At 72.5% G+C, this 57,671-nt stretch carries 35 protein-coding genes and 1 riboswitch (2 of these 36 cut by a window edge); of the genes, 21 read left to right on the top strand and 14 right to left on the bottom strand.

Features of this window, described 5'->3' with window-relative positions; all coding sequences use genetic code 11:
* Window positions 1-1,083, bottom strand: the 5' portion of a protein-coding gene (locus ACFVYX_RS06075) for a YibE/F family protein (protein ID WP_389680142.1). The gene continues 288 nt to the left of window position 1, outside the view; the window shows 1,083 of its 1,371 coding nt (coding positions 1-1,083); the start codon lies at window positions 1,081-1,083; the stop codon falls past the left edge of the window.
* Window positions 1,084-1,154: 71 nt separating this feature from the next.
* A riboswitch (TPP riboswitch) is annotated at window positions 1,155-1,289 on the top strand.
* On the opposite strand from ACFVYX_RS06075, the gene thiC reads away from it, so the two are divergent.
* Window positions 1,283-3,070 (top strand): phosphomethylpyrimidine synthase ThiC, encoded by a 1,788-nt coding sequence (thiC, locus tag ACFVYX_RS06070; protein WP_389680141.1) that lies wholly within the window; start codon window positions 1,283-1,285, stop codon window positions 3,068-3,070. It overlaps the preceding riboswitch by 7 nt.
* Before the next feature lie 58 nt (window positions 3,071-3,128).
* On the opposite strand, the gene ACFVYX_RS06065 is transcribed toward thiC, so the two are convergent.
* The 3 genes from ACFVYX_RS06065 to ACFVYX_RS06055 form a co-directional block, all read right to left on the bottom strand.
* Window positions 3,129-3,782 carry a hypothetical protein gene (locus tag ACFVYX_RS06065; RefSeq protein WP_389680140.1) on the bottom strand — a complete coding sequence of 218 codons (654 nt, stop codon included), beginning with the start codon at window positions 3,780-3,782 and terminating at the stop codon, window positions 3,129-3,131.
* Between the two features lie 160 nt (window positions 3,783-3,942).
* A complete protein-coding gene (locus ACFVYX_RS06060) occupies window positions 3,943-5,328 on the bottom strand; it encodes a metallophosphoesterase (RefSeq protein ID WP_389680139.1) in 1,386 nt (461 codons plus the stop codon).
* Between the two features lie 271 nt (window positions 5,329-5,599).
* Entirely contained in the window at window positions 5,600-6,706 is a 1,107-nt protein-coding gene (locus tag ACFVYX_RS06055; protein WP_389680138.1) for a LacI family DNA-binding transcriptional regulator, read from the bottom strand.
* Between the two features lie 392 nt (window positions 6,707-7,098).
* Here ACFVYX_RS06055 and hisC point away from each other — a divergent pair, with 392 nt between their 5' ends.
* From hisC to ACFVYX_RS06030, 5 genes are all read left to right on the top strand, one after another.
* Window positions 7,099-8,196: a histidinol-phosphate transaminase gene (gene hisC / locus ACFVYX_RS06050; protein ID WP_389680137.1), complete on the top strand. Its 1,098-nt coding sequence runs from the start codon at window positions 7,099-7,101 to the stop codon at window positions 8,194-8,196.
* Window positions 8,197-8,444: 248 nt separating this feature from the next.
* Complete coding sequence (locus ACFVYX_RS06045) at window positions 8,445-9,953, top strand: cytochrome ubiquinol oxidase subunit I (RefSeq protein ID WP_389680136.1); 1,509 nt, start codon at window positions 8,445-8,447, stop codon at window positions 9,951-9,953.
* A gap of 18 nt (window positions 9,954-9,971) precedes the next feature.
* On the top strand, window positions 9,972-10,973 hold the full coding sequence (gene cydB / locus ACFVYX_RS06040; protein WP_389680135.1) for a cytochrome d ubiquinol oxidase subunit II: 1,002 nt from the start codon (window positions 9,972-9,974) through the stop codon (window positions 10,971-10,973).
* Window positions 10,974-11,026: 53 nt separating this feature from the next.
* Entirely contained in the window at window positions 11,027-14,644 is a 3,618-nt protein-coding gene (gene cydD, locus ACFVYX_RS06035; protein ID WP_389680134.1) for a thiol reductant ABC exporter subunit CydD, read from the top strand.
* 20 nt (window positions 14,645-14,664) lie between these two features.
* The gene (locus ACFVYX_RS06030) at window positions 14,665-16,440 is read left to right on the top strand and encodes a GAF domain-containing protein (RefSeq protein ID WP_389680133.1); all 1,776 of its coding nucleotides are present in this window, start codon (window positions 14,665-14,667) and stop codon (window positions 16,438-16,440) included.
* Here ACFVYX_RS06030 and ACFVYX_RS06025 read toward each other — a convergent pair.
* Window positions 16,421-17,293 carry a Cof-type HAD-IIB family hydrolase gene (locus tag ACFVYX_RS06025; protein ID WP_389680132.1) on the bottom strand — a complete coding sequence of 291 codons (873 nt, stop codon included), beginning with the start codon at window positions 17,291-17,293 and terminating at the stop codon, window positions 16,421-16,423. The two genes, ACFVYX_RS06030 and ACFVYX_RS06025, sit on opposite strands and share 20 nt — an antisense overlap.
* A gap of 273 nt (window positions 17,294-17,566) precedes the next feature.
* Between ACFVYX_RS06025 and ACFVYX_RS06020 the strand changes: the two genes are divergently transcribed.
* Entirely contained in the window at window positions 17,567-18,139 is a 573-nt protein-coding gene (locus tag ACFVYX_RS06020; protein WP_389680131.1) for a DUF6083 domain-containing protein, read from the top strand.
* Window positions 18,140-18,168: 29 nt separating this feature from the next.
* Here the strand turns inward: ACFVYX_RS06020 and ACFVYX_RS06015 are convergent, their stop codons facing one another.
* Together ACFVYX_RS06015 and ACFVYX_RS06010 are read right to left on the bottom strand one after the other, a co-directional pair.
* Window positions 18,169-18,309, bottom strand: coding sequence for a hypothetical protein (locus ACFVYX_RS06015; RefSeq protein WP_389680130.1), 141 nt, complete (start codon window positions 18,307-18,309; stop codon window positions 18,169-18,171).
* A 131-nt stretch (window positions 18,310-18,440) separates the two neighbouring features.
* On the bottom strand, window positions 18,441-18,716 hold the full coding sequence (locus tag ACFVYX_RS06010) for a hypothetical protein (RefSeq protein WP_389680129.1): 276 nt from the start codon (window positions 18,714-18,716) through the stop codon (window positions 18,441-18,443).
* Window positions 18,717-18,917: 201 nt separating this feature from the next.
* On the opposite strand from ACFVYX_RS06010, the gene ACFVYX_RS06005 reads away from it, so the two are divergent.
* The 3 genes from ACFVYX_RS06005 (at window position 18,918) to ACFVYX_RS05995 (ending at window position 21,005) form a co-directional block, all read left to right on the top strand.
* On the top strand, window positions 18,918-19,913 hold the full coding sequence (locus ACFVYX_RS06005) for a helix-turn-helix domain-containing protein (protein ID WP_389680128.1): 996 nt from the start codon (window positions 18,918-18,920) through the stop codon (window positions 19,911-19,913).
* 265 nt (window positions 19,914-20,178) lie between these two features.
* Window positions 20,179-20,796, top strand: a complete 618-nt coding sequence (locus ACFVYX_RS06000) for a response regulator transcription factor (RefSeq protein ID WP_389680127.1) — start codon at window positions 20,179-20,181, stop codon at window positions 20,794-20,796.
* Window positions 20,793-21,005 carry an MbtH family protein gene (locus tag ACFVYX_RS05995; protein ID WP_389680126.1) on the top strand — a complete coding sequence of 71 codons (213 nt, stop codon included), beginning with the start codon at window positions 20,793-20,795 and terminating at the stop codon, window positions 21,003-21,005. The genes ACFVYX_RS06000 and ACFVYX_RS05995 overlap by 4 nt, the downstream gene beginning before the upstream one ends.
* Here the strand turns inward: ACFVYX_RS05995 and ACFVYX_RS05990 are convergent.
* Window positions 20,965-21,741 carry a 4'-phosphopantetheinyl transferase family protein gene (locus tag ACFVYX_RS05990; RefSeq protein WP_389680125.1) on the bottom strand — a complete coding sequence of 259 codons (777 nt, stop codon included), beginning with the start codon at window positions 21,739-21,741 and terminating at the stop codon, window positions 20,965-20,967. The genes ACFVYX_RS05995 and ACFVYX_RS05990 overlap by 41 nt on opposite strands.
* A complete protein-coding gene (locus ACFVYX_RS05985) occupies window positions 21,731-22,003 on the bottom strand; it encodes a phosphopantetheine-binding protein (RefSeq protein ID WP_389680123.1) in 273 nt (90 codons plus the stop codon). Before ACFVYX_RS05985 ends, ACFVYX_RS05990 begins: the two co-directional genes overlap by 11 nt.
* 265 nt (window positions 22,004-22,268) lie before the next feature.
* Between ACFVYX_RS05985 and ACFVYX_RS05980 the strand changes: the two genes are divergently transcribed.
* The 11 genes from ACFVYX_RS05980 (at window position 22,269) to ACFVYX_RS05930 (ending at window position 52,133) form a co-directional block, all read left to right on the top strand.
* A complete protein-coding gene (locus tag ACFVYX_RS05980) occupies window positions 22,269-23,141 on the top strand; it encodes a TauD/TfdA family dioxygenase (RefSeq protein ID WP_389680122.1) in 873 nt (290 codons plus the stop codon).
* A gap of 167 nt (window positions 23,142-23,308) precedes the next feature.
* Window positions 23,309-24,676 (top strand): serine hydroxymethyltransferase, encoded by a 1,368-nt coding sequence (glyA, locus tag ACFVYX_RS05975; protein WP_389680121.1) that lies wholly within the window; start codon window positions 23,309-23,311, stop codon window positions 24,674-24,676.
* Window positions 24,677-24,786: 110 nt separating this feature from the next.
* Complete coding sequence (locus tag ACFVYX_RS05970; RefSeq protein ID WP_389680120.1) at window positions 24,787-39,594, top strand: amino acid adenylation domain-containing protein; 14,808 nt, start codon at window positions 24,787-24,789, stop codon at window positions 39,592-39,594.
* Window positions 39,591-44,183 carry an amino acid adenylation domain-containing protein gene (locus ACFVYX_RS05965; RefSeq protein WP_389680119.1) on the top strand — a complete coding sequence of 1,531 codons (4,593 nt, stop codon included), beginning with the start codon at window positions 39,591-39,593 and terminating at the stop codon, window positions 44,181-44,183. The genes ACFVYX_RS05970 and ACFVYX_RS05965 overlap by 4 nt, the downstream gene beginning before the upstream one ends.
* Window positions 44,180-45,520 carry a diaminobutyrate--2-oxoglutarate transaminase gene (locus ACFVYX_RS05960; protein ID WP_389680118.1) on the top strand — a complete coding sequence of 447 codons (1,341 nt, stop codon included), beginning with the start codon at window positions 44,180-44,182 and terminating at the stop codon, window positions 45,518-45,520. The genes ACFVYX_RS05965 and ACFVYX_RS05960 overlap by 4 nt, the downstream gene beginning before the upstream one ends.
* A gap of 72 nt (window positions 45,521-45,592) precedes the next feature.
* Window positions 45,593-46,642 (top strand): cupin-like domain-containing protein, encoded by a 1,050-nt coding sequence (locus tag ACFVYX_RS05955; RefSeq protein ID WP_389680117.1) that lies wholly within the window; start codon window positions 45,593-45,595, stop codon window positions 46,640-46,642.
* A gap of 32 nt (window positions 46,643-46,674) precedes the next feature.
* The gene (locus tag ACFVYX_RS05950; RefSeq protein ID WP_389680116.1) at window positions 46,675-47,958 is read left to right on the top strand and encodes an MFS transporter; all 1,284 of its coding nucleotides are present in this window, start codon (window positions 46,675-46,677) and stop codon (window positions 47,956-47,958) included.
* Between the two features lie 2 nt (window positions 47,959-47,960).
* Window positions 47,961-48,146, top strand: a complete 186-nt coding sequence (locus ACFVYX_RS05945) for an MbtH family protein (protein ID WP_389680115.1) — start codon at window positions 47,961-47,963, stop codon at window positions 48,144-48,146.
* Window positions 48,147-48,155: 9 nt separating this feature from the next.
* The gene (locus ACFVYX_RS05940; protein WP_389680114.1) at window positions 48,156-48,908 is read left to right on the top strand and encodes a thioesterase II family protein; all 753 of its coding nucleotides are present in this window, start codon (window positions 48,156-48,158) and stop codon (window positions 48,906-48,908) included.
* Window positions 48,909-48,910: 2 nt separating this feature from the next.
* Window positions 48,911-49,777, top strand: coding sequence for an alpha/beta fold hydrolase (locus ACFVYX_RS05935; protein WP_389680113.1), 867 nt, complete (start codon window positions 48,911-48,913; stop codon window positions 49,775-49,777).
* 25 nt (window positions 49,778-49,802) lie between these two features.
* Window positions 49,803-52,133, top strand: a complete 2,331-nt coding sequence (locus ACFVYX_RS05930) for a M28 family peptidase (protein WP_389680585.1) — start codon at window positions 49,803-49,805, stop codon at window positions 52,131-52,133.
* 99 nt (window positions 52,134-52,232) lie between these two features.
* Here ACFVYX_RS05930 and ACFVYX_RS05925 read toward each other — a convergent pair whose 3' ends face one another.
* The 5 genes from ACFVYX_RS05925 to ACFVYX_RS05905 all read right to left on the bottom strand — a co-directional run.
* Window positions 52,233-53,813, bottom strand: a complete 1,581-nt coding sequence (locus ACFVYX_RS05925) for an aldehyde dehydrogenase family protein (RefSeq protein WP_389680112.1) — start codon at window positions 53,811-53,813, stop codon at window positions 52,233-52,235.
* A gap of 152 nt (window positions 53,814-53,965) precedes the next feature.
* Complete coding sequence (locus ACFVYX_RS05920) at window positions 53,966-54,526, bottom strand: RNA 2'-phosphotransferase (protein WP_389680111.1); 561 nt, start codon at window positions 54,524-54,526, stop codon at window positions 53,966-53,968.
* A 141-nt stretch (window positions 54,527-54,667) separates the two neighbouring features.
* Entirely contained in the window at window positions 54,668-55,603 is a 936-nt protein-coding gene (locus tag ACFVYX_RS05915; RefSeq protein ID WP_389680110.1) for a MerR family transcriptional regulator, read from the bottom strand.
* Between the two features lie 107 nt (window positions 55,604-55,710).
* Window positions 55,711-57,549: an SDR family oxidoreductase gene (locus ACFVYX_RS05910; RefSeq protein ID WP_389680109.1), complete on the bottom strand. Its 1,839-nt coding sequence runs from the start codon at window positions 57,547-57,549 to the stop codon at window positions 55,711-55,713.
* Window positions 57,549-57,671, bottom strand: partial view of a M24 family metallopeptidase gene (locus ACFVYX_RS05905; RefSeq protein WP_389680107.1) — the final stretch only. 723 nt of this gene lie beyond the right edge of the window; the window shows 123 of its 846 coding nt (coding positions 724-846); its start codon lies off the right edge, out of view — the gene reads right to left on this strand; its stop codon occupies window positions 57,549-57,551. The genes ACFVYX_RS05910 and ACFVYX_RS05905 overlap by 1 nt, the downstream gene beginning before the upstream one ends.

Below are 57,671 nucleotides of genomic sequence, written 5' to 3'. Positions count from 1 at the left end.
CGAGGCGATGTGGTCACGGCCGATCCGGATGGCGGCCCGGTACAGCGCGCGGGGGCCCATGCCCGGATCGGCCTGGTGCAGTTCCCAGACCGCCGAGGTCTGGGTGACCGTCACGTCGTCGAGCACACCGAGCGAACCGATGATGATCCCGGCGAGGAGCAGGCCGGACATGTCGATGCTCGGGTACAGGCCGTGGATCAGACCGGTGTTGTCGTCGGTGTTGCCGCTCAGCGAGGCCCAGCCGATGAAGAGCGAGCCGAGCAGACCGATCAGCAGCAGCGAGATCAGCGTCCCGAGCACCGCCACCGAGGTGCGGGCCGAGAGGCCATGGCACATGTAGAGCGCGATCAGCATGATCGCGCTCGATCCGACCACCGCCACCACCAGCGGATTCGCCCCCTCCAGGATCGCCGGCAGGATGAAGAACGTGAGCACGAGGAAGCTCGCGACGAGGGCGATGAGCGCCATCACGCCCCGCATCCGGCCGACGAGCACGACGACGAGGGCGAAGATGCCGGCGAGCACCGCCAGCGGCACCTTGCGGTTCACATCGGTCACCGAGTACTGCAGGTCGCGCGGGGCGTCGGGGGCGTACGCCACCACCACGCCCTGCCCCTCGTGCAGTTGGCGCGGCGCGTCCGGCTGCACGATCTCGGTGAACGTACGCCCCTTCTCCGGACCGCTGGTCACCTCGACGGTCGCCTTCGCGCACTGCCCCTGCTGGGCTTCGACCGCCTCGCGTCCCTCCGGGGTGGAGGTGTCCCCGGTCGGCGGGACCTGCGCGGCGTTCACGTCCTTGCAGTCGACGTGCTCGACGGCCACGACCCTGCCCTGCTCGGTCTGCCGGTCGAAGCCGACGCCGGTGCGCTCATGGGCCGGGGCGCCACCGGGCCACAGCACCGCGAGGCCGACCAGGACGGCCGTGGCGAAGGGGATCAGGACCGCGGCGATGACCTTGCGCAGATGCCGGGACACCGGGGCGGCGGGGCCGTGGCTGTGGCTGTGGCCATGCCCCTGGCCGGCCCCGTGGGAGGGACCGTGGTCGTGGCCGTGCGGCTCGGGAGTCTGCTGGGGGGAAGTCACCGACCGATCATCGCAAGAACGACGGGGGCCCACTGTTCAGCACGCCAGGGATGGCGCTAGCGTGGTGGCACCTTTGCACACGCGGGAGCTCGGAGCACCGGGCTGAGAGGGCGCTGATCACCGTACGCACGTACGGGAAGAGGCTGCGCCGACCGCCGAACCTGTTACCGGGTAATGCCGGCGTAGGGAGATCGGTCTCATGACCATTCAGGATGCACGCACGCCTGCCTCCGACCAGGACGGCACCTCCACCGACGGCGAGCGCACGCCGGGCTGGCACAAGGGGTACGTCCAGGGCTCGCGCCCCGACCTCCGGGTGCCGGTCCGTCAGGTGCACCTCACCAACGGCAGGGACGTCACGCTGTACGACACGTCCGGCCCGTACACCGACCCCACCGTCGACACCGACGTACGGCGGGGGCTTCCGCCGCTGCGCGAGAACTGGATCATCGCGCGGGGCGACACCGAGGAGTACGCGGGCCGCCCGGCCCGCCCCGAGGACGACGGCATCAAGCACACCTCGCCGCGCGGCGGCGGGCTGAAGAACCTCGACGCCGTCTTCCCCGGCCGCCCGCGGCTGCCGCGCAGGGGCCGCGACGGCCAGGCGGTGACGCAGCTCGCGTACGCACGCCGGGGCGAGATCACCCCGGAGATGGAGTACGTCGCGATCCGCGAGAACGTCTCCCCCGAGGTCGTACGGGAGGAGATCGCCGCGGGCCGCGCGGTGCTCCCGGCGAACGTCAACCACCCGGAGATCGAGCCGATGATCATCGGCAAGCGGTTCCTGGTGAAGGTCAACGCCAACATCGGCAACTCCGCCGTCACCTCCTCCATCGAGGAGGAGGTGGAGAAGATGACCTGGGCGACCAAGTGGGGCGCCGACACGGTCATGGACCTGTCCACCGGCCGGAACATCCACACCACCCGCGAATGGGTGCTGCGCAACTCCCCCGTGCCGATCGGCACCGTGCCGCTCTACCAGGCCCTGGAGAAGGTCGACGGCAGGGCCGAGGACCTGACCTGGGAGATCTACAAGGACACGGTCATCGAACAGGCCGAGCAGGGCGTGGACTACATGACGGTGCACGCCGGCGTACTCCTGCCGTACGTCCCGCTCACCGCGCGCCGCAAGACCGGCATCGTCTCGCGCGGCGGCTCGATCATGGCCGCCTGGTGTCTCGCGCACCACAAGGAGAACTTCCTCTACACGAACTTCGAGGAGCTCTGCGACATCCTGGCGGCGTACGACGTCACGTACTCGCTCGGCGACGGGCTGCGCCCCGGCTCGATCGCGGACGCCAACGACGAGGCCCAGTTCGCGGAACTGCGCACGCTCGGCGAGCTCAACACGATCGCCAAGCGCCACAACGTGCAGGCGATGATCGAGGGCCCCGGGCACGTCCCGATGCACAAGATCAAGGAGAACATCGACCTCCAGCAGGAGATCTGCGAGGAGGCGCCGTTCTACACGCTCGGCCCGCTGACCACGGATGTCGCGCCCGCGTACGACCACATCACCTCCGGCATCGGCGCGGCGATGATCGCCTGGTGGGGCACGGCGATGCTCTGTTACGTCACGCCCAAGGAGCACCTCGGCCTGCCGAACCGTGACGACGTGAAGACCGGAGTCATCACGTACAAGATCGCGGCCCATGCGGCGGACCTCGCCAAGGGGCACCCGGGCGCGCAGGAGTGGGACGACGCGCTGTCGGACGCGCGGTTCGAGTTCCGCTGGGAGGACCAGTTCAACCTGGCGCTCGACCCGGACACCGCGCGCGAGTTCCACGACGAGACGCTGCCGGCGGAGCCCGCGAAGACCGCGCACTTCTGCTCGATGTGCGGTCCGAAGTTCTGCTCGATGAAGATCTCGCAGGACATCCGTCGTGAGCACGGCGGTACGCAGCAGGAGATCGAGGCCGGCATGGCGGAGAAGTCCGCGGAGTTCGCCGCGAGCGGCAATCGCGTCTACCTGCCGCTGGCGGACTGACCTTCCCCGGCGCGTGAGCCGGCCCGCGGCCCCGGGGGAGTCGCGGGCCGGCGGTGTGTCAGGGAAGGGGCGGTGGCGGCGGGGCGGGTGGGGCGGTGGCCGCGAGGACGTCGCGGAGGAACGGGAGGATGCCGCGCTCGAGGAGGGCGCGGCGCCAGGCCTCGCGGGCGAGGGACAGCTCGTCGTCCGGTGCGGTTCCCGTGCTCACCTCGGCCGGGCGGTTGCGCAGGGCCGTCATGAGGAGCCCGACGGCCGCGCAGAGCAGCCCGGCAGCGGCCAGGACGCCGAAGACCAGGCCGGCCGTCAGCAGCGTCGCGCCGAATACCAGACTCGGGGCGAGGGCCCGGAGCACCGCGCCGACCAGCAGGAATATGACGGCTGCGGCCCCCGCGAGGACCGGCACCATGACGGTGAAGATCGCGACGACACCCGCGCCGGGCCCGGGGCGGTCGGAGGGGGCCGGCGCCCGGCTCCCGAGGGCCGCGCGGTTCTCCTCACGGACCTTCACGAAGTGCTCGTACTCGCTCGCCGCCGCGCTCGTCACCAGCGCCGTCGCGTTCAGCGTCATGGCACGCAGCTGCGCGTGCGTGAGCCGGGTCCCGGCCCCGGAGAGTTCCGGACGTGCGTGGGCGGTGCTCAGTGCGTCGTCGAGGACCCGCTCGTACTCGGCGCGATCCTCGGTCAGCAGGTGCGGAGCCACGTTCATGTGCATCCCCCGATGCTCCGTGGGCCCGGTTCAGCCGTGAGGAACGGTGGGTCGGGCAGAAACGGAGGAGAGCCTGCTACGGATGGACCCGATGGTATTGCGGCGGTGCCACGCGCTGACAGGGTGTTTCCGGAATTCGCCTTCCCCGGATGCGCAGGGTGATGCCTCAGCGGTCCAGGGGGAGTTGGACGACCAGCAGCTTTCCGGCCATGGTCACTCCGCCGTCCATGGCGATCGCCAGACCGTCCGCGTACACATGCGGTCCGTCGACGACCGGGCCCGCGCTGTCCTCGCCTTCCTCCGTGCCGACCTGGCCGAGGAGGTAGGGGATCGGGCTGTGGCCGTGGACGATCCGGTGGCCTCCGTAGGTGGAGAGCAGCTCCTGGACGGCCTGCGGACCGCCTTCGTCGCGGAAGGCGAAGCGCTTGGTGAACTTGCGGAAGACGTCCCAGACCTCGTCGGCGTCGTTCCGGTTGAGGATCTCGTGGACCGTGTCGTTGACGTCCTCGATGGTCTCGCCGTATTCGAGGTACGCGGTGGTGTCGGAGTGCAGGAGGAGGTGGTCGTCCTCGCGCACCACGGCGTCGAGCCGGGACATCCACTGGAGGTGGACGTCCTGGAGCCGGTCCATGTCGTGCTTCTGACCGCCGTTGAGCAGCCAGGCGGCCTGGAAGGTGGCGGTGCCCGCGCCGGAGTTCACCGGCGTGTCGCCGAAGCGCTTGGCGCCGATGAGCAGCAGCTCGTGGTTGCCCATCAGGGCCTTGCAGTAGCCGCCGGCGGCGGCCGCCTCGGCGGAGAGCCGCATGACGAGGTCGATGACGCCGATGCCGTCGGGGCCGCGGTCGGTGAAGTCGCCGAGGAACCAGAGGCGGGCGTTGCCGGCGGCCCAGCCGCCGTTCTCGTCGATGAGGCCCTGGGCGCGCAGAGCGGCGACGAGCTCGTCGAGGTAGCCGTGGACGTCGCCGACGACGTAGAGCGGGCCGGGGCCCTCGCCGCTCGCGGGGGCGGGCTCGGCGGCGGTGGCGGGCTCGGTGGCGACCGGGACCTGGACGGTGTCACCGCGCTTGATGACCGGGAGGTCGCGCTCGGTCGGGGTGTACCCGTCGGGCATCGCGCCCTCGGGGTAGGCGTTGCCGGGGTGGCCGGTGGCGACGGAGACGATGGAGGAACCGGCCGCGGCGGGGTACGCGGGGGCGGCACGGCGTCCCAGGTGGAGGGTCGGATCGGCGGGCATGGGCGCGGTGGGCGTCGGCGTGGTGGACACGGCCGAGGGCCCGGTGGGCGCGGGCGCTGCCTGCGGCGGTGCCGGTGCGGCGGCAGGCGCCGGGGCGGTCCGCGGGGGTGCGGACGGTGCGGGCGGTGGGGTCGCCGGCGCGGCCTGCGGGGGTGCGGGCGCGGCGGGGTTCTCGGCCGGTGGGGACACCGGCAGAGGCTCCGCGGCCGTCGGTTCGGTGGCATGGCCCTGTACGGGCACCCGGGCGTACGGCGGTACGCGGAAGTCACGCAATGTCGCCGTGCGCACCACGGGCTCCTGCCCGGCCCCCTGAGTCATGGACCCCTCCACCACGGTCGCGATGCCCTGCACATCGCGGACCGGCCTGGTCGGGGAGGTCCGCGGTGTCGTGCGCCCATCATAGGAATGAGGTTCCTCCTGTGTGACGCACCAGGGGTGGTGAATCCGGGTCCACTCCGGGTTCACCGGTTGTTTCGCCCGAATTGAGAAGGTCGAATCCAGGGTTGTGGCCGGTTCGGTGGCCGGTTTCGCCGTCCCCGCCCACGGGCAGGGGCGGGGACGGCGGACGCGGTGAGGCGATGGGACGGAGTCAGTCCTTCGCGGGTGAGCGCGGCGGGCTGACCGTCGTACGGGGGGGCCGGCGCTGCGATGAGGTGCGGACGATGAGTTCGGTCGGTATCACCTGCTCGACCGGTCCGTCGGTGTCGTTCCCCTCGATGGCGTCGATGAGGAGTTGGACGACGGCCGTGCCGATGCGGCGTGGCTTGAGCGAGAGCGTCGTGATGGGCGGTTCGGTGGTGGCGTAGACGGTCGACTCGCTGCAGCAGACGAGCAGCAGGTCGTCGGGGACGCGCAGTCCGTAGCGGCGGGCGGCCGCCAGGAGGTCCGTCCCGTTGGGGTCGAAGAGGCCGTAGACGGCGTCGGGCCGGTCGGGTCGGGCGAGCAGCCGGTCGGCCGCGACGGCGCCCGCGCACGGGTCGTGCGCCGGATAGGCCTCGTAGACGGGGTCCTGGCCGACCCGCTCGCACCAGTTGAGGTACGCGGTGGTGGACAGGCGGGTGTAGGTGTCGGTGGTGGTTCCGGTGAGGAGTCCGATGCGGCGGGCGCCGGCGTCGGCGAGGTGGTCGAGCAGGTCGAGGACGGCGGCTTCGTGGTCGTTGTCGACCCAGGCGGTGACCGGAAGGGTGCCGGCGGGGCGTCCGTCGGAGACGACGGGCAGGCCCTGGCGGACCAGTTCGGTGACGACCGGGTCGTGGTCGGAGGGGTCGATGACGACGGTGCCGTCGAGGGCGACGTTCGACCAGACGTCATGGCGGGAGGTGGCGGGGAGGATGACCAGGGCGTAGCCCCGGGCGAGCGCCGCCGATGTGGCTGCTCTGGCCATCTCCGCGAAGTACGCGAATTCGGTGAAGGTGAAAGGTTCATCCCCGTACGTGGTCACGGTCAGGCCGATGAGTCCCGACTTCCCGGTGCGGAGCGTGCGGGCCGCCGCGGACGGGCGGTAGCCCAGCCGGTCGGCGACTTCGCGCACGTGCCGGCGGGTGGCGTCGGGGAGTCTGCCCTTGCCGTTGAGCGCGTCGGAGACAGTCGTGATGGAGACCCCGGCGGCGGCGGCCACGTCCCGGATGCCCGCCCGGCCCTGCCGGCTTCCCCGGGTCTGTGCCCGGCTCACCTGGTGCTTCCCTGCTGCTGTCATGGCGAGCCGATAGTAGGGCGATGGGAGGTGGTGGAGACGGTCGCATATGCAGGCGTTGACAGGCACGTTTCTGCATGGTCGATAGGAGTCAAGAGGCAGTGAATCGAAGGTAGTTGGGGTCTTTTACATGAGACCTATGGTTGTTGAACGGTGTCGGCCTGGCGTGAGGGCGAGGTCTCGAAGAGGTCTCAACTCACCTCTACGGGGGATGCGCGCCACGGCGCTCGCCACCGGCGCACGCCACCCTGGCGCGCGCTCCCCCCTCGGCGGGCCGCTTCGGGAGGCTGTGTCCACAGCGTGTCCCTCCTGTTGTCCACAGCCCATTCGCACGGGAGGCGAATCCTCTTAAGGTGAGGAGTATTGGCGGTACGGACGGTCGAGGAGGCCACACAGTGAGCGAGACCAGCGGGACGAGTACGGGCGGCCCGAAGCTGCGCGCCGAGCTGGACGGCGTTCCCACCTACAAGCCGGGCAGGCCGGCGGCCGCGGGTGGTCCCGTGGCCTTCAAGCTGTCCTCCAACGAGAATCCGTACCCGCCGCTGCCGGGGGTCATGGAGAGCACGCTGGCCGCCGCGTCGAACTTCAACCGCTACCCCGACATGGCCTGCACCGGGCTGATGGAGGAGCTGGCCGACCGCTTCGGCGTGCCCGTCTCGCACCTGGCCACGGGGACCGGCTCGGTCGGCGTCGCCCAGTCGCTGCTCCAGGCGACCTCGGGCCCCGGTGACGAGGTCATCTACGCCTGGCGGTCCTTCGAGGCGTACCCGATCATCACGCAGATCAGCGGGGCCACCTCGGTGCAGGTGCCGCTGACCGAGGGGGAGGTGCACGACCTCGACGCGATGGCCGAGGCGATCACCGACCGGACCCGGCTGATCTTCGTCTGCAACCCCAACAACCCCACGGGCACCGCGGTGCGCAGGGCCGAGCTGGAGCGCTTCCTCGACCGGGTGCCCTCCGACGTCCTCGTGGTGATCGACGAGGCGTACCGCGAGTTCGTCCGCGACACGGAGATTCCGGACGGCATCGAGCTGTACCGGGACCGGCCGAACGTCGCCGTCCTGCGGACCTTCTCCAAGGCGTACGGCCTGGCGGGTCTGCGGGTCGGCTTCGCGGTCGCCCACGAGCCGGTGGCGGCCGCGCTGCGCAAGACGGCGGTGCCGTTCGGGGTGAGCCAGCTGGCGCAGGACGCGGCGGTGGCCTCGCTGCGGGCCGAGGACGAGCTGCTCGGCCGGGTCGGCTCGCTGGTGGCCGAGCGCGAGCGGGTCCACGCGGGGCTCGTGGCCCAGGGCTGGACCGTCCCCGACACGCAGGCGAACTTCGTCTGGCTGCGGCTGGGCGAGCGGACGGCCGACTTCGCGGCGGAGTGCGAGCGGCACGGTGTGATGGTCCGGCCCTTCGCGGGCGAGGGCGTGCGCGTGACGATCGGCGAGACCGAGGCGAACGACCTGTTCCTGAAGGCGGCGGAAGGCTTCCGCAAGGAGAGCTGACCGGCTGCCCCACCTGCTGGACCAGGCCCCCGCGAGCGCTCCGCTCGTGGGGGCTTTCGCCTGTACATGCCCTGGTATGCGGCCTTGTCCGGATCGAGGGGACCCCGGTTGACGATACGGATTTCGTATGAGCCATAATAGCTTGTGAATGTGAACGCGTTCACAAGCTCTTCTGTTTCCTCCCGTTATGGGTGGGATCGGGAGGGTGGACTGCCGATGTGATCGCGGCGATGTAAGGAGACAACGACGTGGACCTCGCTCTGGCGCCAGAGACGTTGGCGCGCTGGCAGTTCGGCATCACCACCGTCTACCACTTCCTCTTCGTCCCCCTGACGATCTCCCTCGCCGCGCTCACCGCCGGGCTGCAGACCGCCTGGGTGCGGACGGAGAACGAGAAGTACCTCAGGGCGACGAAGTTCTGGGGCAAGCTGTTCCTGATCAACATCGCCATGGGTGTCGTCACCGGCATCGTGCAGGAGTTCCAGTTCGGCATGAACTGGTCCGACTACTCCCGGTTCGTCGGAGACATCTTCGGCGCGCCGCTGGCCTTCGAGGCGCTCATCGCCTTCTTCTTCGAGTCGACCTTCGTGGGTCTGTGGATCTTCGGCTGGGACAAGCTCCCGAAGAAGATCCACCTCGGCTGCATATGGATGGTGTCGATCGGCACCATCCTCTCCGCGTACTTCATCCTCGCGGCCAACTCCTGGATGCAGCACCCGGTGGGCTACCGCATCAACGAGGAGCGCGGCCGGGCGGAGCTCACCGACTTCTGGCAGGTGCTCACCCAGAACACCGCGCTCACCCAGTTCTTCCACACCATGACGGCCGCCTTCCTGGTCGGCGGCGCGTTCATGGTCGGCATCTCCGCCTTCCACCTGGCCCGCAAGAAGCACATCCCGGTGATGCGGACCTCGCTGCGGCTGGGCCTGATCACCCTGGTCATCGCCGGACTCGGCACCGCCATCAGCGGGGACATGCTCGGCAAGGTCATGTTCAAGCAGCAGCCGATGAAGATGGCCGCCGCCGAGGCGCTCTGGGACGGCGAGGCGCCCGCACCCTTCTCGATCTTCGCCTACGGCGATGTCGAGAAGGGGCACAACAAGGTCGCCGTCGAGATCCCCGGTCTGCTGTCCTTCCTCGCGAACGACGACTTCACCTCGTACGTCCCCGGCATCAACGACATCAACAAGGCCGAGCAGGAGAAGTTCGGCCCCGGCGACTACCGGCCCAACATCCCCGTCGCCTACTGGGGATTCCGCTGGATGATCGGCTTCGGCATGGCCTCGCTGACGATCGGCATGATCGGCCTCTGGCTGACCCGGCGGAAGTTCATGCTGGCGCCGGGGATGCGGACCGGTGAGGACGAGGTGCCGAACCTGGTCCTGTTCAGGCGGAAGGCACTCAGCCCCCGCCTCGGCAAGTGGTATTGGATCATCGCCCTCTGGACCATGGCGTTCCCGCTCATCGCCAACGCCTGGGGCTGGATCTTCACCGAGATGGGCCGTCAGCCCTGGGTCGTCTACGGCGTGCTGCGCACCCGGGACGCGGTCTCCCCCGGCACCACGACGGCTGAGGTGCTCACCTCGATGACCGTCTTCACGGCGCTCTACGCCGTCCTCGCCGTGATCGAGGTCAAGCTCCTCGTGAAGTACATCAAGGCGGGACCGCCGGAGCTCACCGAGGACGACCTCAACCCGCCCACCAAGATCGGCGGGGACTCTCGTGACCCCGACCGTCCCATGGCCTTCTCGTACTGAGGCTGAGGAGATCGAGGCATGGAACTCCACGACGTCTGGTTCGTACTCATCGCCGTCCTCTGGATCGGCTACTTCTTCCTGGAGGGTTTCGACTTCGGGATCGGAGTCCTGACCAAGCTGCTCGCCCGCGACCGGGTCGAGAAGCGGGTCCTCATCAACACCATCGGACCCGTCTGGGACGGCAACGAGGTGTGGCTGCTCACCGCCGGCGGGGCGACCTTCGCCGCGTTCCCCGAGTGGTACGCGACGCTCTTCTCCGGCTTCTACCTGCCGCTGCTGATCATTCTGGTCTGTCTGATCATCCGGGGCGTCGCCTTCGAGTACCGGGCGAAGCGGCCCGAGGAGAACTGGCAGCGCAACTGGGAACAGGCCATCTTCTGGACCTCGCTGATCCCCGCCTTCCTCTGGGGCGTGGCCTTCGGCAACATCGTCCGGGGCGTGAAGATCGACGCGGACATGGAGTACGTCGGCGGCTTCTGGGAGCTGCTCAACCCGTACGCGCTCCTCGGCGGCCTGGTCACACTGACCCTCTTCACCTTCCACGGCGCGGTCTTCGCCTCGCTCAAGACGATCGGTGACATCCGTACGCGGGCCCGGGCGCTCGCGCTCAAGCTGGGCCTGGTCACGGCGGTTCTCGCGTCGGTCTTCCTGGGCTGGACGCAGCTCGACACGGGGAACGGGTGGAGCCTCGCGGCGATGCTGGTCGCCGTGGTGGCCCTGATCGGTGCGATCGGCGCCATCACGGTGGGGCGTGAGGGCTGGTCGTTCGCCCTCTCGGGCATCACCATCGCCGCCGCCGTGGGGATGCTCTTCCTCGGGCTCTTCCCGGACGTCATGCCGTCCTCCCTCAACCCGGGGTGGAGCCTTACCGTGACGAACGCGTCGTCGAGCCCGTACACGCTCAAGATCATGACCTGGTGCGCGGCGATCGCGACCCCGCTGGTGCTGCTCTACCAGAGCTGGACCTACTGGGTCTTCCGCAAGCGGCTCGGTACGCAGCACATCGCCGACGCCCACTAGGAGATGTCCGGCGCCGACCCGCCGGACCTCCTGGCCGGCCCTTCACAGGGAGCATGTTTCACGTGAAACCGATCGATCCGCGTCTGCTCCGGTACGCCAGGGCCACCCGTGTCTTCCTGCTCGCGGTGGTGTTCCTCGGCCTCGTCGGGGCGGCGCTGGTCATCGCCCAGGCGATGCTGATCGCCGAGATCGTGGTGGGGTCCTTCCAGCAGGGCCGGGCGGTCTCCGAACTGACCGGCGCCCTGCTGCTGCTCGCGGGCGTCGCGGTGGCGCGCGGGCTGGTCTCCTGGCTGACCGAGCTCGCCGCCCATCGGGCGAGCGCGGCGGTCAAGTCCGAACTCCGCGGCCGGCTGCTCGACCACGCGGCCGCGCTGGGGCCGGGCTGGCTGAGTGGCCAGCGGGCCGGTTCGCTGATCGCCCTCGCGACGCGGGGAGTGGACGCCCTCGACGACTACTTCGCCCGCTATCTGCCCCAGCTGGGTCTCGCGGTCGTCGTACCGGTGGCGGTCCTGGCCCGGATCGTCACCGAGGACTGGGTCTCGGCGGCGATCATCGTCGTCACCCTGCCGCTCATCCCGGTCTTCATGATCCTCATCGGCTGGTACACCCAGGCCCGGATGGACCGGCAGTGGAAGCTGCTCTCCCGGCTCTCCGGCCACTTCCTCGACGTGGTGGCCGGGCTTCCGACCCTCAAGATCTTCGGCCGGGCGAAGGCCCAGGCCGAGTCGATCCGCGCGATCACCTCGGAGTACCGCCGGGCGACGATGCGCACGCTGCGGATCGCCTTCCTCTCCTCCTTCGCCCTGGAGCTCCTCGCGACACTGTCGGTCGCGCTTGTCGCGGTCACCATCGGCATGCGGCTCGTCCACGGCGACCTCGATCTGTACATCGGGCTCGTCATCCTGATCCTCGCGCCCGAGGCGTATCTGCCGTTGCGGCAGGTGGGAGCGCAGTTCCACGCGGCGGCGGAGGGGCTCGCGGCGGCGGAGGAGATCTTCGACGTCCTGGAGCAGCCGGTACGGGAGGGGGGCACGGGTGCCGTCCCGGACTCCGTCCGGCTTGAGCTGGAAAGGGTGACGGTACGTCACGCCGGGCGCGCCGAACCCTCGCTCGACGCGGCCACGCTGACGGTCGAGCCGGGGGAGACGGTGGCCCTGGTCGGGCCGAGCGGCGCGGGGAAGTCGACGCTGCTCGATGTCGTGCTCGGGTTCGCCGTCCCTGAGGAGGGCGGCTCGGTGCGGGTCGGGGGCGCCGACCTGGGGTCGCTCGACCTGGAGGAGTGGCGGAACCGGATCGCCTGGGTGCCGCAGCGGCCGTACCTCTTCGCGGGGACGATCGCCGAGAACGTCCGCCTCGCCCGCCCGGACGCCTCCGACGAGGCGGTACGGGAGGCTCTGCGGGACGCCGGGGCGGACGGGTTCGTCGCGGGGCTCCCGCAGGGGTTCGACACGCTGCTCGGCGAAGACGGTGCCGGGCTCTCGGCCGGGCAGCGGCAGCGCCTCGCGCTGGCCCGGGCGTTCCTGGCCGACCGGCCGCTGCTGCTGCTCGACGAGCCGACGGCGGCGCTGGACGGGGCGACGGAGGCGGGGGTGGTGGACGCGGTCCGTCGCCTCGCGGCGGGGCGGACGGTGCTGCTGGTCGTGCACCGGCCGGCGCTGCTGGCTGTCGCGGACCGGGTGGTGTCGCTGGCGCCCCCGGTGGGTGCGGACTCGCTTTCGAAGGGAGCCACAGCCGTGGGGGCGCCGCGGGGCGAGGGCGCTGTCGTGGCGGAGGCGGTCGGGGTGGACCAAGGCGCGGGGGGCGCCGGGTCCGGCTCGGGACAGATGCCCACGACCGGTGCGGACGGCCTGCCCACGACCGGTGTGGACGGCGCAGCCCCCACCCGTGGGTCCGTGCTGGGGCGGGTGCGGGACATGGCCGGGGAGCTCAAGGGGCGGATGGGGCTTGCGCTGTTGCTCGGGAGCCTTGCCCTCGGTTCCGCCGTCGGGCTCATGGCCGTGTCCGGCTGGCTCATCTCCCGCGCCTCCGAACAGCCGCCCGTGCTGCATCTGATGGTGGCCGTCACCGCCACGCGCGCCTTCGGTATCGGGCGGGCCGTGTTCCGGTACGCCGAGCGGCTCGTCGCGCACGACGCCGTCCTCCGGATGCTCGCCGAACTCCGGGTCTCCGTCTACGGACGGCTCGAGCGGATCGCCCCCGCCGGGCTCCGCCGCACCCATCGCGGCGACCTGCTCGCCCGGCTTGTGCAGGACGTCGACGCCCTCCAGGACTACTGGCTCCGCTGGCTGCTCCCCGCGGGCGCCGCGCTCCTCGTGGGCGTCGCGTCCGCCGGGTTCACCGCCTGGCTGCTGCCCGAGGCCGGCGCGGTGCTCGCCGTGGGCCTCCTTGTCGCGGGTGTCCTCGTCCCCCTGGCCGCCGGGGCGCTCGCCCGCCGGGCCGAACAGCGGCTCGCTCCCGCGCGGGGCGCCCTGGCGACCGCCGTGGCCGACCTGCTCCGCGGCTGCGCCGAACTGACGGTGGCCGGGGCCCTGCGGAGCCGTGTCGAACGGGCCCGGACCGCCGACCGTGCCCTCACCGGCATCGCCTCCCGGCAGGCCGCCGCCACCGCGCTCGGGTCCGGGCTCTCCGCCCTGGTGTGCGGGCTCACGGTGGTGGCCGCCGCGGTCGTCGGCGTCCAGGCCGTACGGGACGGGCGGCTCGACGGGGTGGCCCTTGCCGTGGTCGTGCTGACCCCGCTCGCCGCCTTCGAGGCCGTCACGGGACTGCCGCTCGCCGTGCAGTACCGGCAGCGCGTGAAGCACAGTGCCGAGCGGGTCTTCGAGGTGCTCGACGCCCCCGTCCCCGTACACGAGCCGGCCGCACCCGGGACTCCCCCGGCGAGTCCGTTCCCGCTGGAACTGGACGGGCTCTCGGCCCGGCACGCCGGCCAGGAACGGGCGGCGCTCGCCGACTTCCGGCTCACCCTGGAGGCCGGGCGCCGGGTCGCCGTGGTCGGCGCCTCCGGCTCCGGCAAGACCACGCTCGCCCAGGTGCTGCTCCGCTTCCTGGACGTGGAGAACGGCACGTACCGCCTCGGCGGCGTGCCCGCCCGGGAGCTGGACGGCGACGCGGTCCGGCGGCTCGTCGGCCTCTGCGCGCAGGACGCGCACCTCTTCGACAGCTCCGTCCGCGAGAACCTGCGGCTCGCCCGCACCGGGGCGAGTGACGAGGAGCTGCGCGAGGCGCTGCGCAGGGCCCGGCTGCTCGACTGGGTGGACGGCCTTCCCGACGGGCTCGGCACCCTCGTGGGCGAGCACGGCTCCCGGCTCTCCGGCGGGCAGCGGCAGCGCCTGGCGCTGGCCCGCGCGCTCCTCGCCGACTTCCCCGTCCTCGTCCTCGACGAGCCGGCCGAACACCTGGACCTGGCCACCGCCGACGCGCTCACCGACGACCTGCTCCGGGCCACCGAGGGCCGTACGACCCTCCTCATCACCCACCGTCTGCACGGTCTCGACGCCGTCGACGAGGTGCTCGTCCTGGACGAGGGGCGGACCGTGCAGCGCGGCCCGTACGCGGAACTGGCCGAGGCGGAAGGGCCGCTGCGCCGGATGCTGGAGCGGGAGCAGGAGACCGATCTGCTCGCCACCTCCGCGGTGGCCGGCACGGGCAGGCCGACTTTTCTCGCCAAATAGGACTTACTAGGCTCAGGTCCATGACCGCCGCAGCGTCCGACGCCCCGGACCCCCTGGAGGCCGCCGCGCAGGCCGCCCGCAGCCTCCAGGGGCTGTCCACCGAGCTCACCGCCCGCGTGCCGCAGCTTCTGGAGGCCATGCGCTCGGTCGGTACCGGGCTCGAACTCCACTCCACCCTCGACCGCATCTGTGAGACCGCCGCCGAACTCGCCGACGCCCGTTACGCGGCGATCGGCGTCGTCGACGAGGAGGGCGAAGGCCTGTCGGACTTCGTCACCTTCGGCGTCGACGAGGACCTGGCCCGCCGGATCGGGCGCCGCCCCGACGGCCGCGCCGGACTGCTCGGCGCGCTGATCCGCGAGCCCGAGACGATCCGGCTCGCCGATCTGTCCACAGACCCGCGCTCGGCGGGCTTCCCGGCCGGGCATCCCCCGATGGCGAGCTTCCTCGGCGTCCCCATCCGGGTCCAGGGCGAGATCTTCGGCAATCTGTACCTCGCGGAGAAGCGCGGCGGCGGTGAGTTCAACGACAACGACGCGCACATGGTCCGGGTGCTTGCCACCGAGGCCGGCATCGCCATCGGCAACGCCCGGCTGTACGAGGCCGCCCGGCAGCGCGAGCGGTGGATCGACGGCTCCGTCGCCGTCACCACCGCGCTGCTCTCCGGCGGTGACGCGGACGACGCCCTCACGGTCGTCGCCGAGCAGGCCCGCCGGCTCGCCGACGCGGACGCGGGCATCGTGCTGCTGCCCGCCGAGGACGGCGGCCTGGAGATCGTCGCCGTCTCCTCGCCGCGGCCCACCAAGTCACTGGGCGTGGTGATCCCGCCGGAGAGCGCCGTGGTGCGGCGGCTCCTGGACGGCGAGGCGGTCTTCGTGGCGGACGCGTCGAAGGACCCGCGCATGAGCAGCCGGCTGACCTCCCCGTACGGGCCGAGCATGATGCTGCCGCTGCAGAGCGGCGGCCGGGTGCTCGGCGCGCTCGTCACGCCCCGGGCGCGGGGGGCCCGCCCGTTCACGGAGGCGGAGCGGACGCTCGCCACCCAGTTCGCCTCGCAGGCGGCGCTCGCCCTGATGATGGCCGAGGCGCAGCGGGACCGGGAGCGCCTCGCCGTGTACGAGGACCGCGACCGCATCGCCCGTGACCTGCACGATCTGGTGATCCAGCGGCTCTTCGCCACCGGCATGATGCTGGAGAGCGCCCAGCGCAGGTCGATCGTGCCGGCCGTGCGCGACGGCGTCGGGAAGGCGGTCGACGAGCTCGACGTGACCATCCAGGAGATCCGAACGGCGATCTTCGCACTCCAGCAGGGACCCGCCGAGGCGCCCTCGGGGCTGCGCACCCGCGTCCTGCGGGAGATCAACATGGCCGCCGTGCCGCTCGGCTTCAAGCCCGCGCACCGCTTCGTCGGCGCGATCGACTCGACGGTCGGCGACCTCACCGGCAAGAACCTCATCGCCGCGCTGCGCGAGGCGCTCTCCAACGCGTTCCGGCACGCGGAGGCGAGCCGGATCGAGGTCGTGGTCGACGCCGGTGTCACCTTGCCCGACGGCTCGGCGGGGGTACGGCTCTCGGTCGCGGACGACGGCATCGGCATCCCGGCGGGCGGCCGCCGCAGCGGCCTGCGCAACCTGGCGCGACGGGCGGAGTCACTGGGCGGCGCGAGCTGGTGCGGACCGGGCGTCGGGGACGGCGGAGGCGGCACGACGGTGGTCTGGGAGGCCCCGCTCCAGGGAGGGGGCGCGCGCTCCGCGGAGGCCTCGCTCCCGACAGCGCCTAGCGGGGGTGCTCCGTGAGGGCTCGTACCTCCGTGAGCAGCTGCTCGATGACGGCGGCCACGCCGTCCTCGTTGTTGGAGACCGTACGGCCGGAGGCGGCGGCGGTCACGTCGGGGTGGGCGTTGCCCATCGCGTATGAGCGGCCCGCCCAGCTCAGCATCTCGATGTCGTTGGGCATGTCGCCGAAGGCCACGACCTCGGCGGCCGTGATCCCGCGCTCGGCGCAGCACAGGGCGAGCGTGGAGGCCTTGGAGACGCCGAGCGCGCTGATCTCGATGAGGGCGGTCGGGCTCGACCGGGTGAACGAGGCGCGCTCCCCGGCGGCCGCCCTCGCCGTCGCCAGGAACACGTCGGGGTCGAGCTCCGGGTGCTGGGCCAGCAGTTTGAGCACGGGGGCCGCGGCGCCGGGCGTCTCCTCGAAGAGGAGCTTCTCGGCGGTGGCGACGGTCGCGCCCGGGTCGAGGTGGAACGGCGGGTAGTGCGGCTCGTAGTGGATGCCGGTGGTGAGCTCGACCGCGAACGAGGTCCCGGGGGTCGCGGCGCGCAGCGCACGGACGACGTCGAGGGCGATGGCCCGCTCCAGCGGATGGACCTCGAGGAAGGTGCCTCCCGCGTGGAGGTCGACGACCGCGGCGCCGTTGGCGCAGATCGCGAGGCCGTGGCCGTGGACGTGGTCGCTGACGACGTCCATCCAGCGGGCCGGGCGGCCCGTGACGAAGAAGACCTCGATCCCGGCCCGCTCGGCCGCCGCGAGGGCGGCCACCGTGCGCTCGGAGACGGACTTGTCGTCGCGCAGCAGCGTGCCGTCGAGGTCGGTGGCGATCAGCCGGGGCACCGGGGCGGAAGTGCGCGGGGCACGGGGAGAGGTCACCGCACCATTCTTCCGCACCGAACGCACGGGCGTGCGGGGAGCCGCACATATGAGTGCTTCGGTGAGAGTTCCGGGAGCCGTCGGCCGTCCCGCCGGGGGTGACGCGCCACGGCCGGACGGGTACGCCTGGACGTGGCCGTAAACGTCCGTTCGTTTTCGGGGCCGAAAGGGAAGGTCCCTGAGAGCTGATGGGTCTCAAGGGGGCGGGGCATGGGCTCGGGCCGGCGAAGTGATGAGTGCGATTCCTGCGGCGCGCCGTACGCGGCGTGGGTCGTGAGCCTCGGCATGGCCCTCTGCCCGCGGTGCGAGGGGACGGGGGCGGTCCTTCCCACCCGGGACCCGGTGCTGGTGGGCGACGTTCTCGCCGGCCTTGTCGACGCGGCGACGCTCGCGGTCCGTCCCGGCCGGCTCGTACCCGACGCGCGCTCGGGACGTCTCGTACCGGAGGCACGCCGGTCAGGACACCTCGTACCGGACGCGCGGGGCAGTGGTCTCGTGCCGGAGCCGCGCCCCGGTCACGTCCTGCCGGAGGCCGTGGCTCCCGGTGGTGCGGCCTGCGGCCGGTGCGGGGCCCCTGCCCAGTGGCACCGGACGGTGCGCGGGCGGTGGATCATGATCGAGCCCGGCGAGCTGACGACCCGGGCCGTCCCCGCCGGCAGCCGCTGGCGCGTCGCGGGCGACGGGACCGCGGTCGACCTGGGGTCCGCCGTGCCGTCCGACACCTGCCGGGTCAGCCACTTCGACGTCTGCGCGGCGAATCCGGAACCGGTCGGTTCCCCCGTCCTGCTCGCGCTCTGGCGGGGCCACGTCCGGCGGTTCGCCGTACACCGGGAGGCCCGCGCCTGACGGCGCCGGGGCCGGCGGCCCTCCACGCGTCAGCCCCAGATCATGTCGTCCGGCGCGGGGCCGCTCACGACGGAGTCCATGGTGTCGGCGGAGGCGGCGAGGGCCGGGGTCATGAGAGCGAGGGCCGTGAGGAGAACCGCAGCCCAGCGGGTGGATCGAAAGCGCAGCACCGGATGAATCCCTTCCGAAGTCCGTGAGTTGTTCCTTCTGTGCGACAAAGCTTCGCCAAGCGGAAACACCTTCGGAAGAGAGATCCGGTGGACGGAACGGGCCCTGGACCGAAGAGGTCAGCGGGCGCCTCTCAGGGTTCGGACCACTGACCGTCGAGGCCGTACGGGGCAAGCAGGGGCGCCTCGGAACGGCCGACCCGCCACCCCGGCAGCGGGCCCGTCTCGGCCACCGCGCGCCCGCACAGCCTCGCCGCCGTCTCCTCCGCTTCGAAGAGGCGGTCAGCGAGCAGGTAGACGCCCACGGTCACCCCGTGGCCCGGGTGGGGGTGGATGACCACATGTTCCACGCCGTCGCCGGGGTGCGCCAGGGAGCGCAGGAGATCCCCGAGGTTCTGAGGGATGCACAAGCCCGCCTTCCTGTTAAGGAGTTCGGTGTGAACGAGATACACATGTCGCAGTTTCCCAAAAGGGCGAACACGGGAGAAGAGCACCAGAAGTCCCATTCCGGCAATGGCCGGTACAGTCCACGTCACCTTCTATAGAAAACGCGCCACACGTGTGATGATGTGGCCTGTCTTTACTGCGAGAGCTCCGGGGGGAGACGCACCGTGCTCAAGTCGCTTGGTCTCGATTCCATTGCCGAGGCCGTATACCGGGGCCTTCTCGCCCAGCCGCGTGACGGTGTGGCGGAACTCGCCGAGCGACTGGGACTCGCACCGGAGCAGGTCCGCGGAGCACTGGACACCCTGAGCGAACTGGCCCTGCTGCGCCCCTCCTACGACCGGGAGGGCGAGCTGTGGCCCGTATCGCCCGAGGTCGGGCTCCAGATGCTGATGGCACGGCAGCAGGCCGAGCTCGCGGCGCACCAGAAACAGCTGGAGGACTCACGGGCGGCCGCGGCCCGGCTGATCGCGGAGTACGCCGAGGCGCAGCCGGCCGACACCCGCTCGAACAGTGAGCGGCTGACCGGGATCGACCAGATCCGCGACCGGCTCGCGGCACTCACCCGGGACACGCGGGAGGAGGTCATGACCTTCGCCCCGGACGGACCCCAGCTGCCGGAGCACATCGAGGCCGCGAAGCCACTCAACCGCGAGCTGCTCGAACGCGGTGTCCGGATGCGGACGGTCTACCTCAACAGCGCCAGCAACAGCCCGCACACCCTCCAGTACGTGAGCTGGCTGTCCAAGCTGGGCGGCGAGGTGCGGACGGTGCCGACGCTGCCGACCCGGATGATCGTCGTCGACCGCAAGGCCGCCGTCATCCCCGTGAACAGCGACAACAGCGCGGAGGGTGCCGTGGTGCTCACCGGGCACGGCACGCTGACCGCGCTGTGCGCGCTGTTCGACAGCGTGTGGAGCGGCGCGCGGCCGCTGAACGAGGAGAGCAGGGCCGACGACCAGGGGCTCACCGACCAGCAGTCCATGGTCGTGGTCCTGCTGGCCGAGGGCCACACCGACGAGACGATCGCCAAGCGGCTGGGGGTGTCGCCGCGTACCGCCCGGCGCCTTGCCTCCGAGCTGATGACCCGGCTCGGGGCGCGGAGCCGGTTCGAGGCGGGCGTGCGAGCCGTGCAGAACGGCTGGCTCTCGGACAACCGCTGAGCCGTCCTCCGCGACGCCCGCGCGTCCGGACGCCCCGCTTCTGGAAGACCGGCCGCCCCCTGTGCGGGGCGGTCGGTTCGGCATGCCGCCGTACCCCCGTGACCCGTGCCACGTCTCGGTGGAGCCGTACCGGCGCCGTCTGATGTCCCCTTCTGTCCAGGGCCCCAACGGGCCAGCGGAGTCGTCTTCCCGCCCGTGCGGCCTTCGGGGAGATTGGCGCCGTACAGCCGGAGCGGACCGGAACCAGCGAAGACGGGGAGTCGACATGACGCGTGCCGGGATCTTCGTCCGGAACCAGCTCGCGCTGCTGGGCATCCGCCATCTGCTCGAAGCGGAGGACGACATCCACGTCGCGTTCGCCACGAGCACCCCCTTCGCGGTGGCCGCCGGCACCGTCGACTGCCTGGTCCTCGACCGGGGCCTGCTCGACGAACTGCCGGAGCCTCCGCGGGGGACGGCCGGAGTGCCCGCCGCCCGGACAGTCCTGCTGACAGCCGAGAGGACAGCCGAGCGGAGCGCCGAGCGGACCGCCGGTGAGACGCATCCGTTCGACGACGCGCCGCTGCTCCTCGTGGACGCCATCCGGCGCGTGGCCGGTCCCGGACCGGCTCCGGCCGGTGCCGGCACCGCCGCACGCCAGGGTGTCGCCACGCTCTCCCCGCGGGAGCGCGAGGTGCTCAGGCATCTCGTCGAGGGCTGCACCCACGACCAGGCGGCCCGGAGGATCGGCATCAGTCAGCACACGGTCGACACGTACGTGAAGCGCATCCGCTCCAAGCTCGGCGCGCACAACAAGGCACAGCTGGTCCGTGCCGCCCTCACCGCCCCGCGCGGCCCGTCCGCGCCCCTCGAACCCAGACAACGACAGCAGGTGGAGACATGACGTCCGAAGGCATCGGCACCCAGCTCGTGGTCCGCAATCACGAACTGCAGTACTCGCTCTGGCCCGCCGACCGCGAGCCGCCGGCCGGCTGGGAGCCGGACGGGTTCCGCGGCGACCGGCAGCAGTGCCTCGACCACATCGAGCAGGTGTGGACGGACATGAGGCCGCTCAGCGCCCGGTCCCCGGAGTCCGCGGCGGCCCCGCGCTGAAGGCGGCGGCCGAGGGACGGCTCCGGGAGTACGCGGTGAACACCGGCGCCCCGCCGCCGATCACCGCGACAGCGGCCGCGCAGCCACCGCCGGCCTCCAGGTCGGCCAGGACGAAGTCCTCGGCCGGCCTGGCCGCCGGGCCTCCGAGGAACAGCACCCGCGGCTCCTCGTCCGGGGCCGACACCCCGATCTCGGACAGCGGCACCCGAAGCCCCAGACCCGTCGCCTTGAGCACCGCCTCCTTCCGGGTCCACATCCGGTGGAAGCCGCTCGCGGTGGCGTGGGCGGGGGTGCGGGGTTCCAGCGGCCCGATGACATGGGGGAGCAGTTCGGCGGGGGAGACCGCCGTGCTGATCTCCTCCACGTCGATCCCGACGGCACCGGCCCGGGTGACGGCGACGCCCACCCGGTCGCCCGAGTGGGAGACCGACACCTGGAGCCCGGTGCCCGGCAGTTCGGGCTTGCCGTGGTTCCGTGAGCAGTCGGGGCAGCGGGCGACGACCTCGATGTGACGGGGCGGCAGGCCGAGGTAGCCGGCCGCGGCGGTACGGAGCAGGGCCCGGCCGGCGATGAACCGCCGGCGGTCCTCCGTCCTGCGCAGCTGGGGGATCCGCTCCTGTTCGACCCCGTCGAGCAGGGCGAGGCAGTCGTCGGTGACGGTGGCCGGATCGGTCCACCAGATGTGGCAGTCGGCGGGCCCGAGCACCGGTACGGCCGGGGGCGCGTCAAGCAGCACGTGCGCTCCCCGTGGTCGAGGGCAGGGCTTTCGTGACGCGCTCCACCATGGCTCCGAAGGAGGCGTCGACGGCCAGGTCGCTGCTTCTCACCTCGACGCCGAAGACGTCGGCGGCCCGTGCGGTGACCTGGACCGCGAGCAGGGAGCGGCCGCCCACGGCGAAGAAGTCCGTGCCGTCCTCGACGTGGTCCACGGCGAGGGCCTCGCACCAGATCTCCGCCAGCCGGCCACGTACGGCGCCGAGCCCGAGGTCATCCTTCACCGCATTGCCTTCCACTGCCGGACGGGGGAGGGACCGCATGTACCGGTCGGCCTCCCATGTTCGCGGCGGGACGGTCCGAACACACGCCCCCGAAAGCCGTGACACCTGTTTAGGGGACATTGAACTGTCCACCCCTTGGACGGAATTGCACGCCTCCGGCATTGACCGGATCCGTCCAGCGTCCCGATATTGCCCGCCGACTTGACGCCCCTCTAACGTCGCCGTCGTGATCGAAAGTCAGGGCCTCTCCTCACAAGGAATTCTCATGGCGAATACCCCCTTCAAAACCGCTCCCCTTTCCGATCACCACGGTCTGGTGATCGAGAGCGCGGACCTTCCCCTCGCCGAACTTCCGCACGCCGAGATCGCCGAGCTCTTCAAGGAGCACGGCACGCTGATGTTCCGTGGCTTCGGGGCCACCGCCGACGATTTCCGCGCCCTGGTGCAGAAGTTCTCGTCGAAGCTCTTCTTCCACCAGAACCCCAACCGCGAGACGATTTCCGACGACGGCGCCGTGCTCCTTGTCGACGCGCACCGGAATCCCATTCCGGCGCACTCCGAGATGAGCTACTGCCCGCTCCACCCGGGCCTCCAGTGGTTCTACTGCGTGCGGCCGGCCGACGAGGACGGTGAGACGACGGTCTACGACGGAGTCGAGGCGTACAAGCGGCTCGCCACGGAGACCCGCGAGCTGTTCGACAGGCTCCGGCTGACCTGGCGCCTTCCGTTCCCGACCGCCCCCGAGCACCAGGAGCGCGTGTTCGGCACGGCCGACCGCGCGGAGCTCGAAGCGCTGTTCGCCACGTTCGACGACTTCGCGTACGACTTCGACGACGCCGGGAACCTCAACTGGAAGTGGACCGTGTCCGCAGTCCCGCGGGCGCCCTATGTGGACGCGCCCACGCTGTGCAACAGCTACCTGGGCTCCGGCGCGCTCGTGTCCTTCGAGGACGGGTCGACCATTCCGCAGCACGTCCGCTGGGACGCGCTCGACGCCACCGAGCAGGTGCGGGTCGACCTCCAGTGGGAGGCCGGCGACATCGTCATGATCGACAACAAGCGCGTGATGCACGGCCGGCGCGGCTTCGAGGACCCGGACCGCAAGGTCGCGGCGATGCTCTCGACGCCGAACTTCTGACCGGCCGCACCCCCTCGGCTCCGGCCCCCGCACCCCCTCGGCTCCGGCCCCCGCACTCCCCCGCCCGCACCGCGGCCCCCGCGCCCGAAGCACCTCCCCGAACCTGTCGCCCCGCCCCCGTACCCCCCACCTGTCGACCGCCGCTCTCACAGTTTGGACGCGACTCCATGACCCACGCCGTCGGTCTGCCCACGCTCACCGCTCCGACCGCTCCGCTGTCGTCCTTCTACGAAAACGCCCTGCACTCCATGGAGCTCGGGGACCCGGCCCTGTACGGGCTGCTCGACGACGAGCTCCGCCGGCAGAGCGAGACCCTCGCCCTGGTCGCCTCGTGCAGCCCGGTGACGCCCGCGGCTCTGCTCGCCGAGGGCAGCTTCTTCGCGAACGTCACGGCCGAGGGCTACCCGGGCCGCAGGTTCCACGCCGGCTGTGTGAACGTCGACAAGGTCGAGGAGCTCGCGGTCGAGCGCGCCAAGCAGGCCTTCGGCGCCCGCTACGCCAACGTCCAGCCCCACTCGGCGAGCACCGCCAACCAGGTCGTCATGAACTCCCTGCTGAAGCCGGGTGACCCGATCCTGGGGCTCGACCTGGACGCGGGCGGCCACCTCAGCCACGGCGCCTCGGTCAACATCTCGGGCCGGATCTTCGACGCGCACAGCTACGGCCTCGGGGCCGACGGTCTGATCGACTACGCGGAGGTCCGGGCCCAGGCCCTGCGCCACCGGCCGCGTCTGATCGTCGCGGGCACCACGGCCTACCCGCGCACGCTCGACTGGGCCGCGTTCCGCGCCATCGCCGACGAGGTGGGGGCGTACCTCCTCGCCGACATCACCCACATCGCCGGCCTGGTGGTGGCCGGGCTCCACCCGTCGCCGCTGGCCCACGCCCATGTGGTGACCACCTGCACGCACAAGCAGCTCTACGGTCCGCGCGGCGGTCTGATCCTGCTCGGCGACTCGGCCGACCTGGTCCTCCCGACCGGACGCACGCTCCGGCAGACGCTGCAGAGCGGTCTCTTCCCGCTGATCCAGGGCGCGCCCGTGGTGAACAGCATCGCCGCCAAGGCGTACGCCCTCGGGGCCGCGACCACCCCGGAGTTCACGGCCAGGATCCACCGGGTGCGTGACCTCGCGGCCGGGCTCGCCGAGCAGCTCTCGGGCCGCGGGGTGCGGCTCATCTCCGGCGGCACCGACAACCACATCGTGGTGGCCGACGTCCTCGCCTCGTACGGCGTCACGGGTGTCAACGCCGAGAAGGCGTTGGAGCAGTGCGGTGTTCTCGTCAACAAGAACCGGATCGTCGGCGACTCGCACTCCGCGATGGTGACCTCGGGCGTGCGTTTCGGCAGCAACAGCATGGCGGCCCGCGGTTTCGACCTCGGTGACGTCGCGGAGGTCGCGGACCTCGTCCACGAGGTGCTGACCGCCACGGAGAACACGTCGAACACCACGTACGCGCTCGATCCCGCGCTGCGGGCACGCGTCCAGGAGCGGATCCGCGCGATCTGCCACCGCCGGCCGGTCGCCGGCTACTGACCGCGGTTCCCCGGCGGGCCGGCACTCCCATGCCGCCGGCCCGCCCCGCCGTGTGCCCTCAGGCACCCCCGTCCGGGCCCCAGAACTCCACGCCGATGCGAGAACGGTCTATGTACGCAAACAATTCTGTCGTCGATGTCATCCGCCGCAATGTCTCCGAGCGCGGCGCCGGTCTCAGCTACGCATTCCTCGCCGACGCCGGCGGCGTCGACACCGAGCTCAGCATGCTCGAGATCGACAGGCGTGCGCGGGCGACAGCCGTCTCGCTCCTCGAACGGGCGAAACCGGGTGCGCGGGTCATGCTCCTGTATCCCCCCGGTGAACTCTTCGTCGTGGGATTCGTGGCCACGCTCTACGCCGGCATGGTCGCCGTCCCCGTGTACCCGCCGGACCCGATGCGGATCGCCCGTACGCTGCCCCGGCTGCGCGCGGTGGTGCGGAGCTCCCGTGCCGAGATCGTCCTCTCGGACAGCCTCGTCCAGGCCTTCACCCGTGAACTGTTCGAGCAGCAGGCGCCCGAGGTGGCCCGGCTGCCCTGGGTGGTGACCGAGGACGCGATGCTGGAGGGCGCCGACGACTGGCGCCACCCGGACCTGACGCCCGGATCGGTGGCCCTGCTCCAGTACACCTCCGGCTCGACCGGCACCCCCCGCGGTGTCGTGGTGACCCACGGGAACCTGCTGTCCAACGGCGCCGCGATCGCCGGCGGCTTCGGTCTCGGCGAGGGTGACGTCGTCGCCTCGTGGCTGCCCTTTTACCACGACATGGGTCTGCTGGGCGGTGTGCTGCAGCCGATGCTGTCCGGCCTGTCCAACGTCCTGATGTCGCCGCTCGAGTTCATGCGCAGGCCCATGCGCTGGCTCGAGGCCATCGCCACGCGCGGCGCGACCGTCAGCGGCGGCCCGAACTTCGCCTTCGACCTCTGCGTCAACAAGAGCACCCCCGCCGAGCGGGAGGCCCTCGACCTGTCGTCCTGGCGGGTCGCCTTCTGCGGCGCAGAGCCGGTGCGTCACCGCACCCTGGAGCGCTTCGCCGAGGCGTTCGCGCCCAGCGGCTTCGACAGGTCCGCGCTGCTCCCCTGCTACGGCCTCGCCGAGGCGACCCTGTTCGTGGCGGGCAGCGGGCGCGGAAACGGCGCCCACACCACCCGTCTCGACCGCGCGGCCCTGGAGCAGGGCCGCGCCGAACCGCGTGCGGACGGCGACCTCCTGGTCTCCTCCGGTCTGGTGGCGGCGGGCCACGAACTCGCGGTCGTCGACCCGGAGTCGGGCGCGCGCGCCGCTGCCGGCACGGTGGGCGAGCTGTGGGTGCGCGGCACCTCCGTGGCCTCCGGCTACTGGGAGGACGAGGCCGCGACCGAGGCGTCCTTCGGCGCCCTGCTCGGCGACGACCCGAAGCCCTACCTGCGCACCGGCGACCTCGGGTTCGTCCTGGACGGCCAGATCCATGTCACCGGCCGTCTCAAGGAGATGATGGTCGTACGCGGCCGCAACCTCTACGCCCACGACCTGGAGGAGACCGCCGTCGCGGCGTCCTCGTGGGCCCGCCCCGGCTGTGGCGCGGCGTTCTCGGTGGAGACCGCGGACGGCGAGGAGTGCGTGGTCCTGCACGAGGTCGCCGTCGGCACGCCCGACGAGGAACTCCCCCGGATCGCCGACGCGATGGCCGCGGCCGTTCAGAGCGAGCACGGCATCGTCCTGTTCGACGTGGTCCTGCTCGGCGCCCGCAGCCTGGCGAAGACGTCCAGCGGCAAGATCCAGCGCCTGGCCGGCCGGACGGCGTACACCGCTGGTCAGGTCGAGGGCGAGCTGTACCGCCGCTCCGCGTCCGCCCCGGCACGCGGCGAGCGGCGGCAGCTCACGCTCCCCTCGCGCCCCGAGCTGCTCGCCCTCTCCCGCGAGGAGCGCGTCGACGCGATCGAGCGCGCCCTGAGCCTGTTCGGCCGGGGTGAGGGCGACGCGCCCGCCACCATGGTCGCCGAGCTCGACCTCGACTCCCTCGCCGCCGTCGACCTCGCGTTCCGGATCGAGGAGGAGCTCGGTGTCGTCACCGACCCGGGCCTGCTGCTCCAGCCGACGAGCCTGCGCGAGGTGGCCACGGCCGTCGAGGAGCGGATGCGCACCGCCCCCGAGACGCCCGTACGACAGGAGTCCGGACCGCGCGGTGGCGCCGTGCCGCTGTCCGCGGGTCAGCGGTCCCTGCTGTTCATGCGGGACCTCGAAGGCCCGGACTGCCGGCAGAACGTCTCGGTCGCGGTCCGGCTGCACGAGCCGGTCGACATCGGGGCGCTGTCCGCGGCCGTCCGTCACCTCGGCACCCGCCACCCCGTCCTGACCTCCCGCTTCGACGTCGACGGCGGCCGGCGGGCGCAGCTGATCGACCCGAGCGTCCCGTTCGAGCTCGATGTCGTCGACCTGACGGGCGAGGCGGAGCCGGTGCTCCGGGCCCGGGTCGACGCCTGCGCCCTCGCGCCCTTCGACATCGAGGGCGGCGACGTCGCCCGCGCGAGTCTGTTCACCGGCTGCGGCGCGCCGGTCCTGGTCCTGGCGCAGCACCACGCCATCACGGACTTCTGGTCGGTGGTGACCCTCCTCGACGAGCTGACCACGGTCTACGGCGATCTGCTGCGCGGGCGCACGCCGGACCTCCCGGCGGCCGTCGGCTACGAGGAGTTCGTCCGCTGGCAGCAGGACTACGAGCGCTCGCCGCAGTGGCAGGCCGACGAGCGGTACTGGCTCGACCTGCTGTCCGGTGACGTCCAGGCGCCGACGCTTCCGGTACGGGAGCGTCCGCAGCCGGAGAAGGGCATCGCGAGCCACCGGGTGACGGTGGACGCCGAGCTGCTCGCCGACCTGGAGCGGCTCGCCGGTGACAGCGGTACGACGGTGTTCTCGGTCCTGATGGCGGCGTTCGAGGTCCTCGTCGCGGCGCACAGCGGCGCCCGGGACTTCGTCGTCGGCGCCACCACGGCCGGCCGCCCGCAGGCACGTTTCCGCAACACCCTCGGCTACTTCGCCAACACCCTGCCGGTACGCGCCGAGCCCGGCGCCCACGCGAGCGTCACGGAGCTGATCCGCAGCACCGGGCAGCAGTTGCGGCAGTCGCTCGGCCACCAGCACTTCCCGGTCAGCCGGCTCGTCGAGCTGCTCCGCGCCCAGGGCAACACCTCGGCCGCGATCAACACGGCCGTCGTCTTCGAGCGGCCGCACAACGCGATCGCCGACGACGTCACCTCGGTGCTCTTCGGCGCCGGCCGCGACCGCGCGGTCCTCGGCGACCTCACGATCGAGCCGTTCCCGGCGGGCGAGCTCGCCACCCAGTTCGACATCACCCTGCACGCCGTTCCGGCCGACGGCGGACTCCTCGCCCACATGCTGGTCCGCGCGGACCGCTTCGACGAGGCGCTGGCCGGACAGCTGGGACAGCAGTTCCTGGAGCTGCTCCGGCAGATCGTCGTCCACCGTGACGCCCCGGTCTCCGCGCTGCGGCTCGCCGGCGCGACCGAGTCCCTCAGCCGCGCCGACGTCCCCGCCCGCACCCTGCCGGGCGTCACCTCCGTGCACGAACTGTTCGAGGCGACCGCCGACCGCACCCCCGGCGCCGTCGCCCTCACGGCCGGCGCCGTGGAGCTGACGTACGCCCAGGTGGAGAGCGCGGCGAACCGGCTCGCGCACCGCCTCCGGCAGGACGGCCTCGGGCCCGAGGACACCATCGGTCTCTGCCTGGAGCGCTCCCCCGAGCTGATCGTCGCGATGCTCGCCGTGATGAAGTCCGGGGCCGCGTTCGTCCCGCTGGACCCGACGCTTCCACAGCCCCGTCTCGCCGACATGGTCGGCGACGCGCGCTGCGCCCGGATCCTCTGCCACGCCGCGACAGCGGAGCTCGCGGGCTCCCTCGGCACCGCGGCCCGCGTCGACGAGGAGCCCGGCACCGGCCTTCCCGAGGACCGCCCGGCGCTCGCCGTCACCGGCGACAACCTGGCGTACGTCATCTTCACCTCCGGCTCGACCGGCCGCCCCAAGGGCGTGCAGATCGAGCACCGGTCGCTCCTCAGCTACCTGCTGTCCTTCCTCGACGCCTTCGACGTCGAGGAGGGCGACCGGGTGCTGCAGTTCGCGCCGCTCACCTTCGACCCCTGCCTCGAGGAGATCTTCTCCGCCTGGACCCGGGGCGCGGCGCTCGTGCTGCGCGACGAGTCGGTACTGGGCTCGCCGGAGCGGTTCTGGGCCTGGTGCGAGGAGCAGCGACTCACTCTCGTCGACATCCCCACGGCCTTCTTCCACGTCCTCGTCACCGCCCTGGAGACCGGTGTGCGGGTGCCGCCGGCGCTCCGCTCGATCCTCATCGGCGGCGAGGCCGCGCACCCCGACAAGCTCGCGCAGTGGTTCGCGGCCGACCGCGGCCACGTCGAGCTGTACAACCGCTGGGGCACCACCGAGACCACGGTGTGCTCGACCGTCGCCCACCTCGGCCCCGAGTCGGGGCAGGTCTCCCGCGCCCGTGACGTGTCCATCGGCGCCGACATGACGGACGCGGTGATCCACGTCCTCGACGCCGGGCTGCGGCCCGTCGCCGACGGCGTCGTGGGGGAGGCGTACATCGGCGGCGTCGGTGTCGGACGCGGCTACGCGTCGGCGCCCCGCAAGACCGCCGAGCGGTTCGTCCCCGACCCGTTCGCGACCGGGCCGGGCCGGCGCCTGTACGCCACCGGCGACCTGGTGCGCCGGTCCGCCGACGGCGAGCTGCGCTACGTCGGCCGCGCCGACCAGCAGGTGAAGGTACGCGGCTACCGCATCGAGCTCGGCGAGGTCGACGTGGCGCTGCGGCGCCACCCCGAGGTCGCCGAGGCGGCCGTGGTCGCCTCCCGCGGCACGGGCGAGACGGAGCTGATCGCCGCCGTCACCGGTGAAGGCGTCGGCGTCGAGGGACTCCGCGACTGGCTCCACCGTGAGCTGCCCAGCTACATGGTCCCGAGCCGGCTGCTCGTCCTCGACCGGATCCCGCTCACCTCGAACGGCAAGGTGGACGCGCACGCGCTGCGCGAGCTCGCCCTCGACGCGTCCCGCTCGGCCGGGGCGGCCGACATGACGCCCCTGGAGAGCAGGCTCGCGGCGATCTGGTGCGAGGTGCTCGAAGTCGCCGGGGTCGGTCCCGACGAGGACTTCTTCGCGCTCGGCGGGCACTCGCTGCGCGCGGCTGACCTCAACACCCGGGTACGCCGGGAGTTCGGCGTCCAGCCGCCGCTTCGGATGTTCTTCGAGTCGGTGACCGTACGCGCCCAGGCGGCGCGGATCGCCGAACTCGTCGCCGCGGAACCCGCCGGCGCCGAGGCGGCCCCCGCGCCGACCGAGGCCGGCCCCGCCCTGTCGCTCGGCCAGCGCCGGCTGTGGTTCCTGGAGAAGTTCGCCCCGGGTTCCCGCGCCTACGTCGTGCCGGGTGTCCTGCGGCTGTACGGGGAGCTCGACCAGGACGTCCTGCGCGGCGCGCTCGACGCGATCGTCGAGCGGCACCCCGCGCTGCGTACCGGCTTCACGGACGAGGGCGGCCGGCCCGTGCCCTTCGTGCACACCGGCCTCACCTGCCCCTTCGAGGTCATCGACCGGACCTCGGTCACCCCCGCGCGGCGCGAGGCGGAACTGGCCGGACTCGCGGCCGGTCACGCCCGGCAGCTCTTCGCGCTGGACCGGCCGCCGCTGATGCGCGCCGCCCTGGTCGCGTTCGGGCCCGACGAGCACGCCCTGCTCCTCGCCTTCCACCACATCGTCTCCGACGGCCGCTCCATGGAGATCATCGCCGGTGAGCTGGCCGATCTGTACGCGCAGGGCGCGGGCGCCGGGCACGGCGAACCGCCCGCGGTCGTCCACGAGTACGCCCGCTGGGCGGCCGACGAGACCGCCCGCCTGGAGTCGGCGGAGGGCAGGCGCGGCCTGGAGTTCTGGACCGGGCACCTCGGTGGTGCCCCGCTCGCCCTCGACCTGCCCCTCGACCGGCCCCGGCCCGCGGTGCAGACCTTCGACGGCGAGCGCGTGCCGCTGACGCTCGGCCAGGCCGACTCCGACCTGCTGCGCTCGCTCGCCCGTGACCAGCGGGCCACGGTCTTCATGACGCTCGCCGCGTGCGTGTCCTCGGCGCTCTCCCGGCTGACCGGCCAGGACCGCGTGGTGCTCGGCGTGCCCGACGCCAACCGCACCGGGGACGGCGCGTACGACGATGTCGTCGGCTTCTTCGTGAACACCGTCCCGCTCTGCTTCGAGGCGCCGGCCGGTGCCACGGGCCGCGACCTCGTCGACCGTGTCCGGGCCACCACGCTCGAGGCGATGCCGTACCACTGGGTCCCGTTCTCCGCGATCGTGGAGGCGAGCGGCCAGGACCGCGACCCCAGCCGCAGCCCGCTCTTCCAGGCGATCCTCGACGTCCGCAGCGGCGCGCTGCCCGCACCGGCCCTGCCCGGTCTGCGGGTCGAGACGGCGCCGCTGTACACCGGCACCGCCAAGACCGACCTGACCTTCGAGATCACCGACGACGGCGGCCCGCTGACGGGCTGGCTGGAGTTCAACTCGGACCTGTTCCGGCCCGAGACCGCGCGGCTCGTCGCCCGGCTGTTCGGCGAGACGGCCCGCGCGATGGCGCGGCGGCCCGACGAGCGCGTCGAGACCCCCTCGGCGGTGTCGGCCCTGGACCGCTGGCCGGCCGAGGCGGAGGACGGACAGCGTCCCGACACCTTCTGGGCGCAGTTCGAGCGGGTGGCCGAAAGCCGCCCGGACGCCCTCGCCCTGGAGGGCGCGGACAGCGCGCTGACCTACGGCGAGCTGCGCACCCGGGTCGACCGGGTCGCCCGGGTGATCGCCCGGACCTTCGCCGTACGTCCCGGGGACGTCGTCGCCGTGGCGGTCGAGCCGTCCGTCGAGGCGGTCGTCGCCGTCCTCGCGGCGCAGCGCTGCGGAGCGGCGTACCTGCCGGTCGACCCCGCCTACCCGGCGGAGCGCAAGGAGTTCATGCTGGCCGACTCGGGGGCGCGCGGTCTGGTGACCCGCGACCTCGTGGAGGAGGCGCTGCGCGAGACGCCCGACGAGACGGTCGCGCTGCCGCAGGCGGACCCGGACGCGCCCGCGTACCTCCTGTACACCTCGGGCTCCACCGGCCGGCCCAAGGGCGTGCTCGTCTCCCACCGCGCGCTCGCCAACCTCACGGCCACCCAGGCGCGGGTCTTCGGGATCGACGCCGACGCGCGCATGCTCCAGTTCGCGAGCCTCAGCTTCGACGCCTCCGTCTGGGAGATCTTCTCCACGCTCGCCGCGGGCGGCACCCTGGTCGTCGCGAGCCGTGACCACGCCCTGGTCGGCGAGGCCCTCGCCGACGTCCTCGCCGAGCGCGCGATCACCGTGTGCCTGCTGCCGCCGTCGGTGATCGCGTCCCTGCCCGTACGGGAACTGCCGCTGCTCACCACCCTGGTGTCGGGCGGTGAGGCCTGCCGCGCCGAGCTCGTCGAGCAGTGGCAGCCGGGCCGGCGCTTCGTCAACGCGTACGGCCCCACCGAGTGCACCGTCGTCATCACGGCCGCCGCCTGCGAGCCGGGGCGCCCCGCCTCGCTCGGCGCGGTGCTGCCGGGCGGGACGGCGTACGTCCTCGATGCCGAGCTGCGGCCGGTGGTCGCCGGCGCGGTCGGCGAGCTGTACGTCGGCGGCGCGGGCCTGGCCCTCGGCTACCACGGCCGGCCCGGTCTGACCGCCGCCCACTTCCTGCCCGACCCGTTCTCCGCCGACCCCGGCGCCCGGATGTACCGCACGGGCGACCTCGTCCGGCTGCGCGCCGACGGGACCCTGGACTACCGCGGCCGTCGGGACAGCCAGATCAAGCTGCGCGGCTACCGGATCGAGCCGGCCGAGATCGAGTCGGTGCTGCTGGCCGTGGACGGCGTGACCCAGGCCGTGGTGCGGGGCGTCGACGGGGTCCTCGTGGCCCATGTCGAGTCCGCGGACCCGGAACTGACCCCGCGGGCGCTCGCGAAGCTGTGCGCGGACGGTCTGCCGCCGCACATGGTCCCGGCCGCCTTCGTGGTCCGCGGTGAGCTGCCGCGGCTGCCCGGCGGCAAGATCGACCCGAACCGCCTCGGCCGCCCGCGCCGCGCCGACTTCGCGCACACCGACTTCGCCGAACCGGAGACGGAGACCGAGCGGACCGTCGCCCGGGTCTGGGCGCAGGTCCTCGGCGTCGACGTGGTCGGCGCGGGCGACGACTTCTTCACCGTCGGCGGCCACTCCCTGCTCGCGACCGTGATCACCTCGCAGGTGAGCGAGGAGCTGGGCCGCGAGGTCCCGCTGCGGGCCCTGTTCGAGGCGCCCGTGCTCCGCGATTACGCCGCGCTGTGCGACGCCGCGGCCGCCCGGGACACCTCCGGCGGGATCGCGTCCCACCCCTCCGGCGGCGGCGACGCGCCGCTGTCGGTGATGCAGGAGCGGCTGTGGCTCCTGGAGGAGATCGAGAACGGCTCCGGCCGGAACACCTCCACGGGCCGCTACCACCTGGCCGGCGCGATCCGGCTCACCGGCGGGCTCGACGAGGCCGCCCTCCAGCGGGCCGTCACCCGCCTCGTGGACCGGCACACCACACTGCGCACGGCGGTCGCCCACCACGAGGGCACGCTGACGCAGACCGTCCGGGAGCGCGCCGACGTCACGCTGTCGGTCACCGAGCTGACCGGTGTGACCGCCGAGGAGCGGGTCTCCGAGGCCCTCGCCCTGGTGGCACGCGAGGCGGCGGAGCCGATGGACCTGGCGACCGGCCCGCTGCTCCGGGTCCGGCTGCTCCGGCTCGGTGACGACGACGCCGTCCTCGTCCTGACGCTGCACCACATCGTCGGCGACGGCTGGTCGATGGAGATCCTCAAGAGGGACCTCACGCACTTCTACGCCGAGGAGACCGGCCACGAGCCGGCCGCCCCGCTGCCCCCGCTGCAGGTCACCTACGAGCAGTTCTCCCGCTGGCAGCGCCACCAGCTCGACTCGGGCGGCCTCGACGCCTCCGTGGCGTACTGGAGCGAGCAGCTCGACGCGCTGCCGGCGCTCACCCTGCCGGTCTCGCGCGGCGCCTCCGAGCCCGCGGCCTCCGGGGGCCACCGGGTGCGGGCGACCGTCACGCCGGAGCTGCGCGAGGCGATGGAGCGGCTCGCCGCCGAGTCCGGGGCCACGCTGTTCATGGTGCTCGCGGCGACCCTCCAGCTCACCCTCGGGCGCCTCGCGGGCCAGCGGGACTTCGCGATCGGCGTGCCCATCGCGGGCCGCCGGCACCGCGAGGTGGAGGACCTCATCGGCTTCTTCATCAACTCGCTGGTGCTGCGGGCCGACCTGTCGGGCGACCCGACCTTCGCCGAGCTCCTCGACCGGGTCAGGACCACCACGCTCGACGCGTACGAGCACCAGGACGTGCCGTTCGAGACGCTGGTCGGCACGCTCGCCCCCGAGCGGGACCTGAGCACCACACCGCTGTTCCAGGTCTATCTGAACCTGCTGAACATCCCGCCGCACCGGGCCGAGCTCCCGGGACTCACGGTCGACACCTTCGCCGTCCCCGACCTGGGCGCGAAGTTCGACCTGACCTTCTACGTCGACCCCGCGCGGGACGGTCTCTCGCTCGACCTGATGTACGCCGCCGACCGCTTCGACGAGGCGACGGTGGACGAGCTGCTCGCCCAGTGGATCAGGGTCATCGAGCAGGCGGTCGCGGACAGCGGCAGCCCCATCGACTCGCTGCGGCTGGACACTCCGCTGGCCCGCCGGGCGCTGCCCGACCCGGCCGCGCCGCTCGACACGACCTGGTACGGGTCGGTGGTCGAGCAGTTCGAGCGGCGGGCCGCCCGTGAGCCGGGGCGGATCGCGATCAGCGAGCCGGGCCAGGAGCTCACCTACGGCGACCTGGCCTGGGCGACGGCCGCCATGTCGGGGCTCCTGAACCAGCAGGGCGTCGCCAAGGGCGATGTGGTCGCCATCTACGGCGAGCGCAGTGCCTCGCTGGTCTGGGCGATCCTGTCGGTGCTGCGCGCCGGCGCCTCGTTCGCCATCCTCGACCCGAGCTATCCGGCGGACCGCATCGCCGACTGTCTCGCGGTGGCCCGCCCGAGCGCCTTCCTCCAGCTGGAGGGCGCGGGGGCCGTGCCGCTCGCGGTGGACACCGCGCTCCAGGAGGCGTCGCTGCGCTGCCGCTTCGAACTGCCGTCGAGGCTGGCGGACGCCCGGCACCTGGTGCCGCAGGGCGCGGAGCCGGCCGCCGCGGTCGAGGTGGGGCCGGGGGACTGCGCGTACATCGCGTTCACCTCGGGTTCCACCGGCAAGCCGAAGGGCATCAGGGGCGGGCACGGGTCCCTGACCCACTTCGTGCCGTGGATGGTGGAGACGTTCGGGCTGCGCGAGACCGACCGCTACAGCCTGCTCTCCGGCATCAGCCACGACCCGCTGCACCGTGAGGTGTTCACGCCGCTGGTCACGGGCGCCACGATCTGTGTGCCCGACCGCCTCGACGTGGAGACCCCGGGCCGGCTCGCGCAGTGGTTCCGCACCGCGCAGGTCTCGGTCAGCCACATGACGCCCCCGATGGCGCGGCTCTTCGACCAGCTGTCGGTGGCTCCGGGCACGCTGCCGCTCCTGGAGCGGGTGTTCTTCCTCGGAGACACGCTGACCAGCCGTGACGTACGGGCCATCACCCGGATGGCGGGCTCGGCGACCTGCGTCAACCTGTACGGCTCGACCGAGACGCAGCGCGCGGTCGGCTACCACGTGGTGCCGGCGGCCGACGGTGTCGCCGACACCGACCCGGGGGTCACGTACCCCCTCGGCCGCGGGATGAAGGACGTCCAGCTCCTCGTCCTCGACGAGGCAGGCCGGCAGGCCGGTGTCGGCGAGCCGGGAGAGATCGTCATCCGCTCCCCGCACCTCTCGCTCGGTTACGCCCACGACGAGCAGCTCACCGCCGCCAAGTTCGTGCGCAACCCGTTCGGCGACTCCGACGGCGACCGCATGTACCGCACCGGTGACCTCGGCCGCCATCTGCCCGACGGCTCCGTCACCCCGCTCGGCCGCGCCGACAACCAGGTCAAGATCCGCGGCTACCGCGTCGAGACCGACGAGGTGCAGCACGTGATCTGCGCCGCGCCGGATGTCCAGGACGCCCTGGTCATGGCGCGTACCGACGCGAGCGGCGAGAACGCCCTCGTCGCCTACGTGGTGTCGCGCCCCGGCACCAGGGCCGTCGGCAACGAGGTGAAGGCCTTCGTCCGCGGGCAGCTCCCCGACTACATGGTCCCGGCGTTCGTCGTCGCCCTCGACGCCTTCCCGCTGACCCCGAACCGCAAGATCGACCGGGCGGCGCTGCCCGAGCCCTCCTCGGCGAGCGGCGCCCACGAGGACGGCCCGCGCGCGCCGCTGTCCCCCACCGAGGAACTGGTGGCCGGCCTGTGGCAGGAGGTGCTCGGCGCGCCCAGGGTGGGCCCCGAGGACAACTTCTTCAACCTCGGCGGGCACTCCCTCATGGCCACCCAGGTCGTGTCGCGGATCCGCCGGGTGTTCGGCTGCGACATCGCGCTGCGGACGCTCTTCGAGAAGCAGACCGTACGGGACCTCGCCGCGCACATCGACGGCGTCGCCGGCGGCGCGAGCACCACCGAGCCCGTCGTCGCCCTGCCCCGCACCGGCCCGCTGCCCGCCTCCTACGGCCAGGAACGGCTCTGGTTCCTCGACCAGCTGGAGGGCGACACCGGGGCCTACAACAGCCCCACCGTCGTCCGTATGCGCGGCCCGCTCGACACCGACGCCCTCGCCGCCACCCTGGACGAGCTGGTCGCCCGGCACGAGGTGCTGCGCACCCGGCTCGTCATGGACGGCGGCCGGGTCAGCCAGATCGTCGAGCCGGCCGGTGAGGTCACCATGCCGCTCACGCTCGTCGACCTGAGCGGCGAGCCGGCGGAGACGGCCGAGCGGCGCTGGCCGGAGCTCGTCGACGAGGCCGCGCGGCACCGCTTCGACCTGGCGGAGGCCCCGCTGGAGCAGGCGACCCTGATCCGGCTCTCCGACGAGGACCACGTCTTCGTCCTCACCGTGCACCACGTCGTCGCCGACGGCTGGGGCCTGCAGATCGTGGTCCGTGACTTCGCGGCCCTGTACCAGGCACGCCGTCAGGGCACCGCCTCCCCCCTGCCGGATCTGGAGGTGCAGTACGCCGACTGGTCGAGCTGGCAGCGCGACCGCGTCGAGGGCGGCGACCACCAGGCGCAGCTGGACTTCTGGTGCGAGACGCTGGCGAAGCCGGCGCCCGTCCTGGAGTTCCCGGCGCAGCGGCCGAGGCCCGCGGCGATGACCAACCGGGGCCTGACGGTCCGCCGGGTGCTCGACGCCGAACTCGTCGGCGGGGTACGGCAGGTGGGCCGCGAGCACAACGCGACCCTGTTCATGACGCTGCTCGCGGCGTTCAACTGCCAACTGCACCGCTACAGCGGCGCCGCCGACATCGCGGTCGCCACCCCGGTGGGGACCCGCTCGGTCGAGATCGAGGACGTGGTCGGGTTCTTCGTGAACACGATCGTCTTCCGCAACACGCTCTCCTCCGAGGAGACGTTCACCGAGCTCCTCGAACGCGTCCGGGCCACCACCCTGGCCGCCTACGCCAACCAGGACGTCCCCTTCGACCGCGTGGTGGACGCCCTCCAGCCGAGCCGGGACCTGAGCACCAGCCCGCTGTTCCAGGTCATGTTCACCCTGCACAACGCGCCCTACTCGGAGATCGACCTCGGCGACCTCAGGCTGGAGCGGCTGCACGCCCCGGCCGGTACCGCCAAGTTCGACCTCAGCCTCGACCTGGCCGAGGAGAAGGACGGCCTGCACGCCACCCTGGAGCTCAACGCCGACCTCTTCGACGAGGAGACCGGCCGGACGCTCCTCGACCACTTCGAGGCCCTGCTCGGCAGCATCGCCGCCGGCCCGGAGCGGACCGTGGCCGACCTCGAACTCCGCCCGGAGACGGAGGCCGCGGCCCAGGACGCCCTGAGCGCGGGACCGCCGGCCTTCACGCCGATGACCACGACCGAGGCCCTCGCGCACTGGGCGCGGCGGACCCCGGACGCCCCCGCCGTCGTCGAGGGCGACACCGTCTGGACGTACCGCGAACTGCGCGACCGGGTCGCGGCGCTCGCCGAACGGCTCACGACGGCGGCTTCCGGCCCCGAACCGGCCGTGGTGGTGTGCGCGGACCGCTCGGCCGCGCACATCGCCGCCGCCCTCGCCTGCGACGCGGCCGGCGCCACCTACGTGCCGGTCAGCCCCGCCGTACCGGACCGGCGGATGGCCTCCGTCCTGGACCGGCTCGGCGAGGTCGTCGCGGTCACCGACGACGAGCGGTCGGCCCGTGTCGCCGCCCTGCTCGGCGAGGCCCGGGGCACCCGCCTCGTCCTCGACGACTCCGTCTCGGACCGTCCGCTCGACCCGCGGGGAGCGCACCCCGCCCGGCGCGCCTACGTCATCTTCACCTCCGGTACGACCGGTGAGCCGAAGGGCGTGGAGATCGAACAGGCCGGACTGCTCAACCACCTGGAGCTGATGGCCCACGACCTGGAGCTGTCCTCGGGCGACGTCATCGCCCAGACCGCCTCCCAGTCGTTCGACATCTCGGTCTGGCAGATGCTCGTCGCGGTGATGCGCGGCGCGACCACCGTGGTCAGCGACGACGCCACCAGCCGGGACGCCGAGGCACTGATCGCCCTCGTCCGGCGGCGCCGGGTCAGCGTGCTCCAGCTGGTGCCCGGCATGATCAGAGCCCTGCTCGACCACGCCGGGGACGGTGATCTGGCGAGCCTGCGCTTCCTGATCGCCACCGGGGAGGCCCTGCCGCCGGACCTCGCGGCGGACTGGCTGCGCCGCTTCCCCGGGATCCCGATGGTCAACGCCTACGGCCCCGCCGAGTGCTCGGACGACACCCACCTCGCGGTGCTCACGACCCCGCCGCCGACCGACCGGGCGGTGCCGCTCGGCCGTCCCGTCGCCGGCGTGACCTCCCACGTCCTCGACGCGGGAGGGCGGCGGGTGCCGTTCGGCGTGCCGGGCGAGCTCGCCATCGGCGGCCCGGTGGTCGGCCGCGGCTACCTCGGTGACCCGAGGGCCACCGCGGAACGGTTCGTCCCCGACCCGTACGCCACGGACCCCGGCGCACGGCTCTACCGCACCGGCGACCGGGTGAGGCTGCACGGAGACGGCCGGCTGGAGTTCCTCGGACGGCTCGACGACCAGCTGAAGATCCGCGGCTTCCGCATCGAGGCCGGCGAGGTCGAGACGGCGCTGTGCGAGCTCCCCGCCGTACGGGAGGCCGCCGTCGTCCGGCGCGACTGCGACGGCGAACCCACCCTGGTGGCCTGCGTGGCCGGCGCCGAACGCGACCCGGCCGTCCTGGCCGCCGCGCTCGGCACCCGCCTGCCGCGCTACATGGTCCCCACCGGCTACGTCTTCGCCGACCGGCTGCCGCGCACCCCGAACGGCAAGGTCGACAGGACCGCGCTCCAGCGGGACGACATGACCGTCGAGCGGGTCCGCCGGCGCTTCGAGGAGCTGTCGGGGCCGACGGAACGGCTCGTGGCCTCGGTGTTCGAGGAACTGCTCGGCACCCCGGCCGTCGGCGCGCTCGACGACTTCTTCACCCTGGGCGGCCACTCGCTGCTTGCCACCCGTCTGGTGGCCGAACTGGCCGCGCGGACCGATATCGAACTGCCGCTGCGCGCGGTCTTCGAGCAGCCCACCGTGCGCGGTGTCGCACAGGCCCTGGAGGAACTCCAGCTGGCCGGACTGAGCGAGGCCGAGCTCCTCGAACTCGAGGTGCTGCTCGACAGAGTCACCGACGACCAGGCGCGCGAGCTGCTCGCGGCCGGCGAGGAGAGGGACGCATGATCAGGGAAGCCGCCACCGAGCGGGAGACCTTCGAGGGTCTGTCCGCGGCCAAGCGGGAGCTGATGGCCTCACTGCTGCTGGCCCGCGGCAGGCAGCGGGCCTCGGCGCGCACCATCCGCCGCCGCGACCCCGCCGTGCCCGCCGTCCTCTCCCGCGGCCAGGAGCAGCTGTGGGTCGCCGAGTCCCTCGCGGACGGCCGGCCGCTGTACAACGTCCCCTACGGGGTACGGCTGCGCGGCGCGCTCGACGTCACCGCGCTGCGGGCCGCGCTCGACGGGCTCGCCGCCCGCCACTCCGTCCTGCGCACCGTCTACCGGCAGCGCCCGGACGGCGGTCTCGAACAGGTGGTCCTGGCGGCCGGTCCGGTGGCACTGCCGGTCGAGGAGACCGGGAGCGAGGAGGCCGCGATGGCCGCCGCGCAGCGCGAGGCGGCCCGGCCGATCGACCTGAAGGACGGCCCCGTGATGCACGGACGGCTGTTCCGGATCGCCGCCGACGACCATCTCCTCGCACTGGTCGTGCACCACATCGCGACCGACGCCTGGTCGGTGGGCGTCCTCCTGGAGGACCTCGCCGAGCTGTACGACGCGGCCCGCGAGGGCCGTTCGCCCCGGCTGCCCGCGCTCGGCGTCGACTACGCCGACGCGGCGGCCCACGAGCGGGCCCAGGAGCCCGAGGACTTCGGCCGGCTGGTCGCGCAGTGGCGTGAGCAGCTGGCCTGGGCCCAGCCGCTGGGCCTCTCGCCGAACGGCGACCGCGGGACGGCCCGTACCGGCCGGCGCATCCGCTGCCAGTGGGACGGTCAGTTCGGCCGCGAGCTCCAGCGCACCGCGGAGGCGCACCGTACGACCGTGTTCAACGTGATGCTGACCGCGTTCGCGGTGCTGCTCAACCGGTACACGGGCACCTCCCGGTTCGCCGTCGGCACGGTCATGGCCAACCGGAACCGGCAGACCGAGCGCCTCGTCGGCTACTTCGCGAACACCGTCCCGGTGGTCGCCGACCTGTCCGCCGGCGGCGGCAGCCTCGCTGACGTCCTCGCCGGCATCACCCGCGAGTCGCTGTGGGCACAGGACCACCAGATCCCGTTCGACGTGCTCGTCGACAAGGTCGCCCCGCAGCGCACCCTGGCCGAGAGCCCGCTGTTCGAGGCCATGTTCGTCTTCAACAACGGCCCCGGCCACGAGATGCGGCTGCGCGACCTGTCCCTGACCCCCACCCATCTGCACTCCGGCACCGCCAAGTTCCCCCTCGACCTGTCCTGCGCGGTGACGGACGACGAGGTCATGGTGTCGCTCGAGTTCGACGAGTCGGTGCTGGACACCGCCGCAGCCGAGCGTCTCCTCGGCCACTACCGCCGACTGCTCACCGGTCTGTGCGAGACCCCGGACGTCCACGTCGACAACGCCGATCTGCTCACCCCGGCCGAGCGGGAGCTGGTCGTCGACGAATGGAACCGTACGGGCGAGGAGTACCCCGCCCACGCCACCGCGCACGGACTGTTCGAGCAGTGGGCCGACCTGGAGCCCGACGCCCCCGCCGTCACCTGCGGCGACGAGGCCGTCAGCTATGCCGAGCTCGACGCCCGCGCCAACCGGCTCGCCCATCTGCTCCTCGCGGAGGGCTGCGGCCGCCACCAGCGCGTCGGCGTCTGCCTGGAGCGCGGCGTCGACCTGGTCGTCGCCCAGCTCGCCATCGCCAAGACGGGCGCGGGCTACGTCCCGCTCGACCCCGGCTACCCGGCCGAGCGCCTCCAGTGGATGCTGGAAGACTCCGGCGCCCGCCTGGTCGTCACCCGTGACGAGCGGCTCACGGGCGACGGCGTCACGGCCGTCGACCCCGCCTCCGCCGCCTCCCGCCCCGCGACCCGGCCCGCGTGCGACGTCCGCCCGGACGACCTGCTGTACCTGATCTACACCTCGGGCTCGACCGGCCTGCCCAAGGGCGTGCTGCTCGACCACCGGGGCCGCGTCAACAACTTCACCGACTTCAACCGGCGCTTCCTCGTCGGCCCCGGCGACAAGGTCTTCGGCGTCTCGGCGCTGGCCTTCGACATGAGCGCGTACGACGTGTTCGGCACGCTCATGGCCGGTGCGACCGTGGTGTTCCCCGCCCCCGAGGACGAGCGCTCCCCGCACCGCTGGATCGAGACGATCGAGCGCGAGTCCGTCACCGTGTGGCACTCGGTACCGGCGCTGTTCGGGCTCCTCGTCGAGGAGTGCGAGATACGCGGCGGGGACCGGCTGCCGATCCGGCTGGTGCTGCTCGGCGGCGACTGGATCCCGCTGGCGCTCCCGCAGCGGGGCGCCGCGCAGCTGATCCCCTCGGCGCAGCTGGTCAGCATGGGCGGCGCCACCGAGGTCTCCATGGACTCGACGATCCACCTGATCGGCGAGGTCCTGCCGGAGCAGCGCAGCATCCCGTACGGCGCCCCGATGGCCAACCAGACCTCCTACGTCCTCGACGCGGCGCTCTCGCCGCTGCCCGTGGGCGTGGCCGGCGAGCTGTACCTCGGCGGCGTCGGGGTCGGCTGGGGCTACCACAACCGGGCCCGGCTGACCGGTGAGCGCTTCCTTCCCGACCCGTTCAGCCCGGTGCCCGGGGCCCGGATGTACCGCACGGGCGACCGCGCCCGCTGGATGCCGGACGGTGACCTCGAACTCCTCGGGCGCATCGACTTCCAGATCAAGATCAACGGCTACCGGGTCGAGACCGGCGAGATCGAGGCCGCCCTGCGGGAGGTGCTCGGCGGCGGCTCCTGCCTGGTCGCGGCGCACGGCCCGCGCGACGGCGCGAAGACCCTGGTGGCCTATCTGGTGGCGCCCCCGGGCGGCGAGGTCCCCGACGACGCCGAGCTCAAGCGGCAGCTGTCGGCGCGGCTGCCCCAGCACATGGTGCCCGCCTCCTTCGTGCGCATGGAGTCCTTCCCGCTGACCCACAACGGCAAGGTCAACCGGCGCGAGCTGCCGGCGCCCACGGCCGCCGTCCTCACCGGGCGCGCCGCGGCCACCGCCACCGAGCGGGCCCTGGTGACGCTGTGGCGCGAGGCGCTCGGCCGCGAGGACGTCCCCGTCGACCTCGGGTTCTTCACCCTCGGCGGCAACTCCATCGCCGTCATCCGCATGGTGAGCGCCGCCCGCCGCGCGGGCATCGAGATGACACCGCGCATGGTGTTCGCCCACCAGACGATCGAGGCGCTCGCGAAGGCGGTCGACGAGGGCGAGGCCTCTCCGGCCTCCTCCTCGGCCACCACCGCCGCGGCGGGCCGGACGAGGACCGGCGAGCCCGCGGTGACGCCCGGCCAGCACCACATGCTCGACGTCCTGGAGAGCGCCTGGGTGCCGGGCCTGTACCAGATGCAGTCCACGACGGAGCTGCCCTTCGCGATCGACCCCGACCTCTTCCGGGACGCCTGGCACCGGCTCACCGACCGCCACCCCGCCCTCCGCACCGGCTTCCGGCGCGACGGCGAGGGCACCTGGACGCCGGTCGTCGCCGACCGGCTCGCCCCCGTCATCGAGGTCCTCGACTGGAGCGACCACGCCCCGGACGCGGTCGCCGACGAGCTGATCGCCCTCCTCGAAGCCGAACGCGCCACACCCTTCGACGTGTCCGAGCCGCCCCTGTGGCGGGTGTGGCTGGTGCGCGGCCCGTCCACCTGGTGGCTCGGCCAGATCCAGAGCTACCTCCTGGCCGACGGCTGGTCGAACCTGGTGCTCCTCGACGAGCTCCTCGCGCTCTATCTCGCCGCCCTCGAAGGCCGTGACGCCGGCCTCCCGCCGGTCCCCGCGCTCGACGCCGCCGAGGACACCGACCCCGAGGCCGACAGCGCCTTCTGGCGGGACCGGCTGGCCGGGGCGCTCCCGTCCCGCCTCGCCGCCGAGCCGGGCCGGCTCGGTTCTTCCCGCTTCAGCCGGGTGGCCGACCGGGTGGACCCGGCCGTCGCCGAGGCCCTGCGCGCACGGGCCGCCGGGGACGGGCACACCTTCTCGACGCTGGCCTGCGCGGGCTGGGCCCTGCTCGCCGCCGCACGCCTCGATCGCTCCGACGTCACGGTCGGCGTGGTCTCGGCGGGCCGTGACCGGGCGGTCGACGGCCTGGAACGCGCGGTCGGCCTGTTCATCGCCGCCCTGCCCGTCCGGGTGGAGGTCGACAGGGACGAGACCCTGACCGCGCTGTTCGACCGCTTCCAGCTGGCCCGCGTCGAGGGCGCCGAGCACACCTCGGTGCCCACCGGCACCCTCCAGCGGATGGGCGCCGGCGAAGGACCGCTGTTCGACTCGGTCGTCGTCGTCGCCAACTACCCGGTGTCCTCGGCACTGCGCGCCCAGCAGTCCGCGAGCGTGCGGCGGGGCGCCGAGAGCGACGGCACCCGCAACCAGACCGAGTACGCCCTCCGCCTGGACGTCACCGACGACGCCGAACCCCGTATCGCCCTCTCGTACTACGGCGACCGCGTCACCGACGCCGAAGCACGGCTGCTGCTCGACGACTACCTCGCGCTGCTCGCCGCCGTGGCCCGTACGCCTGCCGCCACCGTCGGCCAGGTACTCCCGACCTCCCCCCTCCCGATTGGAGACCCCCGATGACGGTCCTGGCAGATCTGACGACGTCCACCGAGGCGTTCGAGACCACGTCCCCCCAGCTGCTCGAAGCCGCCTCCGCCCGGGTGCTCGAAACCCAGGTGTTCGAGGCGCGGGAGTCCGCCGTCCGGTCCTACTGCCGCGCGTTCCCCGTGCTCCTCGCCTCGGCCCGCGGCACCACGCTGATCGCCGAGGACGGCACGCAGTACGTCGACTTCTTCTCCGGCGCGGGGGCCCTCAACTACGGCCACAACCACGAGCACATCAAGCGCCAGGTCGTCGCCCACCTGGAGGGCGACGGACTGCTGCACGCGCTCGACTTCCACACGGCGGCCAAGCGTGAGTTCCTCGACCGCTTCGCCCGGGAGATCCTGGAGCCGCGCGGCCTGAACCACCGGGTCCAGTTCTGCGGCAGCACCGGCACCGACGCCGTCGAGGCGGCGCTGAAGCTGGCCCGCAAGCACACCGGCAGGACCCAGGTCATCGCCTTCTCCGGCGCCTACCACGGCGTCAGCCGCGGCAGCCTCGCCGCGACCGCCGACCTGTCGCTGCGCAAGGTGGCCGGGACGCACCTCGGCGACGTCACCCACCTGCCGTTCCCGATCGGCCCGCGCGGCCCGTTCCCGACGATGGACCTTCTGGAGCAGTACCTCGGCGACGACCTCTCCGGGGTCGACGTCCCCGCGGCCGTGATTCTCGAAGTCGTCCAGATGGAGGGCGGCGTCTACCGCATCCCCGACGCGGACCTGCGGCGGCTCCGGGACATCTGCGACCGGTACGGCATCGTGCTGATCGTCGACGAGATCCAGGCCGGCTGCGGCCGTACCGGCGGCTTCTTCTCCTTCGAGCAGGCCGGGATCGTCCCCGACCTCATCACCGTCTCGAAGTCGATCGGCGGCCTCGGCCTGCCGATGTCGATCCTGCTCATCCGCGAGGGCCTCGACTCCTGGCAGGCCGGTGACCACCCGGGCACCTTCCGCGGCAACCAGCTGGCGTTCGTCGCCGCCTGCGGCGCGCTCGACCTGTGGCGGAGCCAGACCTTCCTCGACCAGGCCCGCGACGGCGCCGAGCTGCTGCGCTCCTTCTGGGAGAGCCACCCGCTGCCCGGCGTCGAGGTCCGCTGCGAGGGCCACGCGATCGGCATCGACCTGACCCACGCGGGCGGTCGGCAGGCCGCTGACTCCGTGGTCGGCTGGTGCTTCGAGCGCGGCCTGATCGTCGAGTCGACCGGCCGCGACAAGGCGGTCCTCAAGCTGCTGCCCGCTCTGACCATGGAGCCCGAGGTGCTCCGCTACGGCTGCGAGCTGATCCACGAGGCCCTGCGCACGGCGCTGTCCCGCTGACCCGGGCCCACCGCGCCTCCCTCCATCCCCCCACCCCGTCCCACAGGACCAGGAACAGGAACAGGACCCGCCATGACCATCGAATCCACCGAGAAGGACGAGACCGTCGCCGGGACGATCTTCCCCGAGGCCACGGTGAAGACCGACGCGATCGACCGGATCCACGCGCCCTCCCGCGAGGAGTTCACGCGTGAGTACGTGTACAAGCGCAAGCCCGCCGTCATCACCGGCCTGATGGACTCCTGGCCGGCCATGGAGCGCTGGAACCTCGACTACTTCCGCGAGCACTTCGGCGACCTGGACATCCACGCCAACCTCCAGCGGCTCGACAACGAGCTGATCCTCGGCAACGTCGGCGGCTTCCGCGGGATGAAGCTGGCCGCCCTGCTCGACGAGATCGAGAAGAACACCGACCCCGGTCGCGCCTTCTACCTGCGGGCCTACCCGGTCCACCGGATGGTCGAGCACTTCCCGGGTCTTGAGGAGGACTACGACCTCCCCGACCTGGCGCCGAACTGGGCCGACATCCGGTTCAAGGCGGACTGGCGGACCGGCACGGTCAACCCGGCCAAGCTGCTCGGCCTCTACCTCGCCAAGACCTTCCTCAACCGCGGCGGCGGCAAGGGCGCCCCGCGCGCGACCGTGTCCTCCCGCGTCGCGGCCGTGATGTTCGTCGGCAGCAAGGGCACCGTCACGCCCTTCCACAGCGACGGCATGCAGACCGCCGCGTACCTGAGCCAGGTCGTCGGCCGGAAGCGCTGCTACTTCGTCTCCCCGGACCAGCACGAGAAGCTGTACCCGCGCCCGTTCCGCCGCCAGTTCGGCATGGCGCAGGTCGACTACCGCCGGCCCGACCTGACGCGCCACCCCCGCTTCAAGGACGTGGTCGTGGAGGAGACCGTCCTCAACCCGGGCGAGACGCTGTACGTCCCCAGCGGCTACTGGCACGCCATCGAGGCCATGGACACCTCGATCTCGTACAGCCACCAGATCGTCGGCGAGGACAACGCCCTCGGCTGGCTGACCTGCATCCCCGAGCGCTACCTGGCGCAGCTGTACTTCAAGTCCCAGGGCGGTCTGCGCAACGTGACCGGCGCCAAGGACTGGGACGACTGGGCCTGACGGTGAGCACACCTGCGAGCACGGCCCCCTCCGTGAGCCCGGCCGCCCCCGGGAGCACCACCGCCCCCGCGGGCCAAAACCTGCTGCGGGACCGCGACTTCCTGCTGTTCGCGGGCGGCCAGGGCACCTCGGCGCTCGGCGACGCGCTGAGCAAGACCGCCCTGCCGCTGCTGGTCCTTGCCCTCACCGGCTCCGGTCTGCACATGGGCCTGATCGCCATGCTGACGGCGCTGCCCATGATGCTCATCGGCGTCCCCGCGGGCGCGTGGGCCGACCGCTTCGACCGGCGGCGGATGATGCTCTGGTCCGACATCGGGCGGGCGCTGCTCGTCGCCGCGGTACCGCTGGCCGCGGTGCTCGGCCTCCCGGTGCTGCCGGTGCTGTACGCGGTCGCCGTGCCGATCGGTGTGCTGTACGCCGTCTTCGAGGCGGCCTGCCTGTCCTGTGTGCCCTCGCTCGTCGGCAGGGACCGGCTCGGCGAGGCCAACTCGCTGCTGTCGATCGGCAACGCGCTCGGCTACATCGTCGGGCCGGCCCTCGCCGGCCTGCTGGTCACCGGCATCGGCGGCACCGGCACCCTGGCGGTCGACGCGCTCACCTTCGCGGTGTCGGCGGCCACCCTGATGCTGATCCGCCGCCCTCTGCAGAGCGCGCGGGAGCACGAGCCCGCGCCGATGCGCCGGCAGGTCCTCGAGGGCTTCCGGTTCATCGCCGGGCACCGGCTGCTGCGGGCGGCGCTGCTCTACTGGGCGGCGATCACGTTCTTCACCTCGCCGATCATCATCTGCGCGACGTACTTCATCCGCGAGGACCTCGGCTGGTCGCCCGGCGTGCTGGGGTCGATCATCGCGGTCTACGCCGTCGGGGCGATCGGCGGCGCCGTCCTCGCCTCACGGATCAAGGAGGCCTCCGTCGCCGTCATGTGCGGCGGCACGGTCCTCGGGAGCGTCGCGCTGCTCGTCCTGAGCGGCACCAGGTCGCTGCCGCTGGCCCTGGGAGTCGTCCTGCTCGCCGGCGCCGGCGAGTCGCTCTCCGCGATCCTCTACAGCACGTTGCGCGCGCGGCTCACGCCGGACGAGCTCCTCGGCCGGGTGACCACGACCGCGCAGGTCGCCGCGTTCAGCCTGAGACCCCTGTCCGTCCTGGTCGCCGGCATCGCCCTCGAAGCGACGTCCGGCGCCGCGACCCTGGCCGTGATCGCGCTCTCCTGCATCGCGATCAGTGCCGTCTTCGCCGTCCGCGTCCGCGGACTCCCGACGGCGACCGAGCCCGTTTCTCCCCTCACCCCCCTCACACCCGAAGAGGTAGCGCGATGACCGTGACCACCACAGAGACCCCGTACGTCGTCGTGGTCAACGACGAGGAGCAGTACTCCATCTGGCGCGGCGACCGCGAGCTGCCGGCCGGCTGGACGGCCGACGGGCCGTCCGGCAGCAAGGAGGAGTGCCTCGACCACATCGAGAAGGTGTGGACCGACATGCGTCCGCGCTGCGTCCGGAGCTGACCGGCCGTCATGACCTGGCTCAGACGGCTCAGCGCCGGTGAAGGAACCAGCCGGATCGTCTGCCTCCCCTACGCGGGCGGCAACGGGACGATCTACGAGAGCTGGACCGCGTGGCTCCCCTCCGACGTGGAGCTGTGGGCGCCCGACCTGCCCGCACGCGAACAGCGGATGCTCGAAGCGCCCGTGGAGGACATGGAGGTGCTCGTCGCCGCCCTGGCCGACGAACTCGCCCCGGACGAGCGGCCGACCACCCTGTTCGGGCACAGCTTCGGCTCGCTCGTCGCGTTCGAACTGGCCCGCCGGCTCCAGCGGCGCTCGCTCCCCGTGCGCTGTCTGGTGGCGTCCGGCATGTCGGCTCCGCAGACCCTGCCGGTCAGGCCCGCGCCGACGGACGCCGAGATCCTCGCCAGTCTCCGTTCGCACGGGGTGGCGCCCGAGGAGTTCTTCCGGCAGCCGGACCTGCTCGAACTCGTCATGCCCGGTCTCCGCGCCGACTACCGGATGGCGATGGGCTACCGGTACCGCGACGGAGAGCCGCTGTCGGCCCGGGTGTTCGCCCTGGGCGGCACCGACGACCGCGGCGTGCCCGCCGAAGGCCTCGCCGCCTGGGCGGAGCAGCAGTCCGAGGGCGACTGCCCGACCCGGATGTGGCAGGGAGGCCACATGTATCTGCTGAGTCACGCGGAGGAAGTCGCCGCGTACGTGATCAGCTGCCATCAGCAGCGAACGCAGCAGCGCATTCAGCAGCCGATCGAAGGATGAACATGGAAACGCGCACCATCACCGTTCCCGGTGGTTCCCTCCGGACCCTCAGCGACGGCACACCGGCCGGCCCCTCCGCCGTCCTCGTCCACTCGGGCATCGCCCACGCCCGGATGTGGACCCCGCTGATGGAGTCCCTCGCCGACGAGATGCACGGCATCGCCTACGACTGCCGCTGCTTCGGCGAGTCCACGACGACGCTCGACGGCGAGTTCTCCGACATCGACGACCTCGCGAGCGTGCTGGACGCCTACGGCCTCGAGTCCACGTTCCTCGTGGGCGAGTCCCGGGGGGCGCGGCTCGCGATCGACTTCGCCCTGGCGCGTCCGGAGCGGGTCCGCGGACTGTTCCTGCTCGCCCCCGACATCTCCGGCTTCGACGGCCCGGTCGCGGACGACGAACGCCCGCTGTTCGACGCCGTCGAGGCGGCCGAGGAGGCCTGGGACGCCGCCGAGGCGGCCGACACCGCCCGGGCGGTCGAGGAGCTGATCGCCCACGAGGTACGGCTGTTCGTCGACGGACCGGGCCGCGAACCCGCGCCGGAGCGGGCCGCCGTACGGGAGGCGGTCGCCGACATGCTGCGGCTCAACTACCGGCAGCAGAAGGACACTCCGGACTTCGTGAAGGCCGAGCCCGCGGCCGGACGCCTGGAGAAGCTCGACGTCCCGGTGCGGGTGCTGGTCGGCGACCGGGACACCGCCGGCATGCGGGCCATGGCAGAGGAGATCGAGCGCGTCTGTCCGCAGGCCCGGCTCGTCCGGGTCCCGGACGCCGCGCACGCGCTCACGCTCGAACACGAGGACACCGTCGTACGCGAACTGCGCGCGTGGCTGCGGGAGATGCGGCAGACGCCGGAGACGGCGGAATAACCATGGAAAGGGTCATGCGGTGAGCATGCTGAAGTCCCGGCCGCGCGCGGTCGACGCGCCCCTGTCCGCACCGCCGCCGGCGGGCGCCCCGACGTCCCGGATCGGCGCGGGGCGGTTCGCCGGCACCTGGGCGGTCGTGGGCCTGCTCCTGGTCGTCGCGTTCGCGCTGACGCACTGGGCGACCCGCCCCGCGCCCGACCGGGAGGCCGGCCGCGCCGCACTGGCCACCACCCAGCGGCTCGAGGACCTCGGCCCGCATGTCGCCGCGAGCCCGCAGCTGGCCGAGGCGCTGGACATCGTCTCCCACGACCTGGAGGCGATCCCGGGCCTCGAAGTGGAGCGGCAGCGGGCCTCCGGCTCGTACCGCTTCCACGACCGGGCCATCGACTACGACGTCGAGAACGTGATCGCCCGCCAGCCCGGCGAGTCCGACGACGCCCTCCTGGTGAACGTCCACGTCGACTCGGCGATGGAGGGGCCCGGCGCCGCCGACGACGGCATCAGCGTCGGCGCGGTGCTCCAGGCCGCACGGCAGCTGGCCGGACAGGACCGCGAGCGCACGGTGATCTACCTGTTCAACGGCGGCGAGGAGGTCGGCCTCACCGGCTCGGACGCCTTCACCCGGCACCCGTGGGCGGCGGACGTCCGCTGGTTCCTGAACCTGGAGGCCGTCGGCTCCGGCGGACTGCCCATCCTCTTCCAGGCGGGCGAGGACGACGGCCGGCTGATCGAGCTCGCGGGCAACACCGAACGGCCCTACGGCTCCGTCCTCGGCCAGTGGCTGTTCCAGGCGGGGCTCATCAACTCCGACACCGACGCCCGGGTCTGGCGCGCCCAGGGCTGGTCGGGCCTCGACTACGCCCTCTTCGAGGACGGCTACCGCTATCACACGCCGAACGACCGGGTCGCCGGGATCGGCGAAGGCTCGGCGCAGGCGATCACCGACCTGACCGTCCGGTTCGTCTCCGACGTGACCGGGCCGGCGGAGCTGGACGAGCGGAAGCCCGCCCCTTACTACTTCGACGTGCTGTCGCGCTGGTGGGTGACGCTCGACCCGCTGCTCACGAAGGCCGGCACGCTCGCCCTCCTCCTCGCCCTGGCCGCGCTGACCTGGCGGGCCTGCCGGGTCTGGGACGTCCGGCGCGGCCGGGTCGCCGCCACGGCGGGCGCCGCGCTCCTCGGGCTCCCGGCGGCCGTGCTCACGGGCCTCGTCCTCGGCGTCGCCCAGTCCCTCGCCGGCCCCCACTCCTGGTTCGCGCACCCGTGGCTGGTCCACGCGGTGACGCTGCCGCTCGTCGTCCTCGGTGCGCTGGCCCCCCAGCTGCTTCTGGAGCGCAGGCGCCGGCGCCGCGCCCCGGACGCCGCCACCGGGCGGCCGGCGGCGGCCCGTACCGCCCTCCTCGGCAACACCTGGGCGGTCGCCCTGCTCGCGGCGGTCACCGCGTGGCTCGGCGTCGGACCCGGCTATCTGCTGTGGATCGCGTCCGCCCTGCTGGTCGTGTCGGTCGGCGGTTTCCTGCTGCTGCCGGGCCGCTGGCGCGCGGTGCCGCTGCTCGTGAGCGCCTTCGTGTCGTTCGTGCTGATCGCCCAGTTCACCCGGAACCTGTTCGAGCTCGCGGTCCCGATGATGGGCCGGCTGCCGACCGCCGTCCCCCTGGACGCGGTCCTCGCCGTGGCGGGCGTCCTGGTCGCCCTTCCGCTGGCGCTGATCCTCGCGCCGTTCGCGGTGTACGCGGGCAGGCCGCCGCGCCGGTCCTGGCTCGTCCTGGCGGCGTACACCGCCGGCGGCCTCCTCGTCGTCGGCCTCGTCCCGCCGTACGACAGCGCGCACCCCAAGCTGGTGGAACTCTTCCAGGAGCAGGCCGGCGGCCGGACCGGCGGCGGGGACGCGCGGATCGTGCTCGAAGGCCGCGACCACCTCACGCCCCAGAAGCTGGGCGTCGTCGACCAGGTGGCGCGCGACACCGGGCTGCGGGCCGACGACGGGGCACTCACCGCGCGGAAGGTGTCCGTACCGGAGGGGACCGTCTCCTTCGACACGGAGGGCACGACCGCGCCCGTCCGGGTCACCCTCGGCGCGCACCGCGCGGAGCTGATCAGGATCACGGTGACGGGCCCCGGCCTCTCCGTCGGCGGCCGGTCCTTCGAGGGCGGCGAGGCGGTCATCGACGTCGTCGGCCGCTTCGGCGGCCACACGGTGACCGTGGAACGCTCGGGTCCCGTCGAGATCCAGGTCGACCAGGTGTTCCTGAAGACCGGGGAGGACGCGAAGCGGGCCGTGGCGGCCCTGCCGGACTGGACCGTGGGCCATGCGCAGACGGTCGTCCAGAGCCACTGGGCGGACGGCGGCCGCTGAGACGGGGTGCCCGGACGGACGGAGCCGCCGAGAGGGGCACGGCTGAGGCGCCGGCGGAGGGGGTACGACCCCTCCGCCGGCGCCTCGGCACCTCGGCGTCTAGCGGGCGCCGTCGGTCCATTCCGCCGGAAGCCGGTACGTCAGGTCGGCCTCGACGGTCGCCACGTCCATCTGGGCCTTCTGCAGCGAGCCGGAGAAGTCCCAGTTCATCGACTGCCAGCGGGTGAACTGGTCGAGCACCCACACGCCGGACTGGCGGCTGCCGTTGCCGGACTTGCCGTTCCCGCCGAACGGGAGGTGGGCCTCCGCGCCCGAGGTGGAGTTGTTGACACTGACCATGCCGGCGCCGACGCCCTGCCGGAAGCGGAACGCGGTGGCCGGGTCGCTGGTCCAGACGGCGGCGGAAAGTCCGTACCCCGGGGTGTTGGCCAGCTCGATCGCCTCGTCGAGCGTCCGGTACGTGGTCACCCCGACGATCGGACCGAAGGTCTCCTCCAGGAAGATCCGGTCCGTGGGGCGGACCCCGTCGACGAGGACCGGGTGGTAGTACAGGCCGTCCGAGGGGTCACCGACGAAGCCTTCCCTGGGCGACTCGGCCGTGATCCTGCCGACCGCGGTCGAGCCGAGCACCGTGTGGTGGTCGTCGATCCAGCTCAGCGCCGTCTCGTAGGTGCGGGCGAACTTCTCGTCGAGCAGCGGGCCGTAGACGACGCCCTCGGACGGCTCGCCCACCGGCGCGGTCCGCACCGCCTCGGTGAAGCGGCGGACGAACTCGGCGTGCACGTCCTCGTGCGCGATGACGGTGCCGAGCGAGGTGCAGCGCTGGCCCGCGGTGCCGTAGCCGGAGAAGAGGGCGGCCTGCACGGCCAGGTCGAGGTCCGCGTCGGGCGTGATGACCATCGGGTTCTTGCCGCCGAGCTCCAGGCACGGCGTCTGCAGGTGCCGGCCGCACAGCTCGCCGATCCGCCGGCCGACCTCCGTCGAGCCCGTGAAGCCGACCTTGTCCACCAGACCGCGGGACAGGGCGGCGTCGAGCCCGGCGAACGTGGTCTCGCCGTCGGCGTGGACCAGGTTGAGGACACCGGCCGGGACGCCCGCGCGCCAGGCGAGTTCGGCCAGGGCGCGCGCGGTCGCGGCGGCGTACTCGGCGGGCTTCCACACCACCGCGTTGCCGCACAGCAGGGCCGGCGCCAGGTACCAGGACGGCACCGCGACCGGGAAGTTGCCCGCCGTCACGATGACGGCGACGCCGACGGGCGTCCGGAAGGTGAACAGCTGCTTGTCGGGCATCTCGGACGGCACCGTGTGGCCGTACAGGCGCCTGCCCTCGCCGAGGAAGAACTCGCAGGTGTCGATGATCTCCTGGACCTCGCCGAGCGCTTCGGCGTACGTCTTGCCGACCTCGCGGGTGACCAGCCGGGCGAGGCCTTCCTTGTTCTCCTGCACGAGGCGCCCGAAGGCCCCCACGACCTGGCCGCGTACGGGGGCCGGGACCCGTGCCCATGCGCGCTGCGCCTCGCGGGCCCTCGCGCAGGCGTCCTGGAAGGTCTCCGCGTCGGCCAGCCGGACCTCGGCGACGACGTCGCTCAGGAGCGCCGGGTTCCGCGAGGTGTGGGTGACGCCGCCCCCGGCGGTCTCCTTGCCGTCGATCACCGAGTACAGCGCAGTCGGAGCCGCCACTGGGACTTCCTCTCACCATGTCGAATGCGGCCGCGAGTATAGCCCCGGCGAGGAAGGCCGGTCCGGGAGAAGGACGGTCGGGGAAGGGCTCGGTCCGGGAAGGCTTGGTCCGGGAAAGGGTCGGTCCGGGAAGGGCTCGGTCCGGGAGGAGCTCAGCCCGGGAAGCGAAGGAACTCCGGCGGGACGGCGTCGGCGAGCCAGACCCCGTTGGCGCTGACGTGGAAGACGTGTCCGGCCCGGTGCATGGCGCCGGCGTCGACGCTGAGCACGACCGGCCGGCCGCGCCGCGCGCCGACCCGGGTCGCGGTCTCCCGGTCGGGGGAGAGGTGCACATGGTGGCGGGCCATCGGGCGCAGCCCCTCCGCCCGGATCGCGGGGAGCCGGGCGGCGACCGTACCGTGGTAGAGGTACGCGGGCGGTTCGGCGGCCGGCAGGCCGAGGTCCACGCCGACGGTGTGGCCCTGGCTGGCGCGGATGCGGCCGCCCTCGACGGCGAAGCGCTTCTTGTCGTTGGTCGCGACGACGTGGTCGAGTTCCTCGCGGGTGATCGGGAAGCCGTGCCGGGCGGCGGCGGTGAGCAGCGCGTCGATCCCGGTCCAGCCGTGGGCGTCGAGAACGAGGCCGATGCGCTCGGGCTGGTGGCGCAGATGCTTGGAGAGGTACTTCGAGACTTTCACCGTGCGGCGCTCGTCCGGCGGTTGGTGTCGGGTCATCCGGTCAGGATGCCGGAGCCGGCATCGTCCGGCCATCGAATTCGGGTGGGCAGGTTTGGTCCACAGCCAACGCGACTTATCCACAAGCAGCGTGGCAGTTCTGTGGACAACGAGCCCTGGTCTGCGGATGAATTCAGTAAGTCATTCCTTTCTGGAGTGACTTGTAGCAAGAGCATCCAATGCCCTCTTATGCACCTCTCGTTCGGTGGCGGCGGTGACGAAGGACGCGACGCCCTCCTGGCCGACCAGTTCCTGAACCGCGCGTACCGTCGCGGCCGGAAGGGTCACCGCGCGCGGCTCGTCGTCCTTCACCCGCGGCGCGTCCGGCGCCAGCTGGAGCTGGAGCTGGAGGTGGCGGGTGGCCAACAACTGCATCGCCCGCGCCAGTTCGGCGTCCACGGTCTGCTGGGCGAGCGGCCGCAGCCGCCGCACCATCGTCGCCGCCTCCGCCGCGTCCGCGTCCGTCGGCGGCCGGTGCTCCAGATAGCGGGCGAAGACGTACTCGGTGGTGAACTCCAGGAACCGGGAGGCGATGTGTTCGACCTGCCCGCGAAGTTCCCTCAGGTGGCCGGTGATCGCCGCCAGTGGAACCCCCGCCGCGTACAACTCGGCGGCCACGGCCAGCTCCTGGGGGCTGGGGACGAGGTACTCCTCCGTCTCCCGGTCCGGGATCCGCTCCAGTACGCCGAGCTCGACGGCCTCCCGGACGGCCTCCTCGTCCGGCGTGCCGCCGAAGCGGGCGTCGAGCTCCGCACGCGAGATACGGGCCGCCTCCTCGTCCGTCCACGGTCCGTGGACCTCCGCGACGAGACCGAGCACCCCGCCGAGCCCCCGCCCGGTGTCCCAGGCCTCCAGGAGCTCCTTGATCGAGGCCAGGGTGTAGCCCCGGTCGAGGAGATCGGCGATCTGCCGGAGCCGCGCTAGGTGCGCGTCCCCGTACACGTTCGACCTGCCCCGCCGCTCCGGGCGGGGCAGCAGGCCGCGGTCCTGATAGGCGCGGATCGTCCGGACCGTGGCCCCGCTGTGATGGGCGAGGTCCTCGATCCGGTACTCCGGCTGTGCTGACTGCTCGGACAAACCCGCTCCCGCCGACCGCTCGCTCCACCCCGCCAGCGCGGGGCCCCTCCTGGGAGGGATCGTACGGCCGCCGCCCCGAGGCGGCGGCCGGTGCCCGCCCCGTCCGACTAGGCCGGCGGCTGCCAGCGCGCGAGGGCCCGGAGCGCTCCCGGGCTGAGGCGGGACAGGAAGTGGGCGCCCCGGGCCTCCGGGGTCACCGGCACGACGGCCCGGTCGTGCAGGACCGCCCCCAGGATCGCGTCGGCGACCTTCTCCGGCGGGTAGTTCCGCAGGCCGTAGAGTCTCGACGCCTTCTTCTGGCGCCGCTTCTCCTCCGCCTCGTCCGTGACCCCCGCGAACCGCGCGGTCGCCGTGATGTTGGTGTTGACGATGCCGGGGCAGATCGCGGAGACCCCGATGCCCTGACCGGCCAGCTCGGCGCGCAGGCACTCGCTGAGCATCAGCACCGCCGCCTTCGACGTGCTGTAGGCGGGCAGCGCCCGGGAGGGCTGGAAGGCCGCCGCGGACGCCGTGTTCACGATGTGGCCGCCCTGGCCGCGCGCGGTCATCTGCGCGCCGAAGACGCGGCAGCCGTGGATCACACCCCACAGGTTGACGTCGAGGACCCGCTTCCACTCCTCGCTCGTCGTGTCGAAGAAGGAGCCGGTGAGCCCGATGCCCGCGTTGTTGACCAGCACGTCGACGGTCCCGTACTCGCTCGCCACCTTCGCCGCCAGCTTCTCCATCGCCTGCTCGTCGGCGACGTCGACGGTCTCGCCCCAGGCCTCGGGGGCGCCGATCAGCCGGGCCATCCCGGCCGTGCGGACGGCTCCCTCGGTGTCCCGGTCCACGGCCACGACCCGGGCGCCGGCCTCCGCGAAGGCGAAGGCGGTGGCCCGACCTATGCCGCTGGCCGCCCCGGTCACCAGGACCAGCTGCCCGCCGAACCGCTCCGCGTACTCCGGCTTCACGCCGCTCCTCGCCGCCGTGGCCGTGACGGTCCGGGAACCGGGAGCCTTGGTCGCCGGCTCCTCGTTGGCCCGGACGAACGCGCCGATCCAGGCGGACAGCTGGTCCGGCCGGGTGCGCGGCACCCAGTGCTTCGCGGGCAGCGTGCGCCGGGTCAGGTCCGGCACCCAGGTGCCCAGGTCGTCGTAGAGCCGCTCGGAGAGGAAGGCGTCACCGGTCGGCGTGATCAGCTGCACGGGCGCGTGCGCGTACGCGTCGGGGCGCGGCCGCCGGAGCCGGGCGCGGACGTTGTCCCGGTAGAGCCAGGCGCCGTGCGCCGCGTCGCCCGGCAGTGAGGGCGTCGGGTAGTCGCCGGCCGGCACCTTCTCCATCCGCTCCAGGATCCTCGGCCAGCGCTTGCCGAGGGGGCCGCGCCAGGCGAGCTCGGGAAGGACGGGCGTGTGCAGCATGTACACGTACCAGGATTTGGCGCCCTGGCCGAGGAGCTGGCCGACCCGGCGCGGGGTGGGCCGGGCCATCCGCTGCTTGATCCAGTGCCCGAAGTGGTCGAGGGACGGCCCCGACATCGAGGTGAAGGAGGCGATCCTGCCCTCGGTGCGCCGGACGGTCACGAACTCCCAGGACTGCACCGAGCCCCAGTCGTGGCCGACGAGGTGGACCGGCCGGTCCGGGCTGACGGCGTCGGCGACCGCGAGGAAGTCGTCCGTCAGCTTCTCCAGGGTGAAGCCGCCGCGCAGCGGGGCCGGCGCCGTCGAGCGGCCGTGGCCCCGGACGTCGTACAGGACCACGTGGAACTCCTCGGCGAGCCGGGTCGCGACCTCCGACCACACCTCCTTGGAGTCCGGGTAGCCGTGCACGAGGAGGACCGTCGGCCGGTCCGTCTCGCCGAGCTCGGCCACGCACAGCTCGATCCCGCCGGTCCTGACCCGGCGCTCCCGCGCGCCCTTGAGCCCCGCCGATCCTGCCGGCTCCGTCGTCGTGTCGCCGCGCCCTGCCATCAGACCGTCCCCTCGTTCCAGCGCCGCACGTGCGGCAGATCGTCGTCCAGCCAGAACGCGCTCTGCTCGGGGTCCCGGGAGTCGGTGACGACCAGGATCTCCTCGAACTTCGCGCCCGTCCC

It is taken from the genome of Streptomyces sp. NPDC058326, from assembly GCF_042879855.1.
GTDB lineage: Bacteria > Actinomycetota > Actinomycetes > Streptomycetales > Streptomycetaceae > Streptomyces.
This window is presented reverse-complemented; position numbering and strand designations above follow the sequence as displayed.

Coding starts and splice junctions, on each gene's coding strand:
- thiC (WP_389680141.1), top strand. CDS start 1,283: ATGACCATTCAGGATGCACGCACGCCTGCCTCCGACCAGGACGGCACC.
- ACFVYX_RS06065 (WP_389680140.1), bottom strand. CDS start 3,782: ATGCACATGAACGTGGCTCCGCACCTGCTGACCGAGGATCGCGCCGAG.
- ACFVYX_RS06060 (WP_389680139.1), bottom strand. CDS start 5,328: ATGACTCAGGGGGCCGGGCAGGAGCCCGTGGTGCGCACGGCGACATTG.
- ACFVYX_RS06055 (WP_389680138.1), bottom strand. CDS start 6,706: ATGACAGCAGCAGGGAAGCACCAGGTGAGCCGGGCACAGACCCGGGGA.
- cydB (WP_389680135.1), top strand. CDS start 9,972: ATGGAACTCCACGACGTCTGGTTCGTACTCATCGCCGTCCTCTGGATC.
- cydD (WP_389680134.1), top strand. CDS start 11,027: ATGTTTCACGTGAAACCGATCGATCCGCGTCTGCTCCGGTACGCCAGG.
- ACFVYX_RS06030 (WP_389680133.1), top strand. CDS start 14,665: ATGACCGCCGCAGCGTCCGACGCCCCGGACCCCCTGGAGGCCGCCGCG.
- ACFVYX_RS06000 (WP_389680127.1), top strand. CDS start 20,179: ATGACGCGTGCCGGGATCTTCGTCCGGAACCAGCTCGCGCTGCTGGGC.
- ACFVYX_RS05995 (WP_389680126.1), top strand. CDS start 20,793: ATGACGTCCGAAGGCATCGGCACCCAGCTCGTGGTCCGCAATCACGAA.
- ACFVYX_RS05980 (WP_389680122.1), top strand. CDS start 22,269: ATGGCGAATACCCCCTTCAAAACCGCTCCCCTTTCCGATCACCACGGT.
- glyA (WP_389680121.1), top strand. CDS start 23,309: ATGACCCACGCCGTCGGTCTGCCCACGCTCACCGCTCCGACCGCTCCG.
- ACFVYX_RS05970 (WP_389680120.1), top strand. CDS start 24,787: ATGTACGCAAACAATTCTGTCGTCGATGTCATCCGCCGCAATGTCTCC.
- ACFVYX_RS05965 (WP_389680119.1), top strand. CDS start 39,591: ATGATCAGGGAAGCCGCCACCGAGCGGGAGACCTTCGAGGGTCTGTCC.
- ACFVYX_RS05960 (WP_389680118.1), top strand. CDS start 44,180: ATGACGGTCCTGGCAGATCTGACGACGTCCACCGAGGCGTTCGAGACC.
- ACFVYX_RS05955 (WP_389680117.1), top strand. CDS start 45,593: ATGACCATCGAATCCACCGAGAAGGACGAGACCGTCGCCGGGACGATC.
- ACFVYX_RS05940 (WP_389680114.1), top strand. CDS start 48,156: ATGACCTGGCTCAGACGGCTCAGCGCCGGTGAAGGAACCAGCCGGATC.
- ACFVYX_RS05935 (WP_389680113.1), top strand. CDS start 48,911: ATGGAAACGCGCACCATCACCGTTCCCGGTGGTTCCCTCCGGACCCTC.
- ACFVYX_RS05930 (WP_389680585.1), top strand. CDS start 49,803: ATGCTGAAGTCCCGGCCGCGCGCGGTCGACGCGCCCCTGTCCGCACCG.
- ACFVYX_RS05920 (WP_389680111.1), bottom strand. CDS start 54,526: ATGACCCGACACCAACCGCCGGACGAGCGCCGCACGGTGAAAGTCTCG.
- ACFVYX_RS05910 (WP_389680109.1), bottom strand. CDS start 57,549: ATGGCAGGGCGCGGCGACACGACGACGGAGCCGGCAGGATCGGCGGGG.